The 49,798-nt window shown below is 60.0% G+C and carries 38 protein-coding genes; 18 read left to right on the plus strand and 20 right to left on the minus strand.

Annotation, left to right across the window (positions count from 1 at the left end):
* The 4 genes from MRS74_RS20215 to MRS74_RS20230 all read left to right on the plus strand — a co-directional run.
* Positions 1-2,227, plus strand: a 2,227-nt coding sequence (locus tag MRS74_RS20215) for a beta strand repeat-containing protein (RefSeq protein WP_254582088.1), incomplete at its 5' end; no start/stop codon positions are given.
* Positions 2,228-2,513: 286 nt separating this feature from the next.
* On the plus strand, positions 2,514-3,917 hold the full coding sequence (locus tag MRS74_RS20220; protein ID WP_254582089.1) for a Wadjet anti-phage system protein JetA family protein: 1,404 nt from the start codon (positions 2,514-2,516) through the stop codon (positions 3,915-3,917).
* On the plus strand, positions 3,918-4,553 hold the full coding sequence (locus MRS74_RS20225) for a DUF4194 domain-containing protein (protein WP_254582090.1): 636 nt from the start codon (positions 3,918-3,920) through the stop codon (positions 4,551-4,553). It abuts the gene before it with no gap.
* Positions 4,537-7,971, plus strand: a complete 3,435-nt coding sequence (locus tag MRS74_RS20230) for an SbcC/MukB-like Walker B domain-containing protein (RefSeq protein WP_254582091.1) — start codon at positions 4,537-4,539, stop codon at positions 7,969-7,971. The genes MRS74_RS20225 and MRS74_RS20230 overlap by 17 nt, the downstream gene beginning before the upstream one ends.
* 4 nt (positions 7,972-7,975) lie before the next feature.
* Here MRS74_RS20230 and MRS74_RS20235 read toward each other — a convergent pair whose 3' ends face one another.
* Complete coding sequence (locus tag MRS74_RS20235) at positions 7,976-8,662, minus strand: hypothetical protein (protein ID WP_254582092.1); 687 nt, start codon at positions 8,660-8,662, stop codon at positions 7,976-7,978.
* A 58-nt stretch (positions 8,663-8,720) separates the two neighbouring features.
* Between MRS74_RS20235 and MRS74_RS20240 the strand changes: the two genes are divergently transcribed.
* The 3 genes from MRS74_RS20240 (at position 8,721) to MRS74_RS20250 (ending at position 10,946) form a co-directional block, all read left to right on the plus strand.
* The gene (locus tag MRS74_RS20240) at positions 8,721-9,092 is read left to right on the plus strand and encodes a hypothetical protein (protein WP_254582093.1); all 372 of its coding nucleotides are present in this window, start codon (positions 8,721-8,723) and stop codon (positions 9,090-9,092) included.
* A 157-nt stretch (positions 9,093-9,249) separates the two neighbouring features.
* Positions 9,250-10,638 (plus strand): DUF3422 family protein, encoded by a 1,389-nt coding sequence (locus MRS74_RS20245; RefSeq protein WP_254582094.1) that lies wholly within the window; start codon positions 9,250-9,252, stop codon positions 10,636-10,638.
* Complete coding sequence (locus MRS74_RS20250; protein WP_254582095.1) at positions 10,635-10,946, plus strand: BolA family protein; 312 nt, start codon at positions 10,635-10,637, stop codon at positions 10,944-10,946. The genes MRS74_RS20245 and MRS74_RS20250 overlap by 4 nt, the downstream gene beginning before the upstream one ends.
* A 15-nt stretch (positions 10,947-10,961) precedes the next feature.
* Here the strand turns inward: MRS74_RS20250 and MRS74_RS20255 are convergent, their stop codons facing one another.
* Together MRS74_RS20255 and aroA are read right to left on the minus strand one after the other, a co-directional pair.
* Complete coding sequence (locus MRS74_RS20255; protein ID WP_254582096.1) at positions 10,962-11,378, minus strand: hypothetical protein; 417 nt, start codon at positions 11,376-11,378, stop codon at positions 10,962-10,964.
* A gap of 202 nt (positions 11,379-11,580) precedes the next feature.
* Complete coding sequence (aroA, locus tag MRS74_RS20260; RefSeq protein WP_254582097.1) at positions 11,581-12,861, minus strand: 3-phosphoshikimate 1-carboxyvinyltransferase; 1,281 nt, start codon at positions 12,859-12,861, stop codon at positions 11,581-11,583.
* Between the two features lie 198 nt (positions 12,862-13,059).
* Between aroA and MRS74_RS20265 the strand changes: the two genes are divergently transcribed.
* From MRS74_RS20265 to MRS74_RS20275, 3 genes are read left to right on the plus strand one after another with little or no spacing between them, the layout of a single operon-like run.
* Complete coding sequence (locus MRS74_RS20265) at positions 13,060-14,841, plus strand: ABC transporter ATP-binding protein (protein WP_254582098.1); 1,782 nt, start codon at positions 13,060-13,062, stop codon at positions 14,839-14,841.
* Between the two features lie 20 nt (positions 14,842-14,861).
* The gene (locus tag MRS74_RS20270) at positions 14,862-15,983 is read left to right on the plus strand and encodes a phospholipase D-like domain-containing protein (protein ID WP_254582099.1); all 1,122 of its coding nucleotides are present in this window, start codon (positions 14,862-14,864) and stop codon (positions 15,981-15,983) included.
* 13 nt (positions 15,984-15,996) lie between these two features.
* Positions 15,997-16,464: an outer membrane lipoprotein gene (locus MRS74_RS20275; protein ID WP_254582100.1), complete on the plus strand. Its 468-nt coding sequence runs from the start codon at positions 15,997-15,999 to the stop codon at positions 16,462-16,464.
* Between the two features lie 684 nt (positions 16,465-17,148).
* On the opposite strand, the gene MRS74_RS20280 is transcribed toward MRS74_RS20275, so the two are convergent.
* Entirely contained in the window at positions 17,149-17,745 is a 597-nt protein-coding gene (locus MRS74_RS20280) for a YecA/YgfB family protein (RefSeq protein WP_306422019.1), read from the minus strand.
* Between the two features lie 161 nt (positions 17,746-17,906).
* Here MRS74_RS20280 and recQ point away from each other — a divergent pair, with 161 nt between their 5' ends.
* The 6 genes from recQ to MRS74_RS20310 all read left to right on the plus strand — a co-directional run bounded on the left by recQ (position 17,907) and on the right by MRS74_RS20310 (position 24,574).
* A complete protein-coding gene (recQ, locus tag MRS74_RS20285) occupies positions 17,907-20,030 on the plus strand; it encodes a DNA helicase RecQ (protein WP_254582101.1) in 2,124 nt (707 codons plus the stop codon).
* Positions 20,031-20,092: 62 nt separating this feature from the next.
* Positions 20,093-20,872, plus strand: coding sequence for a hypothetical protein (locus MRS74_RS20290; RefSeq protein ID WP_254582102.1), 780 nt, complete (start codon positions 20,093-20,095; stop codon positions 20,870-20,872).
* Between the two features lie 126 nt (positions 20,873-20,998).
* Positions 20,999-21,994, plus strand: a complete 996-nt coding sequence (gene ttcA, locus MRS74_RS20295; protein WP_256558025.1) for a tRNA 2-thiocytidine(32) synthetase TtcA — start codon at positions 20,999-21,001, stop codon at positions 21,992-21,994.
* A gap of 263 nt (positions 21,995-22,257) precedes the next feature.
* Positions 22,258-23,007 (plus strand): hypothetical protein, encoded by a 750-nt coding sequence (locus tag MRS74_RS20300; protein ID WP_254582103.1) that lies wholly within the window; start codon positions 22,258-22,260, stop codon positions 23,005-23,007.
* A 197-nt stretch (positions 23,008-23,204) separates the two neighbouring features.
* The gene (locus MRS74_RS20305; RefSeq protein WP_254582104.1) at positions 23,205-23,960 is read left to right on the plus strand and encodes a hypothetical protein; all 756 of its coding nucleotides are present in this window, start codon (positions 23,205-23,207) and stop codon (positions 23,958-23,960) included.
* Positions 23,960-24,574 carry an elongation factor P hydroxylase gene (locus tag MRS74_RS20310; protein WP_256558026.1) on the plus strand — a complete coding sequence of 205 codons (615 nt, stop codon included), beginning with the start codon at positions 23,960-23,962 and terminating at the stop codon, positions 24,572-24,574. Before MRS74_RS20305 ends, MRS74_RS20310 begins: the two co-directional genes overlap by 1 nt.
* A gap of 78 nt (positions 24,575-24,652) precedes the next feature.
* On the opposite strand, the gene MRS74_RS20315 is transcribed toward MRS74_RS20310, so the two are convergent.
* From MRS74_RS20315 to MRS74_RS20335, 5 genes are all read right to left on the minus strand, one after another.
* The gene (locus MRS74_RS20315) at positions 24,653-25,180 is read right to left on the minus strand and encodes a copper chaperone PCu(A)C (protein ID WP_254582105.1); all 528 of its coding nucleotides are present in this window, start codon (positions 25,178-25,180) and stop codon (positions 24,653-24,655) included.
* Between the two features lie 47 nt (positions 25,181-25,227).
* Positions 25,228-25,824 carry an SCO family protein gene (locus MRS74_RS20320; RefSeq protein ID WP_254582106.1) on the minus strand — a complete coding sequence of 199 codons (597 nt, stop codon included), beginning with the start codon at positions 25,822-25,824 and terminating at the stop codon, positions 25,228-25,230.
* Entirely contained in the window at positions 25,821-26,297 is a 477-nt protein-coding gene (locus tag MRS74_RS20325) for a hypothetical protein (RefSeq protein ID WP_254582107.1), read from the minus strand. The genes MRS74_RS20320 and MRS74_RS20325 overlap by 4 nt, the downstream gene beginning before the upstream one ends.
* A gap of 105 nt (positions 26,298-26,402) precedes the next feature.
* A complete protein-coding gene (locus MRS74_RS20330; RefSeq protein WP_254582108.1) occupies positions 26,403-27,413 on the minus strand; it encodes a CobW family GTP-binding protein in 1,011 nt (336 codons plus the stop codon).
* A gap of 36 nt (positions 27,414-27,449) precedes the next feature.
* Complete coding sequence (locus MRS74_RS20335) at positions 27,450-28,331, minus strand: DMT family transporter (RefSeq protein ID WP_254582109.1); 882 nt, start codon at positions 28,329-28,331, stop codon at positions 27,450-27,452.
* 421 nt (positions 28,332-28,752) lie between these two features.
* On the opposite strand from MRS74_RS20335, the gene MRS74_RS20340 reads away from it, so the two are divergent.
* Positions 28,753-31,401 carry a bifunctional diguanylate cyclase/phosphodiesterase gene (locus tag MRS74_RS20340; RefSeq protein ID WP_254582110.1) on the plus strand — a complete coding sequence of 883 codons (2,649 nt, stop codon included), beginning with the start codon at positions 28,753-28,755 and terminating at the stop codon, positions 31,399-31,401.
* Positions 31,402-31,439: 38 nt separating this feature from the next.
* On the opposite strand, the gene MRS74_RS20345 is transcribed toward MRS74_RS20340, so the two are convergent.
* From MRS74_RS20345 to MRS74_RS20395, 11 genes are all read right to left on the minus strand, one after another.
* Positions 31,440-34,088: a nitrate reductase gene (locus tag MRS74_RS20345; RefSeq protein WP_254582111.1), complete on the minus strand. Its 2,649-nt coding sequence runs from the start codon at positions 34,086-34,088 to the stop codon at positions 31,440-31,442.
* A 349-nt stretch (positions 34,089-34,437) separates the two neighbouring features.
* Positions 34,438-34,782, minus strand: a complete 345-nt coding sequence (gene nirD, locus MRS74_RS20350) for a nitrite reductase small subunit NirD (RefSeq protein ID WP_254582112.1) — start codon at positions 34,780-34,782, stop codon at positions 34,438-34,440.
* 11 nt (positions 34,783-34,793) lie between these two features.
* Complete coding sequence (nirB, locus tag MRS74_RS20355; RefSeq protein ID WP_254582113.1) at positions 34,794-37,346, minus strand: nitrite reductase large subunit NirB; 2,553 nt, start codon at positions 37,344-37,346, stop codon at positions 34,794-34,796.
* 79 nt (positions 37,347-37,425) lie between these two features.
* Complete coding sequence (locus MRS74_RS20360; RefSeq protein WP_254582114.1) at positions 37,426-38,685, minus strand: NAD(P)/FAD-dependent oxidoreductase; 1,260 nt, start codon at positions 38,683-38,685, stop codon at positions 37,426-37,428.
* Between the two features lie 325 nt (positions 38,686-39,010).
* Positions 39,011-40,744 carry a bifunctional protein-serine/threonine kinase/phosphatase gene (locus MRS74_RS20365; protein WP_254582115.1) on the minus strand — a complete coding sequence of 578 codons (1,734 nt, stop codon included), beginning with the start codon at positions 40,742-40,744 and terminating at the stop codon, positions 39,011-39,013.
* Positions 40,745-40,818: 74 nt separating this feature from the next.
* On the minus strand, positions 40,819-42,288 hold the full coding sequence (locus tag MRS74_RS20370; protein ID WP_254582116.1) for a NarK family nitrate/nitrite MFS transporter: 1,470 nt from the start codon (positions 42,286-42,288) through the stop codon (positions 40,819-40,821).
* 184 nt (positions 42,289-42,472) lie between these two features.
* Positions 42,473-43,375 carry an ABC transporter ATP-binding protein gene (locus MRS74_RS20375; RefSeq protein ID WP_254582117.1) on the minus strand — a complete coding sequence of 301 codons (903 nt, stop codon included), beginning with the start codon at positions 43,373-43,375 and terminating at the stop codon, positions 42,473-42,475.
* Positions 43,376-43,387: 12 nt separating this feature from the next.
* Positions 43,388-44,401 (minus strand): ABC transporter permease, encoded by a 1,014-nt coding sequence (locus MRS74_RS20380; protein WP_254582118.1) that lies wholly within the window; start codon positions 44,399-44,401, stop codon positions 43,388-43,390.
* A 45-nt stretch (positions 44,402-44,446) separates the two neighbouring features.
* Complete coding sequence (locus MRS74_RS20385; protein ID WP_254582125.1) at positions 44,447-45,799, minus strand: CmpA/NrtA family ABC transporter substrate-binding protein; 1,353 nt, start codon at positions 45,797-45,799, stop codon at positions 44,447-44,449.
* A 295-nt stretch (positions 45,800-46,094) separates the two neighbouring features.
* Positions 46,095-47,270 (minus strand): CmpA/NrtA family ABC transporter substrate-binding protein, encoded by a 1,176-nt coding sequence (locus MRS74_RS20390; protein ID WP_254582119.1) that lies wholly within the window; start codon positions 47,268-47,270, stop codon positions 46,095-46,097.
* 65 nt (positions 47,271-47,335) lie between these two features.
* Positions 47,336-47,923: an ANTAR domain-containing response regulator gene (locus MRS74_RS20395; RefSeq protein WP_254582120.1), complete on the minus strand. Its 588-nt coding sequence runs from the start codon at positions 47,921-47,923 to the stop codon at positions 47,336-47,338.
* A 198-nt stretch (positions 47,924-48,121) separates the two neighbouring features.
* Between MRS74_RS20395 and gltX the strand changes: the two genes are divergently transcribed.
* A complete protein-coding gene (gene gltX / locus MRS74_RS20400) occupies positions 48,122-49,615 on the plus strand; it encodes a glutamate--tRNA ligase (protein WP_254582121.1) in 1,494 nt (497 codons plus the stop codon).
* The last annotated feature ends 183 nt before the right edge of the window (positions 49,616-49,798 follow it).

A 49,798-nucleotide genomic window follows, 5' to 3' on the forward strand; every position in this document is an offset into this window, starting at 1 on the left:
CAACGTTACCCTGAGCAATGCCACCAATGGTGCCGTGATCGGCGATGGCGCCGGTGTCGGTACCATTCTCGATAATGACGCCGCGCCTAGCTTCAGCGTCGATGATGTGCAGGTTACCGAGGGTGGCGACCTGGTGTTTACCGTGACCCGCACAGGTGATGCCCAGGCGGATCAGGCGGTGACCATCACCACCTCGGACGATGTGGCGACAGTGGCTGGCGGCGACTATAGCGCCAACAGTGAAACCCTGACCTTCGCCCAGGGCGAAATCACCAAGACGTTCACCGTATCGACGCTGGCGGATCAACTGATCGAAGGCAGCGAAACGATGAACGTGACGCTGAGCAACGCCACTAATGGTGCCGTGATCGGCGATGGCGCCGGCGTTGGCACCATTCTGGATGACGATACCCTTCCAGTTATCTCGGCGGTGACCAATACCGTGGTGTCGGAAGAGGGGCTCAGCGGTGCCGTGCCGGATTCGGTCGGCAGTGCCGACACCACCAACAGCGCAACCGACAACACAGGTACGGTGACCGCCAGCGATGGCGATGGTGACACGCTGAGCTACCGCTTCGCCAGCAAGCCGGCGGACGGGGCTTTTACGTCGAGCAATGTGGATATCAACTGGACCTTCTCGAACGGCGATACAGTCCTCACCGGTTCGGCGGGCGGCGCGACTATCCTGGTGCTGACGATGACTGCGGCGACGGGGGCCTGGTCGGCCGACCTGCAGGGGCCGATCGACCACCTGGACGACAGCCTGGAAGATGACCTGACAATCGGTTTGACGGTGGTGGCGTCGGATGGCGTCAACGATTCGTTACCCGCCAATATCAGCGTAACCATCGAAGATGACTCTCCGGAATTCAACGGTGCGCAGCACCTGATCCTGGCCAACACCATGGGCAATATCGCCGAAGGCGCCTTCGACTTCTCCTTCGGCGCAGATGGTGCTCAGTCAGTTAATGGTATCACCTTCGATCTGTCGGCTCTGCAAGCCCAGAATCTGGTGACCTTCCCCGATGGGCTCCCGATCCAGTACGACACCAGTGTCGAGAATCAGGTGCGTGCCTACTTCGACGATGGTGCTGAGCACGATATCTTCCAACTGCGCCTGGACCCGGATACCAAGACCTACGACTTCGAAATCTTCGGCCCGCAGCTGATCGCGACGCCGGAAGAGGTGCTGGCGGGACAGGGGTCATCTTTCGGCTCTGGGCCGAGTACCGGATACATCATTCCGGATTCGACCGATCCCGCTTCTGACCTAGTGTTGATCTCCGGTTACCTTGACGGCACTGCAGCCTTCAATACGACAACCAACTTCAACACCATCAAGGCGAGCCTGGCCCAGGCCGAGGTCAACCTGAATAACAACGCCTACGGGGTTTCAAACCCGCTGGTGAACCCAACCGAGTTGCTGTTGCTGGACTTCGGCGCTGATAATTTCAGCGTTGCGCCTGCCAACACCTTCGATGGTCCGCAGGTGAACTCTGTGACTATTCAGGCCGACAAGGCCGGTAGTGAAATCACCTGGGTCGCCTATGCGGACGACGGCTCGGTACTGAGTTCGCAAACGCTGACCACGGTCAAGAATGCGCCTATCGTGATCGAGGATGATGACGGTGGTGTAATCAGTTATGTCGCGATCTACGGTGGAGTCGGTGCCAACACCGGTATAGTGGTCACCTCTGTCGGTGCCTTTACCAACACCGGTACTGCCGAGCTTGAGTTCGGTATCACCGGTACCGATGCGGATGGTGATTCCGTTTCTGGCACCATCGCGGTAACGGTCGAAGGTGACGGTAGCCTGGATGGCTCCGTGGATTCCGATGTGTTGGCCGGCGGTTCGGGTGACCAGATCCTCACCGGTGACAGTGGCGCGGATATCTTTGTCTGGAATGATGGAGATGAAGGCGGTGTGGGTGTCGGCAACTTTGCCGAGGATACTGTCACTGATTTCAATCCTGGGCAGAATGATGTGTTGGATCTATCTGATTTGCTGGATGGCGAGACTGAAGCGACCATCGATCAGTTTCTGTTTCTTGCAGATGATGGAGCCGACAGCACGCTGTACATCAGTAGCACCGGTAATATGGGCGCACCAGGCACTGAGGCTGCCGCCGCCGCTAACGCGGATCAGGTGATTCATCTGGATGGCGTGACCGGCATTGATATCGCCACGCTGATCAGCAACAACAATCTGGATGTCGATAACATCTAAGTTGCCCGCGTGAGAACAAAAAGGCCGGGGCTTTATCCCCGGCCTTTTTATTGGCGGCTTGAAAAGCCGCTGCTATTGCCAAAAATCATCGATTCATGCAGGTGCAGTCAGGTTTCGTCTGCTTTTGTCCGGTTTGGGGCCCATTCCCCATATCATCGGTTGAGCTCCTGCATTGGAGTTAATCCTGCTGCAACAGGGTTATTAATAGGCCCGTTTTCCGTTAGAATCCTCTGTTTTCCATTGCAACGGGCTTTGCCCCTCAGGGGCGGCAGGGGAACCGGAACGAATGCTGTTCAACAAGCTGCCAGATGACTTATTTCTGCCGCTCTCGGGTCAGAATCGCCATATTTATCAGGCGGTTATGCTTGCGTTGGCGGATCTGTTCTTCGATGAAGACCTGATCGACCCTTTCATTCCCAAGGATTTGGTGCGTTCGGCAATCGAAGATGCAGTGGTGCGCCTGGGTGTGCGCCGCTGGGAGCCAGAGGACGATGACGACAGTGAGGGTGGTGAGCCGCCGCGCTCGGCCGCTGAGTATGCCAACCGCGTCTATCGCCGTCTGGTGCAAACCGGCTGGCTGGAGGAGGAACAGCGCATTTACCGCACCTTCGTGCTGCTGTCGCCCTCCATCAGCTACCTGCTGCGCTCGCTGGTGTCGATTGCCAACCTGGAAAAACGCTCCTACGGCGGTGCGGTGCTCAACGTACTCAGTTCGCTGGAGTCCGCCATCAATGATCCGGTGGGGCGCGGCATTACGCTGGCGGAAGCGGCACAGACAGCGGCGGATTTCAGTGCCCATCTGACCGATATGCTGCTGGGACTGCGCGAACTCAAGATCAGTCTGGCCGCTACCAACAATGCGCAGGAGATCGTGCGGCGTTTCTTCGACCGCTTCGTTGAACACATCCTGGTGTCGGATTACAAGACACTGAAAACCAAGAACAACCCCTTCCGCTTCCGGCGCCAGATACTGTCGCTGCTGCGTGAATTGCAGTTCGATAGCCTGCGTCTCGAAAAACTGACTGTGCACTATCAGATGCAGTTTGAGGTCGGTCATGATGATGCCGAAGCGCGGGTGCACCAGCATATCAATCGTATTATCCGCATCTTCGATTCGGTGGATAAGCGCCTGGCCACCATCGACGACTTCCGCTACCGGCTGGAAAAACGCGTGGCTGATACCGTGCGTTACATGGATAAAACCACGCCTGGCATGGCCGCGCGGCTGTCGCGGGTGATTGGTGAAATTGCCCGTCGGCCGGATGCGCAGGTGCCGCGCATCGACACCCTGGAGTCCATTGGCTTCCTGTCGCCCTCCAGTGTGCGCTCGCCGATACGTCGGCGCATTGAAGCTCAGCCACGGGTGATTCACCAGGCCGAGATCGATCCGAAGGTGCTGGAATTGCGGCGTCTGTTCAAGGAATACAAGGATCGCCGGGAAGTGACTCCGGAGCGCATCGATGTTTATCTGGAGAGCAATCTGGGCAGTCGCAGCAGTCTTGAAGCCGGCGGCTTTCGCATCGAGACAATCGAAGACTACATCTGTTTCAGTTATGTGCGCCATCTGGCCTCCCTGGGCAAGAAGGGCAAGGGCACCATGCAGGCCTACTCGGTCCGCTTCAAGGACAACTATGTCAATGTCGCCGATATGGTTGAGTGTCGAGATTTTGTGATTCAAAGGAAACTATAAATGCTGGGTGATCTGCAGAAAATCATCGGTCGAAGTGACCAGTACAAGGCCGACGACTTTTCCCGTGCGGCGAACCTGCTGCTGGTCAGTCAGTTCCTCTACGCCGAGCGGCCGGGCCACCGGGACAGCTATTTCCTGGTGGCGTCCCATATCGACTATTTCACCAATCTGTTCGAGGCCATCGGCTGGTCGCTGATCTATCAGCCGGATGAGGCCTACCTGGGCGTCTTGCCCAAGGGTGAGGAGCGGGTCATGCGACTGCGCCTGGATGAGTCGCTGTTACTGCTGTGTCTGCGCCAGCAGTACGAGCAGAAGCTGGAGAACTTCGAGGTCGAAGGCGGCAAGGGCTATACCAGCACCGATTCGCTGCTGGGACTCTATGAAAACCTGACGGCCAAGGAAATTCCCAACGAAACCCGTCTCAAGGAAATTTTGTCGCTGTTCTCGCGCCATGGCCTGATTGAGCGTGGCAAGCCGCTGGAAACCGAACCGAAAAACATTCCGCTGGGAATTAATCCCACCATTCGTCAGGTAGTGGTCGAGGACTTCATCGGCCAGCTGGAAGCCCTGTGTGACGCGGATAACCGCGATGAAATGGCGCCTGCCGAGGAGTCCGCTGATGAAGCAGCTCAATAGAATAGTTCTGGTCAACTGGTATGTGCTCGGTGCCATCGAAATCCCGATCAAGGGTAATGTCGCCATCGTCGGCCCCAATGGTTCGGGCAAGTCATCCCTGCTGGACGCCATCCAGACGGTGCTGATGGGCGGCCACAAGCGTTACCTGAGCTTCAACGCTTCGGCGGGTGAGAAAAGCGAGCGTAGCTTGCGTACATACTGCCTTGGCATGATGGATGACAGCGGCAAGAAGGGTAACGCCCGTGAAGACGCCATCAGCTATATGGCACTGAGCTTTTTCGATACCGAAACGGCGCGCGAAAGCTGCGTCGGCATTGCCATCAGCGCCTCCACGGCCGCCGCCGATGAAGATATTCTGGGGCGCTTCATTCTGCAGGATTTTTCGGTATCGCTGGATGATTTCACCCGCCGTGATGGCGAGGGGCGTATTCCGCGGCCATGGAACGAGGTGCGGGCCAGTCTGCTCAAGGCCTGCCCGGACATGGTGCTCGAAAAGCGCGCCAATCGCTTTATTCGCGAGATGGTCACGCATCTGAGCCATGATCCGCAGATGCCCAACGATGACGAAAAATTCGTCAAGAACTTCCGTAACGCACTGAAATTTCTGCCCATCGACAGCCCGACTCGCTTTATTCGAGAGTTCGTGCTGGACGAGAGCATTGTGCACGTGGGGGCCTTTCGCAAGTCCCTCGATGAATATCGGGCCATGGAGCACAAAACGCAGGAAGTATCCCGGCGTATCGAAGAGCTCGAAAAGGTACAGGAGCTGTGCAAGGGCATTGCGCGCAATGTGCGCAATGCCGTCGAGTATGAGTGGGTGGTGCACGAATCCCGCTTCGAAAATACCGACCTGAAGAAAGAGGCGGCCACCGAGCGTCTGGAAGAAAACCAGCAAAAAGAGAGCCGCTATCAGCTTGCGCTGGAGCAGAAGTCCGATCAGCTCAACCAGATCATGCAGGATCTGGCCGAAGCCCGGGCTCGCCTGAACAATACCGACAGTGCGCACCAGATCAAGGCGCTGGAATCGGCTGTGACTGCGCGCCAGCATGAGCTGGGCGGCATCAAGGACCGCATTCAGCATGTCCATGGCGTGCTGCGCACTACCGTGGGCTTCGCCAGCTTCGAGCAGCTGATGCCGGAAAATTTCCGCCCGGTGGTACAGCAGTCCGTTGGCCTGTGGCGCGAGGGGGGCGACATGATGGCCGATCTTTGGCCCGAGTCGCCGGTCGAGGTCGACAATAATCTCGATCAGCTGAAAAAGCATGTGGATGGCGTGCGGCGCGAGATCGCCCGTCAGTTCGAGCGCTCGGTGATTCGCATGAACGAGCTGCGCTCCGAAATCCAGAATCAGAAGGGCGCGGTGGAACAGCTCAAGCAGGGGCGGGCACCGGTGCGTCGCAATACCCAGGAGCTGATGGAGCTGCTGGCCGAATACGGTATCGAGTCCATGCCCATCTGTGAGCTGGTGGATATCAATGACGACAAGTGGCGCGTGGCCATCGAGTCCTTCCTGGGGGCGCGGCGCGAAGCGCTGATCGTGGACCCGGACCGGGTCAAGGAAGCCATTACCATCTATCGTCGCAAGGGCCGGCACCTCAAGGGCAGCCGTATCGTAAATACCACCAAGAGTGATGACTGGCTGGGGCGTTACAAGGCTGGCTCCCTGGCGCATTTTATTGACACCGACAACGACCATGCCAGGGCTTACATGAACCGGGCGCTGGGGTCGGTGATGGCGGTGGAAACCGAAACCGAATTGCTGCGCCACGAACGCGCCCTGACCTACGACTGCATGCTGCAGTCCGAGGGCTCAACCACCTCGATCAACGAAATGCAGCCCATCATGGGTATCCGTCGCCGCGCCAGTCAGCTGGAAGTGCAGGGTCGCCAGGTCGATCAGATGGTGAATGAGTTTGCGACCCTGGGCAAGCAGCACAGTGCGCTGGAAAAGCTGCGCGACAACCTGATCAGCCTGGCCAATGCGTTGCTGGGTGTGAACGCGCGGGTGTTTGATCTGGTAAATCAGCGCGAGCAGCTGAACGCCGAGATCGAAGGTCAGCGCCAGGCGGTCGAAGACTTGCGCAATCAGGACGACAGCGGCATTCAGCAGACCATTGCCGATCTTGTTGCCGCGCAGAAGAACGCCGGTGACGAGCAGAAGCAGCTGATGGACCGTCTGCAAAAGGCCCGCACGGCCATGATCAAGGATAACGCTGCCGTCGAGGTGCTGGAACAGGAACTGGTCGAGCACAGCGCGGCCCGCGGCCGTTGTCAGAGCAATCCGATATTCGACGCCCAGGCGGCGCAGGAAAAACGCGATTATCTGGATGAAACCTGTGTCGGCGAGCTTGAGCGCGTCATCTTTGAGGCCGCAAAGAAGGCCCAGGCCGAACTGCAGCTGCACGAGAAAAAGAAAAACGGTGTGCGTGATGCCGTGGCCCAGTACAAGGCGCGCTACCACGGCGGCGGCTTGAGTCACCAGGCGCTGGATATGATCAGCGCTGATTCCACCCACGAGGATCTCGAGGCCTTCGTCGACAAGACGGTGACGGCCCTGGTGGAATCGGAGCTGGCTGAATACGCCAAGAAAGCCGAGCGTGCCCGTCTGGAAGCCGAAACGGCTTTCCGGTCCGACTTTGTGGCGCATCTGAACGATCAGATCGACAAGATCAAGGATCTGATCCGGGAGCTGAATTCGCATCTCAAGAACCGTCCGTTCCACAAGGAAATGTACAGTTTCGAAATGATGCCCAACCCCGAGCTCAAGGATATTCTGGAGCTGGTTGAGGCCTACACGCGGATGGACCAGGCCAATGTCGGTTCGCTGTTCGATCTGAAGAACGACGGCGACAAGCCGCACCATCAGGCGCTGGAGAAAATCCATGACGTGCTGAAGGATGAGGGCGAGAGCAGCCTGCTGCAGGATTACCGCAACTTCTACAACTTCGAACTGGTGGTCAAGGACCTGGACGGCAACCGCAAGACGACCCTGACGCAGCGCATCAAGACCGGTTCCGGTGGCGAGCACCAGGTACCCTTCTATGTGGCCATGGCCGCCGCCATGGGCGCGACCTACCGCTTGCGTGAAGGCGCGGATGGCCGTCCGCTGGGCGGCATGAGCCTGTCTGTGTTCGATGAGGCGTTCAACAAGCTGGATTCCGAAAATACCATGACTTCCCTGGCGTTCATGAATGACCTGGGGCTGCAGACCATCATTGCCGCACCGGATGAGAAGTATTCGCTGCTCAGTTCCTGCATGGACACCATCATCAACGTCTGTCGTGATGGCCGGGTGGTGGATATCGATGTGGAGTTCCCCACCGCAAAGGGCAAGGAGTTGCTGAACTCGGATCATCCGCGCACGCTGCTGGCTGCCATGGCTGAAGACCCGCAGAACGAAGCACTGGAGCCTGCCTGAGCAGCTAGATAGGCGGCTGCTGCAACCTGGGTTGTGGCGGCTGCAGGTCCGGCACCAGGCTGGCGATGGCAGCGCGCCGGTGCAGCAGATAGAGGCGACCGTTGCGGCTGAGCCCGAGCCAGTGCTCTGGGGCATCCAGCAGCTGCAACAGCAGACTGTTGCCGTCGATAGGGGCAGTGTTGGCTGATGTGGCGCCAGAGGCTTGTCTGGCGGGTCGCAGATCCTGCCACTGGTCATTGGCCAGCAGGCGGCTCAGATTGTGGCCATCCCAGATATCCGGCGTCTGCTGCAGCGGCTTTAGCAGCCCCAGGCGTGACGGTGAACTGATATGCCGTTCACGGGCGAAGTAGCGCCGCACACTGAGATCGGTATGTACGCCCAGCAGGGAGTTGTCCCGCACGTTACTGCGAAAATCCAGCGTTTCCAGGCCTTCGATGAGCTTGTCCAGACGCCAGTTGCAGGCTTTGATCAGCGCCCAGGCGGGTTCCAGCGAGAGGCGCGAGCCGAGGCTGAATTTCACCGCTTCGCGTCCGTCGCGCACCGCGCCATGCAGCTGCGTGATCTGCAGAAAGCCGGTCTGAAAGTCCACCAGGCTTTCCGGCGTTTCGACGAAGCAGTAGGGCGATTCGCGCTGGCACAGGCTGATCCAGTGATCACGGTGGTTGAGGGCGGGCAATACTCGAATCAGCATGGGGTACGCAGGTGGTGAACGGGATTGAAAAGTATATAGAAAACCAGGAGAGGCAACCATGAAACTGTTAAACCGTGCGGCCTTCGCACTGCTGCCGCGTCAGCCGTTTGCCGACTGGGTAAAGGGGTTGCCCGCCGACGCCGGTGAGGCATCGGAGGATGAGCAGGACCTGAGCCTCGTGGCGCTTCGGGCCGAGGGTACCCTTTATCTGATTGACGAAGTCTTCAGCGAAGACGATTTTGCGGCCGCCAAATTGCGCCACTGGCGACAGATGCTTGAAAACGAGCTGTCGGCCTGGGATGAGTTTGCCGATCACTGGCCAGATGACCTCAGCCCTGAGCTGTTTGACGCCTGGTTCGAGCTGCAGCCGCAGCTGATGGCGATCGACCTGTCGGCAAGCCCGCTGATGCTGGCGCCGTTGCAGGAGTAGGCGCGGCGGAGTTGATGACGGGCAAATATGTAGGGAGCCTGTTTGTCCGTGAGATTAATAGCAGGCCCACAAGTTGCACCTCCAGGGTACATTCGCAGTATTGAGTGGCGTTCCCGTGCCGGGTTTCAATAGTCGCTCAGTGAAAGGGAGCCAAGGTATGACCGAGCTTATTCAAATGGCGCCAACCCAAACCGGGTTCAAACTGCATCCGCTGCGCGAGCTGCTGTATGAAGAGTTGCATTCGCGGCCGTTTCAGCAGATCAAGGCACCGGCCCGCGTGACGCATCTGGCGGTGCTGTGCCCCGAATCCGAGCGGGCACAGCAGTTTCGCCACCTGCAAGCGCTGTGCGAGCAGCTCGGTGCGCCAGTACCGGAGCGGGACAGCAGCTGCTTTCAGCAGGATTTCGGTTCGCTGCGGGTGCGGCGCGAAACCCATATGGAGTTCGTCGCCTATACCTTCAAACATCTCGATGCCACCAGCCCGAACACAGCCGGCGACGAGCCCTTCGCCCGCACGGCGCTGTCGCTGTTGCCGCCGGGATGGCTGGATAAGCTGCATGGCAGTGTGGTGGGCGCTTTCCATGTCGCCTTCGAATACAGCGAGCTGGAGGGCAAGCAGCTGCTGCCCCAGGCCAAGCGCAATTTCGAGGGCATGCGCCTGATTGGCAGTAGCCCGCAGCAGGGCGATGCCCATATATGGACCAGCTTTCGTCTGCACAGCGATGGTTTTGGGCGTTTTCTGGTGTATAACCGCGGCATGTCACCGAGCCAGCTCGGGCGACTCATGCAGCGACTGCTGGAAATCGAGACCTACCGGTTGCTGATGCTGCTTGGCATGCCGCTGGCGCGCAGCATAGCGCCACAGCTGTCGCCCATGGACGAAGGTCTGGCCGATATTACCCAGCGTCTTGCCGGGAATTCGGACCTTGATGAGGCCGTTATCCTCGCCGAACTGACCGCCATGGCGGCGCGGGTGGAAGATTTTCGGGCGCGTACGACCTTTCGCTTCAGCGCCACGCGGGCGTACCATGAACTGGTGCTCAAGCGCCTGGAAGAGCTGAATGAAGACGAGGTGTCGGGCCACCTGACCCTGACTGAATTCATCACCCGCCGTGTGACTCCAGCGGTACGCACCTGCGAAACTGTCGGGCGCAGGCTGGAGGACTTGTCCAGGCGCATCGACCGGGTATCGGACATGATGCGCACCCGGGTCGAGCTGTCGATTCAGGACCAGAACCGGGCCCTACTGGCATCCATGGACCGGCGCTCGCGCATCCAGTTGATGATGCAGCATACGGTTGAGGGGTTGTCGGTGGCGGCGATCAGCTATTACAGCGTTGGCCTGCTCAAGCACATTATTACCGCCGCCTACGATGCCGGCGTGCCGGTTGACAAGGATCTGGCGGTGGGTGTATCGGTACCGCTGGTACTGGCAACGGTCTGGTTTGTAACCCGGCGAATCCACAAACATTTTCATGAACTTGCCCGCGAGGAGCGCAGTGCGGAAGCGCAGCGCACGACGGGCGCTAAGGCAGAGAAGACATGAGCGTACAGGCGATAATTGAACACAAGCTCAGCCAGGGGCTGAACATTGTGCAGCTGGATATCGAAAATGAAAGTCACATGCACTCGGGGCCGGCCACTGAGAGTCATTTCAAGCTGGTGCTGGTGTCGGATGATTTTAACGGCAAGCGCCTGGTGCAGCGTCATCAGCTGATTTTTGGTTTGCTCAAGGATGAAATGAGCAATCCGATTCATGCGCTGTCGATGCACCTCTATACGGCGCAGGAATGGCAGGCGCGTCAGCAGCAGGCACCGACTTCACCTGAATGCCTGGGGGGGTCGAAAGGATAGTAAAGACTGCTAGGGTCACCAGCTGTGGCCCTTGAATTTCCAGTCGATGGCCTCGATGGTATCTGCCACTACTGTAATGCGGATTTCCTTGCCGGCGTCTATGTAGGTCCAGCGTTCGGCCGGGCTGCGGTAGTCGCAATTGTTGCGGTTGCGCCCATGGCGCCCGCCATGCCTGTATCTGTGTTCACTAAAGCCGCGCCTGTCTGTGCTCCTGTGACTGCTTCTGTAAGAGAAACGCTCATTGCAGCGATAGCCGATCTGGCTCACCCACAGCGGCTGCCCAGCCTGTTGCAGCAGGCGCACGACAGAGTCGCCATCGCGAAAAAGTACGCCCTTGATATACAGCTGATCGGCCGCCGCCATACCGCTTGCCAGCAAGAGGCAAAGGTTCAGAAGCAGGGTGGGCAGGCCTGGCGCAGCGGGAAATCTCATCAAGCAGCGACTCGGTGGCAGTGACTATGGTTGTTTGAGTCTGTCTGTACGGGATTGTTGCAGCGGATTTGGCAGGTGCCGTCTTCGAAGTGGTGTGAGCCTTGTCGCATGCGGTTGCGGGGGAGGCCGTCTTTGGGAGCAGAGCCGCACTGCGAACACCGGGTGTCCGCAGCGCTTGTCACTCAGGCAGGGGCTGCTGGCTTCAATGCTGGCAGAGTGTCTCGAACAGTGAAAAGTATTCCGGGAAAGTCTTGGCGGTGCAGCCGGGGTCATTGATGGTGACCGGCGTATCGCTTAGGGCAACCAGCGAGAAGCACATCGCCATGCGGTGGTCGTCGTAGGTGTCGATGGCTGCTTCCTGCAGTTGCGCCGGTGGCGTGATTTCTATGAAGTCCTCACCCTCTACTACACTGGCGCCCACTTTACGCAACTCGGTTGCCATGGCGCTGAGGCGGTCGGTTTCCTTCACACGCCAGTTGTAGATATTGCGAATGGCGGTCGGCCCCTCTGCAAAGAGGGCGGTGGTCGCGATGGTCATGGCGGCATCGGGGATATGGTTCAGATCCAGGTCCACGCCCTTGAGTGTACCCCGGGTCACTTGGATCCAGGTCGGGCCCCAGGTCACGCTGGCGCCCATCTGCTCGAGTACGTCGGCGAAGTGCTTGTCGCCCTGTACGCTGTCGCTACCGACGCCGTGCACGCGAATGGTGCCGCCGGCAATGGCGGCGGCAGCGAGAAAGTAGGACGCTGAAGACGCATCGCCTTCCACCATGATCTCGCCGGGCGAGCGGTAGCGCTGTTGCCCCTTGATATGAAAGCGCTGGTAGTTGTCGTTCTCGACCGCAATGCCGAAGCTGCGCATGGCGTGCAGGGTAATGTCGATATAGGGCTTGGAGACCAGTTCGCCGTCCATCTCTATGGTCAGATCTCCTGCGGCCAGCGGCGCGACCATCAGCAGGGCGGTCAGGAACTGGCTGGAAATATTGCCGCGAATCTTCACCTGGCCACCGGGGAGGCCGCGGGCATTGATCTTCAGCGGCGGATAGCCTTCGTCCTTCAGGTAGCTGATGTCGGCGCCCAGTGTACGCAGTGCATCGACCAGATCTCGGATCGGACGTTCGTACATGCGCGGCTCGCCGGTCAGCAGGAATTCACCCTGGCCCAGGCACAGCGCTGCGGTCAGCGGGCGCATGGCGGTGCCGGCGTTGCCAAGAAACAGCTCGGCGGCCTGACTCGAAAAGCTGCCGCCAATCCCCTCAAGCGTGCAGCTGCGACGGTCATCTGACAGCTGATAGCGCACACCCAGCTGTTTGAGCGCGGTGAGCATGTGGCGTATGTCGTCGCTGTCCAGCAGGTTGGTAATGCGGGTGCTGCCCTGGGCCAGGGCTGCCAGCAGCAGAATGCGGTTGGACAGGCTCTTGGATCCGGGAATCTGGACTTCGCCATCGACGCGGGTGACAGGTTGCAGGGTGATGCTTTCCATTGAATTCTCTTGTACAGGTTTGCGCAGGGCATATACGTTACTGTCTTGCCGGCGTCACGTCGAGTCCTGCGTGCGCGGGATGAGCGCAATCACCGCCCTGTCTGGGTCTTGCTGTGACAGGAGGGCGCTGCTTTGGGTGTCTGGCAGGGGCTGAATTGTCTATGATGCCATGGAAGGGCGACGAGGCAGACGGGCGGCATGGATACAGTGACATACCAATGGGAACGTATCGCACGCATTGCACTGGAGCATCGTCGCGAGCTGGTGCTGGCCAACCTGATTGCGTTGCTGGCCACTCTGGCCTCGGTGCCGCTGCCGTTGCTGATGCCACTGCTGGTCGACGAAGTGCTGCTCGACAAGCCTGGCCCGCTGATCGGCCTGATCAATCCGCTGGTACCCCAGAGCTGGCACGGACCTGTGCTCTATATCATGGCCATTCTGCTGGTGACCGTGCTGCTTCGCGCATTGGCGCTGGTGCTGGGAGTTTGGCAGGCGCGTCAGTTCACCCTGGTGTCCAAGGACATTATTTTTCGCATCCGCAGCGACATGCTGCAGCGTCTGCAGCGCATTTCCATGGCCGAGTACGAAACCCGCGGCAGTGGGGCTGTTAGCTCCCATTTTGTGACCGATATCGACACCCTGGACAAGTTTATCGGCGGTTCGGTCAGCAAGCTGCTGATTGCGCTCCTGTCGATTCTGGGCACCGCGGTGATTCTGCTGTGGATGCACTGGCAGCTGGCGCTGTTTATCCTCTTCCTGAACCCGCTGGTCATAGCGCTGACCATGGCGATTGGCAAGCAGGTCAAACAGCTCAAAAAGCGCGAAAATGCCGCCTTTGAGGTATTTCAGAATGCCCTGATCGAGACCCTGGACGGCATTCAGCAGATTCGCGCCTCCAACCGCGAGCGGCATTATCTGTCGCGCATGGTGGATGAGGCGCGCCGGGTGCGGGATCATTCGGCCGCTTTCGAGTGGCGCAGTGATGCCGCGTCCCGCTTCAGCATGATGCTGTTTCTGGTGGGCTTTGATCTGTTTCGCGCCGTCTCCATGCTGATGGTGGTTTTCTCGGACCTGAGTGTCGGCCAGATGATCGCGGTCTTTGGCTATCTCTGGTTCATGATGGGGCCGGTGCAGGACGTCCTCGGCGTGCAGTACGCCTTCTATGCCGCCAAGGCTGCGCTGGCGCGTATCAATGGCCTGCTGATGTTGCAGCAGGAGCCCCGTTACCCGCATCGCCGTGATCCGTTTTCCGGGCGCAGAACGGTGTCCGTCAGCGTCGAAAATGTACATTTTGGCTACGGGCCGGGACAGGATGTGCTCAATGGCATCAGCCTGACCGTGCCGGCGGGTCAGAAAATCGCCCTGGTGGGGGCCAGCGGCGGCGGCAAGTCGACCCTGGTGCAGGTGCTGCTCGGGCTCTACCCGGCGGCTAGTGGCCGCATTCTCTATGATGGCGTGCCGCTCGAGGACATCGGTCTGGATCGGGTGCGCGAGCGGGTTGCCACTGTATTGCAACAACCGGCATTGTTTAATGGCACAGTGCGCAGCAACCTGGCCATGGGGCGGGACTTCACTGATACGCAGCTGTGGCAGGCGCTGGAAATCGCCCAGCTGAGCGATTTTATCGCCGGGCTGGAACAGGCGCTGGATACCCGCGTCGGGCGCCAGGGCGTCCGTTTATCCGGTGGCCAGCGTCAGCGTCTGGCGATTGCGCGCATGGTGCTGGCCGATCCCAGTGTCGTGATTCTGGACGAGGCGACCTCGGCGCTGGATGCCCAGACCGAGGCGCGGCTGCATGCGGCATTGAGTCATTTTCTGGCCGGGCGCACCACCCTGATAGTGGCGCACCGCCTGAGTGCGGTGCGCCAGGCGGATCATGTCTATGTGTTTGAGGATGGCCGTATCGCCGAGGAGGGGCCGCACGAAGCGCTGCTGGATCGAAACGGCCTCTACGCAAGGCTGTACGGGCATTATCAGTAACCAGGCTGCCAGGAGAAAGGATGCAGTATCGCAGGCGTTTCAAGTGGCGTGCAGGCAATGCGGTTGAGCTGATTGTCGACGGTGAGCAGTTTTTCCCGGTTATGCTCGATGCAATCCGCCAGGCCAGTCACAGCGTGCTGATGGAGTTCTATCTGGTGTCCTCCGGCCAGATAATGGGGCGGTTTATTGTCGAGATGATCGCGGCTGCACGGCGCGGCCTGATGGTACGCCTGATGATTGATGGCTTTGGTGGCCGCAAGCTGTCCGAGCTCGACCGCTTGCGGCTTGAAGCGGCAGGTGTGGTGATCCTGGTATATAACCCGCTGAAATGGAGCAAGCTGACGCAGAATTTCGCCCGCGATCATCGCAAGCTGATGATCGTGGATCAGACCCTTGCATTCATTGGTGGTACAGGTCTGACGGACGAATATTGGCTGTCCGAGGAGGCGGGCTGCCCCTGGCATGAGGTCATGCTGTCGCTGCGTGGCCCTGTGGTCTGTGATCTGATCGAGCTGTACAACAGCCTTTGGCAGCGCTGTACTGCGACGCGCCTGCCGCCTGGCTGTCTGGGCGCCGAGGTGGGGCCTGCGCTGATGAAAGTCTGTACCACCGAAGGGCTCTATCAGCAGGGTATCAAGCTCAGCTTTTTGCAGCGGGTCAATCAGTCCCGCGAACGTATCTGGCTGGCAACGGCCTATTTTATGCCCTCGCGTTCGCTGCGTCGCGCCCTGCGCCGGGCAGCGCTGCGCGGTGTCGATGTGCGCCTGATTCTGGCCGGGCCCTATACCGACCAGCCCTGGGTGTTCCATGCGTCCAAGCGGTATTATCAGCGCCTGCTCAGTGCCGGTGTGAAAATATTCGAGTATCAGCCCAGATTCCTGCATGCCAAGGTGGGGGTGGTGGATGACTGGAGCTCCATTGGTTCCTGTAATCTGGATCACTGGAACCTGCGCTGGAACCTGGAGGCCAATATCGAGATACGCGAATCGGTGTTTGTCGATCAGGTGACGGCCATGCTCGGCGCTGACTTGCGGCACTGCAGCGAAATAACCGAAAAGGCCTGGCATGCGCGGCCCTGGCATCGCAAAATTCGTGAGTATATCTGGTCATTGATCAGTCAGATTGTATTGAGAATTCGATAATGAGGAAGTGGCAATGAAATACATATCAGGTTGTGCGGCGCTGATGCTCGGTTCTGTGATGCTGGCAGGCTGCGCCGGGCCCAGCCTGACCGGCACCACCTATTCAAGTTCCGAAGCGCGCCAGGTGCATTACGTGCGTTATGGTGTGGTGGATTCGGTAACGCCGGTGGTGATCGAAGGGCGTACCGATGGTGCCGTGGGCACCGGCGCCGGCGCCATTGTTGGCGGTATCGCGGGCAGCAATATCGGTGGTGGCAGCGGCCGCGCCGTGGGTGCCGTGCTGGGTGCTGTGGCCGGCGGTGTACTGGGCAACAAGGTTGAAGCGTCCGCCACACGCAAGCAGGGCCAGGAAATTACCGTACGTCTGGACAACGGTGAAATCCTGTCGCTGGTGCAGGAAGTGGATGGCGGCAAGTTCTTCCGCCCGGGCGAGCGTGTCCGTCTGCTGGAGTCGGCCGGCGCAACTCGCGTCACTTATTAGCCGTGGCTGGTGCGCATCTTGCAGCCTTGCGGTCTGTATCAGCTCACTGGATGCGGCGTGCCGGTGAATGCAATTTTGTTTGCGACAGACTGCTTTTCCTGTGCTATGTTAAAGTTACCTTTATCGGAAGGGAGGGCTTAGCTGAGTGTTATCAACAATCACAGTTCGATTTCCGAATGGTCTTCAGACCATCAGGCATTAGCAATAATGTTTAAGTATTTTCTGGGCAGGCGCTGATATTCAGGCCTGCCCTATTTACATTTAGGGCTGGCCGATTTCCACGCAGCGTGCAGACAGCAGGCCCGCGTATCCTGAAAAGATCCCTCGTGCCCATTATTCGACAGGCACATACCAAAAAACCTCGCGAGATCAGCTCTGGCGAGGTTTTTTTGTTATGGCGCCGCGTACTGTTGGCAAGCTCCGGAGGTTCACCGCCATTTGTTCCCGACAGTGACAGTATGCCCTTCCATCCCTGGAGGTTCATTGTCATTAGCTCCCGGCAACGACAGCATTCCCGTCATCACTGACGGTTCACTGTCATATGTTCCCGACAATGACAGTATTCCCTCCATCCCTGGAGGTTCACTGTCGTTAAGCTCCCGGCATCGACAGCATTCCCGTCATCCCTGACGGTTCACTGTCATATGTTCCCGGCAATGACAGTATTCCCTCCATCCCTGGAGGTCACTTCTCGGGGGAGTGGAATACCAGGTAGAGGTCGACCAGCAGGTCCGGAATCTGTTTTACCATTTCTTCGCACAGGCGCTTGTCACGACGGATCTGCTTGAAATCGTCTTCTTCAAACAGGTCTGATGCGACCATGATTGGCAGCAGCAGCTCGGCCACCTGTTCTTCGCGTTCGGCGCTGAACCACAGCTCTTCGTGCAGGAACACACCTTCCATGAAGGCTTCGGCCCAGAGTGTCAGCGGTGCGATGCCAGTTTCCTTGTCTTCTTCGTCGAGCTCAAGGGTGGTGTCGCAGGGCAGGTCGATCTCTTCGTCGCTATACAGGTCGCTGCCGATTGACTGGTACCACTGACGCAGCAGGCCGGCAATTTCGGTACGCTCTGCATCGGAATTCCACTGGGGTTCTCCGTCGAGCAGCAGCGCCAGCCATTCGGCCTCGGGCACGGGCTCAGGACTGATGCTGAGGGCGCAGAAGAGTCCGTGAATACCGATCAGGTCGAGGGAGTCTTCGGATACGGCGTCGGAGAACAGGAATTCCTCGAGTCGGTCCAGCTCGTCATCGTTCAGTGGCTGGGCAATAGGGGGCATTGACATGGGGCTGTCCAGATTCCGGTTTGGTTGGGGCGATTCTACCGCCAAAGGACTTAAAGAGGTAAGAATAAATTAAATTCAACCCTGCTTTGCCCGAGGCGGTTCAGCTGCGGGCGGGGAAATTCAAGTGACAGGGCGCTGACCTTGCCGGATAATGCCGCCCCATGATGGAACACGCACTTCGAGTACTGAAAGACGTTTTTGGCTATGACCAGTTTCGCCCGCCCCAGGAAGACGTAATCAGCCGTCTGGTGGGGGGGCAGGATTTGCTGGTGGTCATGCCGACCGGTGGCGGCAAGTCACTGTGCTACCAGTTACCGGCGCTGCTGCGTGACGGTACAGCCGTGGTCGTGTCGCCCCTGATTGCGCTGATGCAGGATCAGGTCAGTGCGCTGTCGCAGTGGGGTATTCGTGCCGGCTGCCTCAATTCGGCGGTCAGTTTTGATGAACGCAGCCGTACCGAGAATGCGCTGCGAAGTGGTGAGCTGGACCTGCTTTATATCGCCCCCGAACGTCTGCTGCAGCCGCGCACTCTGGATCTGCTGTCGCACTGTACCCTGGCCCTCTTTGCGATCGACGAAGCGCATTGCGTGTCGCAGTGGGGGCATGATTTCAGGCCCGAATACCTGCAGCTCAGCCGTCTGCGCGAGCGCTTTCCCGGTGTGCCGCGCATCGCCCTGACCGCTACCGCGGACGGGCGTACCCAGCAGGAAATCGTTGAACGGCTGCAGCTTGATCAGGCCGTGCGCTTTATTCAGGGATTTGATCGCCCCAATATCCGTTATCGCATTGGCCAGAAAGACAAGGCAAAGGATCAGCTGCTGCGCTTTCTGCGTGATGAGCATCCGCAGGATGCCGGCGTGGTGTATTGCCTGTCGCGCAAAAAGGTCGAGGCTACCGCCGCCTGGCTGTGCGAGCGCGGCTTTAAGGCGCTGCCTTACCACGCTGGACTGTCGACGGAGCTGCGGGCGCATAACCAGCATCGCTTTCTGACCGAGGAAGGTCTGATCATGGTGGCGACCATTGCCTTTGGCATGGGTATCGACAAGCCCAATGTGCGTTTTGTGGCGCACCTGGATTTGCCCAAAAGCATTGAAGCCTACTATCAGGAAACCGGCCGCGCCGGGCGTGATGGCATGCCCGCCGATGCCTGGATGGTGTACGGCCTGCAGGACGTTATTTTTCTGCGCCAGATGCTTGAGGGCTCCCAGGCTCCCGAGCAGCAAAAGCAGATTGAGCGCCAGAAGCTTGAAGCGGTACTGGGGTTGTGTGAAATCACCAGCTGCCGGCGCCAGACACTGCTGGCGTATTTCGGTGAGTCGGAGCATGCGCCCTGCGGCAACTGCGATACCTGTCTGGAGCCGGTGCCGGTTTGGGATGGCACTGAAGCGGCGCGCAAGGCGCTGTCGGCGGTGTACCGGTCGGGCCAGCACTTCGGCGTGAATCATGTCATCGACATCCTGCTGGGCAGCGCCAGCGAAAAGCTGCGTGAGCGCGGGCATGATCGCCTGTCGACCTTTGGTATCGGCAAGGATCTGGATCGCAACCAGTGGCGTTCGGTGTTTCGCCAGCTGGTGGCGCGGGGCTTTCTGGGGGTGGATGGCCAGGGGCATGGCGTGCTGCACCTGACCGAGGCCTGTCGCGCGGTGCTGCGCAGCGAGCAGACGCTGGAACTGCGACTGGAGTCCCGTACCCAGAGTCGCTTTACCCGCAGCTCGGTGCCGCAGTCGAAACTCGAAGCCAGTGACTATGCCCTCTGGAACGACCTGCGGGCCGCGCGCAAGGCGCTGGCTGAAACCCAGGATGTGCCGCCCTATGTGATCTTCCATGACGCCACCCTGATGGAAATGGTGATGCATCGGCCGTTGAATGAGGTGCAGTTGCGCAGGCTCAACGGTGTGGGCGAGCGCAAGCTGGAGCTTTATGGACGGCAGTTCCTGGCGGTCATTGAACAGCATGAACAGGCCGGTCAGACGCAGGCGGTGGCCTCGGACGAGGCCCTGCTGCTGTTTCGCAGCGGCATGACGGTGCAGCAGGTTGCGCTGCAGCTCAAGTTGTCGGTCAACGCCATCTTTGGTCAGCTGGCGCGGGCCATACAGCAGGGACAGCTGGACATGGCGGAGGTGGTCGAGCTGCCACCGGCGGAAGTCAGCCATATTCAGCAGGTCATGATTGAATGTGAACGTGACTTCGGTGCGGCGCTAAAGCCCGTGCATGAGGCCCTTGGCGGAGCCTACGACATGGGCCTGCTGCGCTGTGTGCGCGTGGGTCTGAGCCTGGACCGATGAGAATGCCCGGCTAACCGCCGGGCAGGCGCAGGCCACAGGGATAATGTGAAAGGGAGCCTTCGATGCTGAATGCGCGTACTTTTCGGCGGCTGCGTATTTTTATCCTGCTGCTGATCTTGCTGGTTATTTCGCTGAATACCTGGTTATCCCGCATTCGTTCCACCGACTGGCAGGAGTCCCTGTGGGTGGTCATCTACCCGCTGAACGGTGATGGCCGCGCCGATACCCAGCGCTATGTAGATTCTCTGCAGGCGCAGCAGTTTTCCAGTGTAAGACAGTTTTTTGCCCGCGAAGCCGCGCGTTACGACGTGCCGCTGGATGATCCGGTGATTGTTCAGCTGGCCGCGCAGGTTCGGGCACAACCGCCCGAACCAGGACCCAATCCGTCGCTGTTTGCGAGTGTGCGCTGGAGCCTGTCAATGCGCTGGTGGGCCTGGCGGCATGACAACTGGGCCGGACCTGCGCCTGATGTGCGTATTTTTGTGCGTTACCACTCGCCGCAGAATCAAAACACCCTGGCCCACTCCCTGGGTCTGCAGAAAGGTCTGATCGGGTTGGTCAATGCGTTCGCCGACGCGCGCTTTGAGGGTCAGAATGCCGTAGTGATGGCGCATGAACTGTTGCATACACTGGGAGCCACCGACAAATATGACCCTGCCAACGGTTATCCGCTGTGGCCTGACGGGTTTGCAGAGCCCGACCGGGTGCCGCGCCTTCCCCAGCTGCAGGCTGAAATCATGGCCGGTCGTGTGGCATTGTCCGAACGTCAGGCGGTCATGCCCCTGTCGCTGCAGGAGGTTATTGTCGGGCCGCTGACCGCCGCCGAGATCAACTGGCACTGAGGCGGTTAGCGGACTCGATATTGGAAGGTGGCGGGGCTGCCTATCGGTCATCGGGTCCAGTGGCTGCGAAACGGTCATGACTTGGTTATAATCGGCGCCTCTTTAAATTCCGATCGATGCCAATCCATGAGCGATATCCTGTACCAAGAGGTCCTGAGCGATCCTGTTCCTTCCCTGACGCCTGCTGATCTGGCGGCGTCTTCAGCGTCTGACACTGGCCCATGCGCGGAGCAGGGCGCCAGGCCTGGCGCCCAGAACGACGCCGAGCGCAAAACCAAGCTGCGGATGAACAAGCTGCAAAAGCGGTTGCGCCGCGAGATGGGACGGGCGATCGAGGATTTCAGGATGATCGAAGAGGGCGACCGCGTGATGGTCTGCCTGTCCGGTGGCAAGGATTCCTACACCATGCTCGACATTCTGCTGAATCTGCAAAAGAGTGCGCCTGTCAGCTTCGAACTGGTGGCCGTCAATCTGGATCAGAAGCAGCCGGGCTTTCCCGAGCACATACTGCCGGCCTATCTTGAAGCCGTTGGCGTGCCCTACCATATCGTTGAGCGGGATACCTACTCGATCGTCAAGGAGCTGGTACCTGAGGGCAAGACCACCTGTGGCCTCTGTTCGCGCCTGCGCCGCGGTACCCTGTATGGCTTTGCTGATGAAATCGGCGCCAACAAGATCGCTCTGGGCCATCACCGCGACGATATCCTGGAAACTTTTTTTCTCAACATGTTCTTCGGTGGCAAACTCAAGTCCATGCCTCCCAAGCTGGTGTCGGATGATGGCAAGAACATGGTTATCCGGCCGCTGGCCTATTCGCGGGAGAAGGACATTGAAGCCTATAGTGGGCTTAAGCAGTTCCCTATCATTCCGTGCAATCTCTGTGGTTCCCAGGAAAACCTGCAGCGCCAGGTCATCAAGGACATGTTGCAGGGCTGGGATCGCAGCCATCCGGGCCGGATCGAAACCATGTTCAGATCGTTGCAGAATGTGGTGCCCAGTCACCTGGCGGATACGCAGCTGTTTGACTTTGCCAATCTGCAACTGGGATTCGCCCACGGTATTGCAACGCCGGATGAAGACTCGGCAGCGCCGGGTGGCCGCATCGATATTCTCTCGCTCTGAGCTTCTTTCGCTATTTCCGTGCTCCAGCGACTGGCAGGGCTTTTTCTCTGCGGTGTTAAGCTATGCTAGAAGCAGCGGCCACCCGCACGTAGCGCGTTTTGGCCGCCACTGAGCTTGCGATCAGCGCCGCAGCTGTACGAAGCCGGTGCTAGTGTCGTGTTACAATTGGACCTGTTTGCCGCCAGGGCATGGGTGCGTAATGCATGCGTGATGGCGGTGCGGTATGGACGCCTTAAGGCACAGATCGGCGAGGGCATTGATACATGAGTGAGAACCAAGGCAGTCCGGGCGCTTTGCTCGAGATGGTGCGAGAATTGCGTGGTCTGCTGCTGGATTTTATTGCCGGCGGCCCCACCAAGGCGCCCCGCTACAAGGCGCTGCGCGATGGCTTGATGGCCGATAGCAAGGTTAACGGGCACCTGCCTGAACTTGTGCTGGAGCACGAGAACCTGAATGATCTCTGGCAGTTCATGAAGTACAAATCCGCCAGCAAGGTTGAGCGTCAGGAACTAATCCGCAATCAGTTTGACGACCTGGCCCGCACACTCAGTGGTGTAGCTGCCGCCGCCCCTGAAACCTATGAAGCCATCGCGGTGGAAAAGCTGTTCAAGGCCTGGTATCGCCTCAGTCAGGACGATATGGAGCCGCGCCGTTTGCTCTCCACGGCTCGCAAGATTGCGGTACAGGTGTGTAGCTCCATCGTCGACGCACACTATAACTCCGGCGAAATTCGTGGTGGTATTGAAGAGTTGGCTCAGGTGTTCGGCATGACCAAAGACGTGCTCTTTGCCTGCGGCGGTGACGACCAGCAATTGATCGTCACCGATGTCGTGTCCGGAGCGACCGCACTGCTGAAAACCTTCAACGCTGCGCTGGAGGGTATCGCTCGACCTGCGCCGAATGAGAATAGCCGGCTTCAACTGGCCCGTATGGGAGTTGATGCCATTATGTCGGCCGTGATGGCATTGCTGAGCTGCTGGTACATGTTGCAGGCCGCTTGTGCCAAACCCTGAGGCGTTCGCGTCGGGGTTCTTTCCCGTTTTTGCATAGCCTCTGCAGATGTGGTGACAAGCTCTGCCTGGGCAGTAATAATGTGCGCCTTCTTTTCGGCCTCTGCATCTGCCCTGGCGGTTTCGGTGTCTCTTAATGGCGCGCGTTTGGGCGGCTATTCAACAATGTGAGGATGGATGTGAAACAGGTCAGTTGCGTAATGTTAGTGTCCTTGCTACTCGGCGGTTGTCTGGCCAACGGGCCTGTGCCCGCTGAGCCGGATGTTCAGGTGGCAGGCGCCGACAGCTCGGTACCCAAAGCTGCACCCGGGCAGGATGCCGCGTCCACAGGCGACTCTAATGCCCCCACTCAGGCTCCCGGCCAGGCGCTAAAGTCCGGCGACCGCCCGGTGACGACAGCCGCGACTGATGAGGCGCTGCAGCGCAACCTCGAGACGCTGGCAAACCGCCTGACCCTGATGCAGGAACAGCTGATCCAGATCAAGGCTCAGGGCGCGGAGCTGTCACAGCAGTCGGGCACGGCGCTTGCGCGCCTGCAGATGCTGACCGGCAGTGCCGCTGTGGGCGGTGCTGAAGATGCTGGTGACAATTCCGCGCCCGCAGCTGTTTCAGGCGCGGCGCCGGAGCAACTGGCGGGCCTGATTGACCAGCTCAGCCAGATTGCCAATGAGCTGTCGCTCAGTGGTGTTGGGGACAGCTATCGCATCGCTGCCGATTACACCGGCGCCGGGCAATGGGTGCTGATCCGCTATGACCGTTTTAGCGGTGAGTCCTGGCTGGCAGATCAGGGCGCCTGGCAGCCGCTGCAGGATAAGGCGTCGCTGGAGCGCTCGGACTACGAAGTGCAGCTGACCCGCGCTGACAATGATATCAAGGGTTATGTGGCGGCCCGGCTGGACAGGCGCAATGGTGATACCTGGTGGCTGAAACAGGACGCATGGCAGAAGTTCGAGTGATGAGTACGCATCAATACCAGGATCTGATCCGGCTGTTCAACGGTCAGTTTGAGCACAGCCTCAATACCGTTCTTGTGCGCGGTGATGACGAACCCGTCTATCTGCCCGCCGATGCCGAGCATCCGCAGCACCGGATTATTTTTGCCCACGGCTTTTTTTCCAGTGCCCTGCATGAGATTTCCCACTGGTGCGTCGCCGGTGCTAAGCGGCGTACCCAGGTGGATTTCGGGTACTGGTACAAGCCCGACGGGCGCACGGCAGAGGAGCAGGCGCTGTTCGAGAGCGTGGAAGTCAAACCCCAGTCGCTGGAGTGGATGCTTTCCGTCGCCTGCGGGCACCGGTTTCACTTCAGTGCCGACAATCTGTCGGCGCAGATTGGCGCCAGCCGCGGCTTCGAAGCCCGCGTGCAGCGCCAGGTGCTGCACTATCTTGAGGTGGGTCTGCCCAGCAGGGCCGGGTTGCTGGTGGAGGCGTTCAGCGACTTCTACGGCACAGGCGCGCTTGAGACCGGCGCCTTTGCGCTGCCGTACGATACCGAGGCGGGCCCGGCGGTATTTCCTGTGCTTGCAGCAGCGCTCGAACCTGAGCAAGAGCGCGATCTGGTAAGCGCCTGAATTCTGCCCCTTATGCTTTCTTTCTGGTGCCTTTGGCGCTTTCGATCTGTAGCAGTTGCTTGCAGTGACTCATTGCTGTCAGTGGCTGTGCTGCTGTGTGGCATTAGTGCCATGAGAATGGGAAGGGCTGTGCGGGTTTTCTCGGGCCGTCGCTTCGTCCATGGCATCCATGGGAGAACGAACCGGCAGGGTGAGCTGCAGCTGTTGTCCGTCACTGAAGTTCAGCTGCAACCTGACCTCGTCGCCGGCATTGAGGGGCTGCTTCAGATCGATCAGCATCAGGTGATCGCCACCGGGCTGCAGCCGATACTCAGCCCCCGCCGGGATTTCCACCTGCTGTGCCGCGCGCATGCGCATGACGCCATCCTGCTGCCGACTCTGGTGCAGCTCAGTGGTGCCGGCGCTGTCGGTCCGGGCACTGTCCAGCTGCACCGCGCTAGTGGAATTGTTGCGCAGGGTCAGGTAGGCCGCGCTGATGCTGTGCCCGGGCGGTACCGCCCGCACATAGCCGTCCTGAGCCTGAACCTCGGCGAAGGCGGTTGTAGTACAGAGAAGGCTGGCCAGTAGCGTTGTCAACAGGCCGGAGCGGGGCAGTAGCTGTGGCATGGGGGTATCTTCCTTGCTGTCGATGGGGACGGGTGAATAGGGGAGAGTCAGAGCAGCGCGCGCAGCTTGGCGGCCAGCTCATCCGGGCTGATCGAGTCGCTCAGTACCTCGAGCAACTGTCCATCACTGTTGATCAGATACAGGCGCGAGCTGTGATCGACGCTGTACGCCAGGGCTGAGTCCGTCTGTTCGCTGATGCGATAGTAGGCGCCGTAGCTTTTGGTAACCGCATCGATTTGCGCCCGGCTGCCGGTCAGCCCCACCAGGCTGGGGTGAAAAAAGGCACTGTAGGTCGCGAGTGTTTCGGGCGTGTCACGCTGGGGGTCGACGCTGATAAAGATGCCGCGCACCCGTGCCTGATCGCTCGGATCGAGGCGACGAAAGCCCTGGGCCATCACGGCCAGTGAGGTGGGGCAGACATCGGGGCAGGAGGCGTAGCCAATATAGAGCACAGTGGGATAGCCGTGAAAATCGGCCAGGGTCACAGGCCCCGTTGCCGCCATTAGACTGAAATCACCCCCCAGACGTGTGCCCAGGGTCTGTTCTATGGGTGTCGGGCGCAGCAGGATGGCACTGGCAATGCCCGCCAGCAGCAGGACGCTCATGATCAGCAGGATACGCAATGTCTTCAGGTTATTGTTCATTGGGCGCTGAACTCATAGTGGGCAATGATGGGGGTGGTATCGCCAAGGGCTTCAATACGTGCCTGCCATGGCATCTGCGCAGTGGTGCAGATGGCAAGCGTGGTTCTGCCTCGCCACAGGCCGGACTGGTCGGCGGATTCGGTCAGCTGCAGCCGGTTGATTCCCATGTACATGTCACGTCCCTCCAGTAGCAGGCTGATACTCTGGGCGCGGGTGCCCTGCAGCTGCAGGCTGAACTCCAGCTCTTCGCCGGACAGCGCGGGGCCGGACGCGAGAGTCAGTGTCATTGCCAGGCCATCGCCACGGCTGGTGCAGGGGGCGACGGACAGGTTGCAGCCAGGTGCCGTAACGACACTGGCTGCCGCTGGTGCCCTTGTCAGCAGGCGCGGCAGCAATAGGGCGCTTGCCAGCAGGCATGCGGCTGTCAGCGTAAGCATCAGCAGGCTGCGCTGGGCCTGGGGCGTCACAGACATAGTTGGCTCGTTCAGGGCAAAGACGCATTCTAGGACAGCATGGATGCTGTGTCGCTGTGGCTGAATGTCGCAGCGCGGCGGCTCGCATCGTAAAGGCAGCCCGCCTCAGCGGGACTCGATACAGCCTTGCAGTTGCCGCTCGATAAGGTCCCAGTCGAGCGCTTCGCGAGCGATGATCTCCACCCGGGAATCGCGCCGCCAGGCGATCTTGTCGATATCGTGCTGTTCGAGCACACGGTTATAAAACACCCAGACATAGCCGATCCGAAAGGCGCCCTTGATGCGCAGCGCCCCTTCGAGGCCGTTGAGTACGGCCTCCAGGCGGTCATAATCGAACACTTCGTCACGGTGGAATACCCAGCCGCAGCTGACAAAATCCGTACCCTGGCCAATACGGCGTATCGGCTGGCCTGCCTCTGGCAACAGCAGGGGCTGCGGGGCGATCGCGGCTGACGGGCCGGGCTCTAAGCCCTGCTGGCCATGGCTGTCGGGGAACTGGGCGGCCAGGGTATCGTCACGGATCAGATCCAGCAGCTCGATGGGAAAGAGGCCGTGGCGGGCTTTTTCAATGCGCTGCTTGGGCGGAAACAGCCCCCCGAGCCCCTGCATTGCCTTGTTGATCAGGGCGGGGGAGGCGAGGTCGAGCTTGTTGAGCACAACGATGTCGGCCAGGTTGAGCTGATCCTGGAAGGTCTCATGGGCCATGACCCGCGGGTCTTCCAGTAGCTGCGGATCCAGCAGGCAGATAATGGCCCGCAGATCCAGCGCGTCTTTAAAGCTGCCGCTTTGCAGCGTATCGATAATGCCTTCGGGGTGGCCGAGGCCTGTGGGCTCGATGATCAGGCGCTGGGGTTTTGCGCTGCGAATCAGGGTGGCGAGCCCTGCCCGCAGGGCGGGCCCCAGGGCGCAGCAGATGCAGCCGCCGGCCAGTTCCTTGATATGCAGGCCGTCGGCATCGGGCATGGCTGCCTTGTCGACGCCGATCTGGCCAAATTCGTTCACAAGTACCGCCCAGCGCTCATCGGCAGGCTTCTGGGCCAGCAACGCATTAATGGCTGTGGTTTTGCCGACTCCGAGGAATCCTGTGATGATGTTGACGGGGATTTTGTCGGTCATCCCGGTACTCCCTGTGGTCTGAGTGTTCGGTGCGATTCAGTTACTGGCGCGGCGCGATGGCAGCTGCGCAAGCAACATGCCGGCCAGCATCAGTGCACAGCCCGCCAGAGCGCGGCCTGTCAGTTCTTCATTTAGCAGCAGCCAGCCGCCGAAGGCTGCAAACACGGCCTCCAGGCTCATTATGATGGCAGCGTGGGCGGCGGGGGCATGCTTTTGCGCATAGACCTGCAGCGTATAGGCGACCCCAACGGACAGCAAGCCGGCGTAGGCGATGGGCTGCCAGGCGGCCATCAGGTTGCTGAGGGTAAAGCTGTCCTGTTCATAGATCAATGCCACGCCAAGGCACAGGCACGCACAGATCAGAAACTGAATGATCGACAGGCGTAAGCCGTCCAGGTGAGGTGCCAGGCGGCCGATGATCAGTACATGACCGGCCCAGAACGCAGCGCCCACAAGTTCCAGCAGGTCGCCCCGGTTGATGACCATGGCCTTATTGATACTGAGGAAGTAAAGCCCCACCAGTGCCAGGGATGCACCGGCCCAGATGGCGCGGTTTACCGGTTGTCCCATCAGGCGGGCAGCCAGTGGCACCAGTACTATATAGAGACCGGTGATAAAGCCTGCGTTACCGGCGGTGGTGTAAAGCAGGCCGGCCTGTTGCAGGGATGCCCCACAGAAAAGCAGGGTGCCTGCGGCGAGGCCGCCGCGCAATAACTGGCACAACTCGCCTTGGCCTGCGCGGGCGCGGAATAAGAGTGTCAGGGGTAACAGCGAGAGGGCGCCGAGCATAAATCGTGCGGCATTGAAGCCAAAGGGCCCCAGATGATCCATACCAAGGCGCTGGGCGACAAAGGCGAGTCCCCAGATAGCGGCTACCAGCAACAACAACAGATTGGCTTTGAGTCGCAGATTGACCATGGTGGCGCCGTCTCTCGATCCGTGAAAGTGCGCTAGGGTATCTCCGGGGCTTGCTCCGGTAAACTGGTTATTGCAACATTTCACCGGACTGGAGAGCAGGGGATGCAGTATATGGATTAAACACTTATAGTGTTTTAAGGGCTTTCTTCTCTGTACATATCACCCCGGCGGGGTGATACCTGAAGCAGGGGTGTTTCACCACTGGCCGCAGTGCAGTGCGAACGCCATCTCTTCGCCCCAGGAAGGCCTGCAAGTCCACGCACCTGCGCCCATTCTTTTAGGTTAAAGAGTTATGGCGTGACGGACAAATAGGGAGGGAACCCATTTGTCCGTGAGGTTAATAATAGTGCCATTGATGGCGATGCCTGTACCACCGCAATTCAGTGGTGTCGGGCTTCACTCCCGGAGCCGGGGACTGGATATGACCGATAGTTTCAGGCCGTTGCGCCTAACGATGCTGATCTTGTCGCTGTTGCTGCTGCTGTCCGTCGTTTCCTACGGCTGGTTCAGCTGGAAAGAGATAAGACGCAGCGTGACGCAGGATCTGCATCAGCAGAACGCGGCTTTTATTGATCACACCGAGACATTCTTCCGCCTGCAGGAACAGTTGCTGCTGTCCACAGGAGCACCCCTGGTTCGGAATAATCGTCTGCGCCGTTCAGAGTTGCAGGCGGCGCTCGACATCTTGTCTGAGACCGTGCCGCAAATCCGCGGGCTGGGTGTGCTCGATCGTCGTGGCGAGCTGCTGCTGGGGGTGGGCGCCGAGATAGCGCCCGATCTCAGTCTGACCTCAAGCGATGCCATCACCCAGGCGCGCTATACCGATCACCTCAAGCTGGGGGCGGCCTTTCGCCTTGATGCCGATTCAGACGCGCTGCTGCCGGCCTTTCTAGCCCTGCCCGATAAGGACGGCAATATGCTGGCGATGCTGGTGGCGCTATACAGCATCAATGGGCAGAGTTCGATCTGGCAAAACTTGCAGCGTCGATCCGGCGCCAACCTCTGGTTGCTGGCAGACGATGGCAAGTTGCGCTATGCCAACCCCATGACGGGGGGCATGTTAGCTGATCTCGCCCGCGCACAAGTCGATACCCAGACGCTTGACGAGTTGCAGGTGCGGGGCGGCTATGGCACGAGTAGCGATGCCATTTCGCTGTCTCTCAATGATGAATCGGTGGTGGTGCAGTCGCAGTTGCTGCCGCAGTATCAGTTTGTATCGGTCGCTTTTCTGCCGCTGAGTCAGCTGTTCTGGCTTTGGCTCGGCAAGGTGAAGTCGGTGGGAACGGTGGTGGGGCTGTTTTTACTGGTCGCGTTGCTGGTGTATCGCCTGATCTGGCTGGCCGGTACGCGGCTGGTTAATGCCCGTATAACCGCCGAGAGTAATCTGCTGAAGCTGTCCCAGGCGATTGAGCAAAGTCAGGACAGCGTTGTGGTGACCGATAGCAGCTGGTGTATCGAATATGCCAACCGTCGTTTTGAGGGGGACGTCAAGCAGGATGAGGCACGCCTCAAGGGGACGCCGGTAACGAATTTTTCGCCCCACGATATGCTGCGCGATGATCTGGTACTGATACAGGGCAAGGTGCTGGATAAAGGCAGTTGGTGCGGCGAGCGGCAAAGGGCCGGCACCGAACAATGGTATGAATTTTCGATTTCGCTGGTGGAAATACCGGATTCAGAGGATGTCAGCTTTATTCTGATCGGCCAGGACATCTCCGAGCGCAAGGCGGCGGAGGCCTTGCTCTATCAGCAGGCCAATTTCGATTCGCTGACGCAGCTGCCCAACCGGCGCCGGGCCAGTGAGCTGATTACCGAGGCGCTGGAACAGGCCTGGGGCAGCCAGGGTGAAGTGGCGCTGTTGTATCTTGATCTGGACAATTTCAAGCAGATCAACGATACCTTCGGGCATTTGTTCGGTGATCAGGTGCTGGTCAAGGTCGCTCAGCGCCTGCAGCAGGTTCTGGGTGATGATGGCAGCCTGGCGCACATGAGTGGCGATGAGTTCCTGATTCATTTCAGCTTTCAGAGCAGGTCCCAGATCGAACAGGTGGCGGATAATATACTCGCGGCCTTTCGTGCCCCCATGTTGTTGCAGGGCAAGAATCTGAGCATGTCGCTCAGTATTGGCATATCGCGCTATCCGATCGACAGTCCAGATGCGCCTGGCCTGATGCGCGACGCCGACCTTGCGCTCTATGAGTCCAAGCGTTGTGGCCGCGGCCGTTTTACCTTCTTCGATGCCGAGCTCGACAAGCGCATGAAACGCCGGCTCGAGATTGAGCATCAGCTGCCGGTTGCGCTGAAGAACGGTGAGCTCTTTATGGTGTACCAGAGCAAGAATTCGATTGAGAGCGGCGAGATTCTGGGCTTTGAAGCCCTGATGCGCCTGAACAGTCGCTCGCTGGGCGCTGTCGGTCCTGCCGAGTTTATCGAGATCGCCGAGGAGAACGGGTTTATTGAGGAACTGGGTCGCTTTGCACTCAGACAAGGCTGTGAGGATCTGGCACGGTTTCAGGCCATCGGTGGCCGTTCACTGACCATGGCCATCAATGTGTCGGTACGCCAGCTGCTGGATGATTCCATTGTCGGTTATACCCGGCAGATGATAACCGATAACCGTATTGACCCGGCGACGCTGGAACTCGAAATCACCGAGTCACTGCTGGCAGAAAACCTGCCGCTGGTGATGCCGCGCCTCGAACAGCTGCGTGCGCTGGGTTTGTCCCTGACGATTGATGACTTTGGCACCGGCTACAGTTCCCTCAGCTACCTGACCCATTTCCCGGTGGCAACGCTGAAAATCGACAAATGCTTCATCGACGAGCTGGAAAAGCACGCTAACGATGCCACAGTGGTGCACACCATTATCCAGATGGGTCATGCGCTGGGGCTGAAGGTGGTGGCTGAAGGGCTGGAGCTTGAATCCCAGTGGCGCATCCTGCGCCAGTTCGGCTGCGACGTCGGGCAGGGGTACCTGTTTTCAAAACCGCTCGACTTTGACCACGCCGAGCGGCTGCTGCAAACCACGGCCAAGATTCCGCTGCTGCGCCCGGCCAGGGAAGGTCACTGAGCGCAGCGAGATTTGTGTTAAAGCGCGTTCAGGCATGCTCAGGCATGTGCAATCAGGGCCCTGAGCTCGGGTATGCAGGAGCCACAGTTGGTGCCGCAGTTCAGCGCCTTGCCCAGAGACTCGACCGAGTTGGCCCCCTCCTTCATCGCCTGGCGAATGCGTTTTTCCCCCACCTGGAAACAGGAGCAGATGATTGCACCCTGATCCGGCGCGCCCTCGCTGGGGCGCCCTGACAGCAACTGCATGCGTTCTTTGGTCGTGAGGCTGCGCCCGAGCTGCGTCGACAGCCAGGCCGGCGGCGGCAGTTCACCTTCGCAACTGGCGATAAACACCCACAGCAGGCGCCCGTCCCTAAAGGCGGCGGCGCGGTAGTGGTTGGCGCGGCTGTCCAGCAGCTCAATCAGATCGGTGCTGGCGGGCAGCCAGCTTTTGACCCAGTCAGACCAGTCCGGTCTGTCACTGAATCCCGCCAGTGCGTAGCGCTCCCCCTGCTCCAGCGTTACTCGGCTCCAGTAGTCACTGGCCGGCGTCTCGATGGCGTCCAGGCTCAGCAGCATCCCCTGCCAGCGCGGGCGCAGGCCCAGCATGCGCACCGGGCTCTGTTTCAGCTCGGGTTGCCCTGAGACCGGATCCGTGACGGCGGCCACCAGGGCATCGACAGCGCCGTGGGACGCATAGCGATCGTTCCAGTGGATGGGGGCAAACAGTGATCCCGGCTGCTGGTTCGGGCTGACCCGGGCACGTCCGATATATTCGGCGTCGAGGGCTGACAGGCTCACCAGGTCACCGCTGTGTATGCGCTGCTGTTGTGCATCCCGTTCACTGATTTCGATGTAGGGTTCGTCGCAGTGGTCCAGCAGGCGCGGGCTGCGGGCGGTGCGGGTCATGGTATGCCACTGATCCCGGCTGCGCCCGGTATTGAGCACGAAATCACCGTCCCGGCAGGGATTGGCCGGCATGCGAGCCGCAATTGGCAGCAGGCGGGCACGGCCCGAGGGCGTAAAGTAGTGGCCGTCTGCGAACATGCGTGCGGTGCCTTCGGGGCTGGCTTCGGTGACGGGCCACTGGATGGGTGCCAGGGCGTCATACTGGCTGCGGGACAGTTCGGCCAGGGCGGAGATATCAAAATCACGGCTGCCCTGGTTGCGATAGCCCGACAGGCGGGCGTGTTCATCGAAGATATCCGCCGGGTGCTGGTAGGCAAAAGCATCCCCGAAACCGAGCCTTGTGGCGAAGTCGCAGAGTATTTGCCAGTCGTGCCGGGCTTCCCCGGGGGCTTTCAAAAAGCCGCGTTGGCGCGAGATGCGCCGCTCCGAGTTGGTCACGGTGCCGTTTTTTTCGGCCCAGGTGGTGGCCGGCAGCAGTACATCGGCCAGGGCTGTGGTATCGGTCTGCTCGATGCAGTCACTGACCACCACCAGTTCGCACCGCTGCAGGGCTCTGCGCACCTGGGCCGAGTCCGGCAGGCTCACGGCCGGGTTGGTGCCAATGATCCAGACCGCCTTGACGTCACCGCGCTCAATCGCCTGGAACAGGTCCACGGCCTTGAGGCCAGGCGCCTGCGCCATTCTGGGGGCTTGCCAGAAGTCGGCTACCGTTTCCAGGTGAGTCGGGTTGCCGAATTCCATATGGGCCGCGAGCTGATTGGCCAGGCCGCCGACTTCGCGTCCGCCCATGGCATTGGGCTGGCCGGTGATGGAAAACGGGCTGGCACCCGGCTTGCCGACCCGGCCCGTGGCCAGGTGGCAGTTGATGATGGCGTTGGCCTTGTCGGTGCCAGAAGACGACTGGTTGATGCCCTGGGAGTAAAACGTCAGGCTGCGCTCGGTGCACGCGAAGCGCTCGAACAGCCACTGCACATCCGCAGGATCGAGGCCGCAGTGGGCCGCGGTGGTGATCAGATCCGGGCACTGTCGCTGCGCCTGCTCAAGGGCGGCGTCAAAGCCCTCGCAATGCTGTGCGATATAGGCCTCATCCAGAGCGTTTGCCTGCGCCAGGTAACTCAGCAGGCCGTTGAACAGGAAAGCATCGCTGCCGGGCTTGAGGGCCAGGTGACGGTCGGCCAGATCGCAGGTGGCGGTGCGTCTTGGATCCAGTACCACGACCTGGATGTCCGGGCGGGCCTGCTTGGCCCGTACCAGGCGCTGATACAGAATGGGGTGGGCCCAGGCGGCATTGGAGCCAACCAGCACCACCAGATCCGCTTCATCGAGATCGTCGTAGCAGGCCGGCACTGTGTCGCTGCCAAAGGCGCGCTTTTGCCCGGCCACCGCCGAGGACATGCACAGGCGCGAATTGGTATCGACGTTGGCGCTGCCGATAAAGCCCTTCATCAGCTTGTTGGCGACGTAATAGTCTTCGGTCAGGATCTGGCCCGACAGGTAAAAGGCGACCGAATCGGGGCCGTGCTGGTCGATCAGGCGGGCGAAGGTATCGACGACCTTGTCCAGAGCGCTATCCCAGCTGACGCGCTGGCCCTGAATCTGTGGATACAGCAGGCGCCCCTGATGGCCGGTGGTTTCATGCAGCGCCGAGCCCTTGACGCAAAGGCGGCCTTTGTTGGCCGGGTGCGATGCATCGCCGCTCACCGCGATCAGGCGGTTGTCACTTATGCGGGCCTCGACACCACAGCCGACGCCGCAGTAAGGGCAGGTGGTCAGGGTGCTGGACTCGGTATTGTTCTTCATGATGGGTTCCACTCGCCGTGTCGTTCAGACCTGGGTGTATGGGGAATCAGGCGTAAAGGCAACTTGGAAAACAGTGCGCATAAAAAAAACGCCATCTCCCGCCAGGTGGCGGGAGATGGCGCCATTGCCAAACTTCCACGTTATGTGCCGGTTCGGGTAGAGGTTGTCCTCTACCCGGGCGTGGCACCTTTCGCTATCTTGTTATGAGTTATGCGAATGTCATGCCAGTTTATTATTTTTCCCGAAATACCCGTGGCATTTGCATTTTCAGGTGTTAACCGCGGGCGTTGGATTCGCTGTCGCGGTACAAAAGGAGCCGTTTGGGTGCGCGCCTGGTTTTGAATGCCCCTTAACGGGGCGTTGGGTCGATCATCAGCACATCATCCAGCAGCGTTACCTGCCAGGTGGCGAGCTTCACGGCCTCGTCCTCGAAGCACTGGCCGTCGACCAGGCTGAAACGCTGCTTGTACAGCGGCGAGGCGACCACGGGCACATCGGCGATGGAGCCGACGATACCGCGGGATAGCACATTGGCCTGGCCGAAGGGGTCGTGATTGTCGATGGCGTAGACCTGCTCGTCTTCCGGCAGGTAGAAGAGGGCTACCTGACGGCCGTCCACCAGGGCGCAAACGCCGCTGTTGGGGACCAGATCGGCTTTGCTGCACAGGGAAATCAGTTTTGTGTTAGTGGTCATGGTTCGATTCCTCAGCTAACCATCTTGACGGGGACGGCCGGTGTATTGGCGGCTTTTTCCGCAGCGGTGGCGGGACGGATCTGGTCGCGTTCCATCACAAACACCACATTGCTGTCGGTGGCATCGGCATTGACGAAGGGGCGGAAACGCTTGAGGGCTTCGGGATCCTCGATGGTTTTCTTCCACTCGCACTCGTAGGTGCCGACAACCTGCAGCATCTGCTCTTCAAGTTCCGCGCCAAGCCCCAGGGAGTCTTCGATGATGACCTGGCGCAGGTAGTCCAGACCGCCTTCGAGATTGTCCATCCAGACGGAGGTGCGCTGCAGGCGATCGGCGGTCTTGACGTAGAACATCAGGAAACGGTCGATGTATTTGATCAGGGTGTCTTTATCCAGGTCCGTGGCAAACAGGTCGCCGTGGCGGGGTTTCATGCCGCCGTTGCCGCACAGGTAAAGGTTCCAGCCGTTTTCGGTGGCAATGATGCCCACGTCCTTGCTCTGGGCCTCGGCGCACTCGCGGGTGCAGCCGGAGACGGCAAACTTGATCTTGTGGGGTGAGCGCAGGCCCTTGTAGCGGTTCTCCACCTCGATGGCGAGACCTACACTGTCGTCCACGCCGTAGCGGCACCAGGTGCTGCCGACACAGGATTTGACGGTGCGCAACGACTTGCCGTAGGCGTGGCCGGTTTCAAAGCCGGCATCCACCAGAATGCGCCAGATCTGCGGCAGCTCTTCGAGGCGTGCGCCGAACAGGTCAATGCGCTGACCGCCGGTGACCTTGGTATAGAGGTTGAACTGCTTGGCCACCTGGCCCAGCACGATCAGCTTGTCGGGGGTGATTTCACCGCCGGCAACACGGGGCACGACCGAGTAGGTGCCGTCCTTCTGCATGTTGGCCAGGAAGGTATCGTTGGTGTCCTGCAGGCCGACGTGGGGCTTTTTCAGCACGAACTCGTTCCAGCAGGACGCCAGGATGGAGGCGGCGGTGGGCTTGCATATCTCGCAGCCCTTGCCGCGGCCGTGCTTGTGCAGCAGCTCGTCGAAGGACTTGATCTGATCCACACGCACCAGATGGTAGAGCTCCTGGCGGGTGAAATCGAAGTGCTCGCACAGGTTGCGATTGACTTCCACGCCGCGGCTTTCCAGCTCATGGTTCACCAGGTTGGTGAGCAGGGCCGAGCAGCCGCCGCAGCCGGTGGCGGCCTTGGTGCAGGACTTGACGTCACCCAGGGTGGCGGCGCCGCCGTCGATGGCCTGGCAGATATCGCCCTTGGAGACATCGTGGCAGGAGCAGATCTGCGCCGTTTCGGGCAGGGCGGCCACGCCCAGGCCCGCCGGTTTGCCGTCACCGCCACGCTGCGGCAGGATCAGGCTGTCCGGGAACTCCGGCAGGTCGATACCGTTGAGGGCGTATTGCAGCAGGGTGCCGTAATCCTCGGCATCGCCCACCAGAATCGCGCCCAGCAACTGCTTGCCGCTTTCATTGACGACGATTTTCTTGTAGATGCCGCAGGCCTCATCCAGGTAGGTGTAGTTGCGCGCGCCCGGGGTATGGCCGTGGGCATCGCCGATGCTGGCTACATCCACGCCCATAAGCTTGAGCTTGGTGCTCATGTCGGCGCCGAGGAACTGCTTGTCCTCGCCCAGCAGCCTGGCAACGGCGACCTTGGCCATGTTGTAGCCCGGTGCCACCAGACCAAAGATGCGGCCATTCCAGAGGGCGCATTCGCCGATGGCGAAGATGTTCTTGTCCGAGGTGAGGCAGTCGTTGTCGATCACGATGCCGCCGCGCTCGCCCACGTCCAGGCCGCAGCTGCGGGCCAGTTCGTCACGCGGGCGGATGCCGGCGGAGAACAGAATAACGTCGGTTTCCAGTACCTCGCCGTCGGCAAACTCCATGCGGTGTACGGCATTGTCGCCATCCACGATCTGCTGGGTGTTCTTGCCGGTATGTACCTTGACGCCCAGCTCTGCAATCTTGTCGCGCAGCACCTTGCCGCCGGCATCATCCAGCTGCACCGCCATCAGGCGCGGAGCGAATTCAACCACGTGGGTTTCCAGTCCCAGGTCGCGCAGCGCCTTGGCCGCTTCCAGACCGAGCAGGCCTCCGCCCACGACCACACCGCTGCGGCCCTTGGCGGCGCTGGCGGTGATGGCTTCAAGGTCTTCGATGGTGCGATACACCAGGCAGTGTTCGCGGTCATGGCCGGGAACCGGCGGCACGAACGGGAAGGAACCGGTGGCCAGGATGATCTGATCGTAGGCCAGGGTCGCGCCGGTGCTGCTGGTGACAGTCTGGTTGTCGCGGTCGATGCTGACAACCTTCTCGTTCAGGCGAACGTGGTAGCCCCATGCGGCATACTGAGCCGGCTGGCCCATGGCCAGGTCTTCGGCGGTCTTGCCGGAGAAGTAGGCGCTCAGCTGGACACGGTCATAGGCCAGGCGCGGCTCCTCGCAGAAGATGGTGACCTCAAAGCGCTCGGCTTCACCACTTTCGGCGAGGCTGGCGAGGAATTGGTGCCCGACCATGCCATTGCCGATCAGGATCAGTTTAGTTTTGTTCATGGGGTTACTCCCGTTACGGATTCTGTGGCAGGAACGGACCGAGTACGGCTGGATCGATCTGCAAGTTGGTGTTCAGTGTTCATACTGCAATTTCTTGAATGGCGAGCGTGGCGGGCAGGCTCGGGTTGTCGTCGCTGCACTCAGGGCGGCCGAACATCAGTGCCGGTTTCAGGTCGCTGAGGTCGTCCTGGCGCTGTATCAGTTCGAAGTACCAGTGTCCGTCCTGTGCATCGCCGTAGAGCACCGCGCCCACCAGGCGGTTGTTGCGCAGCAGCAGTTTGCGATAAACACCGCTGTGCGGATCGCTGAAGGTGAGGCTGTCCAGTTCAGGGGCATCCAGATATTCGCCGGCGCTGAACAGGTTGATGCCCGACACCTTGAGCTTGGTGGGTACCGGAGCATCGCGATAAGGAGTGGCCAGACCCCGGACCAGTCGATCTGCCAGCAGGCGAGCCTGCTCCCAGATCGGTGCGACCAGTCCGAAGGTCCGTCCACGGTGCTCGATACATTCCCCCAGGGCGCTGATAGTGGCATCGCTGCTGCGCAGCAGGTCGTCGACCTGCAGGCCGCGGTCGCAGTCGAGTCCGGCAGCGCGTGCCAGGGTGCAGTTGGGTGTAATGCCCGTGGCGATAACGGCCAGCTGGGCGTTCAGGCGGGTGCCGCTTTTGAGCACGGCCGCCTGCAGGACAGTCTCGCCTTCGAAATGGCTGATTTCATCGCCCAGTACAAAGCGGATGCCGCGTGCCGCAAGCTCTGCGCGCAGCAGTTCGCCGGCGCAGGCGTCGAGCTGGCGATTCATCAGCCAGTCGCCGCGATGGATCAGGGTAACCTTCAGGCCTTTCTTGGCCAGGGCGTGGGCTGCTTCCAGACCCAGCAGTCCGCCGCCAACGACCAGGGCTTCCCGGCTGCAGGCGCCCTGCGTGATGATCTGCTCGACATCCTGCTCGGTGCGAAAGTCGTAGATGCCCGCCAGCGCCTGGTTTGCAGCCGCAATCCGGGCCGGGCGCGAGCCGGTGGCCAGAATCAGCTGGTCGTAATCACATACCCGGCCGTTCTGGCTGATGACGCGGCGCTGTGCCCGGTCGATCTGCACCACGGCATCACCGCTGTGCAGGCGAATGGCGTGGTTTTTGTACCAGGCGGCGGTTTTCAGCTGAATGGATTTGCGATCGGTTTCGCCGGCCAGCAGGGGCGACAGCTGGATGCGGTTATAGGCACCGCCTGGCTCTTCGCCGAACACAGTGATCTGGTAGCTACTGGCGCCGCGGCTCAGCAGCTCGTCGAGCAAGCGACTGGTTGCCATGCCGTTACCAATAATGACCAGTTTCTGTTGTTCCATCCGTTGCCGGCTCCGTTATAAAAAAATCAACAAAAAAGGCGTCCATCAGCCGTGCGCAATGACACGGGGATGAACGCCTTTGTTCAGTGGGCTCCGAAGAGTCCGTCGCTTTGTCTGTCTAATAGCAAGCATACACCGTGCCAACTATTAAAAAGCCCGGTTTTTCAGGAGGCTAGCACCTATAGCGGGTGGCGGAGGCGGGCTTTCTTTGCACCGAATGGGGTAGTTGCACCACTGCGGTGCCTGCTTTTGGTGCGAAAGGGCGCCCGGGCCTGATGCAGGGCCAGGCCGCGATAGCGTGTTGTGGCGCCTGCCGGTTGCGCATTTACAGCAGGGCCTGCAGCAGGTTGATCAGCAGCAGAATGGCCGCAATGAGCTGCCAGCCCAGCAGCGGGTTGCGGGTCATCAGCGGCTGGTCGCGCACCCGCGCCTCCAGCTGGCTGTTGGGGGTGGTGAGGTCATGCAGAAACTCGGAATAGGCGTTATAGCGGTGGATCGGGTTGGGTTGCAGCGCCTTGCGCAGGCAGCCTTCCATCCAGAACGGCAGGTCCTTGCGGTGCTTGAGGGCCGGGATGTAATGCAGCTCGCCGTAATGCTCGATGCGGTAGCGCTTGGTGGAGGGTTCCGCGTAGGGCAGCTGGCCGGTAATCATTTCATAGCAGATCACGGCCAGTGAAAACAGGTCGGCGCGAAAGTTGCCCGGCTGACCCATCAGGTATTCCGGGGCCACGTAGTTGACCGAGCCCTGGGGGATGGACTTGTCCAGCGGCGAGCCCATTTCCTCTATGCCGGCGATGCGGACGGTGCCGAAATCCAGAATGCGCACCCGGCCGTCGTGGTCGATCATGATGTTTTCCGGCTTGAGATCCTGGTGCACCATCTCGGCACGCTGAAAGGCGCGCAAGCCGGCAATGATCTGTCGTATCAGGTCGCGCACCTTGTCCAGCGGTGGCTGGGGGTTGTCCTGCATCCACTGGCGCAGGTTCTGGCCCTCGATATACTCGCCCAGGTAGTACAGCAGGCGCTTGGGACGTGGCGGGGCGAAGGTTTTCATGACATTGGGGTGATCCAGCCTGCGCCCGACCCATTCCTCGCGCATGAAACCGTCCAGGTAAAGGCTGTCTTCGCTGAAGTTTTCCGACGGCGCCTTGAGTACATAGAGCTGGCCGCTGGCCAAATCCTTGACCCGATACATGTGGCTGCGGGTGCCGCTGAAGATCACATCCAGCACTTCATAGTCGTCGATGCGGTTGCCGACGCTCAGCACCGGCGGTATGGGCAGGGCGCTGAGGCGCTGATAGTTTTCATCCGGGGTTTCCAGTGGCAGCTGGTCCACCTCGATCAGCAGGGCGGTAAGGTTGTCATCGCTGCCCGTCGCCATGGCCTGGTCGATCAGCAGCGCGCTGGCGGCCACCGGATCGCCGGGGTGCTGACTCAGCAGCTGAGCGATCTGCGCCCGGGTCAGGTGTTCATGCACGCCGTCGGTGGTGAGCAGGATGCGATCGCCGGGTTCGAGCGTCTGGGTGCGGTAATCCAGCTCCAGGTGCTGGTCGGCGCCGAAGGCGCGGGACAGGTAATTGCGACCACGCTCCACATGCACATGATCACGGGTCAGCTGCTCCACTTCGCCATCGCGGCAATGCCAGATGCGGCTGTCGCCGACATGAAAGCAGTGCAGGGTGTTGGACTTGAAGATCACCGCCGAAAAGGTGCACATCATGCTGTCGTCGTGGCCCAAACGGCTGGAGTTCTGCTGGTATAGCCAGCTGTTAAGACTCGATACCACGCGGGCGGCGGCATGGCGGGTGCTCCAGCTGTCGGGTGTGCTGAAATAGTCGGTGATGAAACTGGTGACCGCGGTCTGGCTGGCGATATGGGAATCGGCGCAGCTGCTGACGCCATCGGCGATGACCGCCGCGGCGCCCTTGAGCAGCAGGGCCTGGTCGTCCGGCGCATGGGCGGCAAAGGCATCCTGATTCTGCGGTTTTATGCCGGCAATGGACTGGCCGCCGAAACGGACTTTCAATTTGGCCTGTACGCTCAGGGACTGATTCATCATCGTGGTTCCAAAACCTCAAAAGGGGGCGAAGCCCTGCGGCTGCGCCCCCTGTTCACGTCCTGTAAGCGTGCAGATCAGGAGACGCTGATCAGCTCGACGCTACCGTCTGCATTGACTTCGGCCATGTGTCCGCGGGGTTCTTCCAGCAGCAGCAGGGCGATAAAGCCGACCACGGCCGTACCGGCAATGACCATGAAGAACGTCTGGTAGCTGACCATGGACAACACGGTGAGGTAGAAGACCGCACCGACATTGCCGTAGGCGCCGGTCATGCCTGCCACCTGACCTGTGAGGCGGCGCTTGATCAGCGGTACCACCGCGAAAACGGCACCTTCACCGGCCTGGACAAAGAACGAGCAGGCCATGGCGGCAATCACCGCCAGCGCCAGCGGCCAGCTGCTGTCGATCACCGACATGACGGCATAGCCGATGGCCAGGCCCGCTGTCAGTACCAGCAGGGTGGCCTTGCGGCCGCAGCGGTCACTGATCAGGCCGCCCGCCGGGCGGGACATCAGGTTCATGAAAGCATAGCCCGAGGCGAGCAGGCCGGCATAGACCATGTCCAGTTCGAAGACATCGGCAAAGAACAGCGGCAGCATCGAGACCACGGCCAGCTCAGAACCAAAGGTGGCGAAGTAGAGCACATTCAGTACCGCGACCTGCTTGAACTTGTAGCGGTGCATCTCCGGTACCGGCTGGGTGAAGATGTCCCGGTTGACGCGGTAGGCGCCGTAGCAATCGTAAACGAAGAAGGCCACCAGACCGATATAGATGAAAAGGGCCGCGGTGCTGCTGAGAATCGAGACACCCTGGGGCGACAGTTTCCAGCACAGCAGTGCCAGGGCGGCATAGAGGGGAATCTTCATGATCAGCAGGAAAATGAAGTCGCCCTTGCTGGTGACTTCCAGGCCGCCAATGCGCTTGGGCTTGAAATAGGTCGAACCCTTGGGGGTATCGGAAACATTGAAAAACCACACGAAGCTGAAAATCAGGCACAGCAGGCCGGTGATGCCCACGGCATAGCGCCAGCCGTCTTCACCGCCAAAGATCAGTGCCAGGGTCGGCAGCAGCATGGCGGCGGCGGCGGAACCGAAGTTGCCCCAGCCGCCATAGATGCCTTCAGCGGTACCCAGTTCGTTGGCCGGGAACCATTCGCTCACCATGCGAATGCCGACAACGAAACCGGCGCCGATAAAGCCCAGCAGGAAGCGGGCGATGGCGGCCTGGGTGAAGTCCTGCGCCAGGGCGAACATGAAGCAGGGCAGGCTGCAGAAGAACAGCAGCGCGGCATAGACATTGCGCGGACCGTATTTGTCGGTGAGCATGCCGATCAGTACCCGGGCCGGTATGGTCAGGGCGACGTTGAGAATCAGCAGGGTCTTTATCTCGTCGGAGGTCAGTCCGAGGGAGGTCTTGATCACGCCCAGCAGAGGCGCGAAGTTGAACCAGACAAAGAAGGTTAGGAAGAAGGCGATCCAGCTCATGTGCAGGATCTTCATTTTCCCGGTAAACGAGAACAGATTGAGCTTGGTGTGATCAGTCATTATTTTACATCCATCGCTGGGTCCACAAGGGCAAAAAAAAATGGCGTTCAACGATCCCCGCAAGAGGGATTGTTTGAACGCCATTGTTCAAAATTGGTGCATTTGACGATTGGGTGGCCTTTTTTCGGTGCGCTTCGACGGGGTCTGTTTCCCGTCAATGAGCCCGCAGCGCCTTTGCTGTGGGTCAGGCCGCCGCGTGAGCCGCTTTTTCGCCATCTGATACCGTGTTTGAATGCAGATCCTGTGCCAGCTCTGTGGTTTTGGCTGGCTTATTTTTTTCCTGGGCGGCTGTGGTAACGCCTTCCGGCGGCTTGCGCTGTTTTTCGTAGAGGAAGCTCAGCACTTCATGCCGGTAGTGGTTGTAGCGCACATCATCGGCCAGTTCGATACGGTTGCGTGGCCGCTCCAGCTCGATGTTGAGGATCTCGCCCACGGTGGCCGCCGGGCCATTGGTCATCATGACGATGCGATCCGACAGCAGCACCGCCTCATCCACATCGTGGGTAATCATGATCACGGTGTTGTTGAGCCGTGCCTGAATGTCCATCAGTGAATCCTGCAGGTGGGCCCGGGTCAGGGCATCCAGGGCCCCGAAGGGTTCATCCATCAGCAGCACCTTGGGTTGCATGGCCAGGGCCCTTGCGATGCCGACGCGCTGTTTCATGCCGCCGGAAATTTCATCGGGGCGCTTGTGCAGGGCATGGCTCATGTGAACCAGTTCCAGGTTGTGCTCGATCCATTCCTTCATTTCGGCTTTGGATTTGCTGTTGCGAAATACCTGCTTGACCGCCAGCTCAACGTTTTCATAGGCGCTGAGCCAGGGCAGCAGCGAGTGGTTCTGAAATACCACGGCCCGTTCGGGGCCGGGCTCGCGCACCTCCTTGCCCTCCAGTACCACGCCGCCTTCGGTGGCCTGATAGAGGCCCGCGACTATGTTGAGCACCGTGGATTTGCCGCAGCCGGAGTGGCCGATGAGGGAGACGAATTCACCCTGATCGATTTTCAGATTGACGCCGTTCAGGGCGCGAAACGGGCCACGGGAGGTCGGAAAGTCTATGGCGACGCCGGTAAGTTCCAGATGAGTCATCAGAATTCTCCTTTAACGCACGACGGCGTTCTTGTCCCAGGAAATGCGGCTCTGCAGCAGCTGCATGGCGCGATCGAGCATAAAGCCGATGATGCCGATCACCAGTACCGCGACCATGATGCGGCCGAGGGAGTCGGAGCTGCCGTTCTGAAACTCGTCCCAGACGAACTTGCCGAGCCCCGGATTCTGCGCCAGCATTTCGGCGGCGATCAGTACCATCCAGGCAATGCCAAGGGATAGCCGCAGGCCGGTAAACATGGCCGGAATCGACGCCGGTATGGCGATCTTGATGACATGGGTCATAAACGGCAGACGCAGTACCTTGCTGACGTTTTTCAGGTCCTGGCTGATGCTCGACACCCCCACGGCGGTATTGATCAGGGTCGGCCACAGACTGCACAGCGATACCGTGATCAGGGAGGTCAGGAATGACTTGGCAAACATCGGGTCATCGGACACATAGAGGGCGCTGACCACCATGGTGACCAGTGGCAGCCAGGCCAGGGGGGACACTGGCTTGAACAGCTGGATCAGCGGATTCAGTGCGGCGTACAGGGTACCGTTGAGTCCAATCAGGATGCCCAGCGGTATGGCAATCAGAGTGGCGACAAAAAAGCCCGACAGTACGGTCACCAGGCTGGTGCCGACCTGGTCGACAAAGGTCGGCTTGCCGGTATAGTCGCGCAGGCGGACCTCGGCGCTGGGGTCCTTGGCCAGGATGGCGGCATTGCGCTCTTCCTGGCGCTCCATGAAGGCCGCTTCGCGGGCACGCTCGCGGTTGTGATCGGCGATCAGGCCAAAGGTTTGTTCGTACACCTGTGCCGGCCCCGGGAACTGCCCGAGGGAAGTGTCGATGTTGCGGGCGGCTATATGCCAGGCGAACAGAAACACCAGCAGGCCGAGCAGCGGCAGCAGCAGGGCGCGGGCGATGCGGGTGACGCTGTCGGCACTGGGGGCGCGCAGTGACAGGCGCAGCCGGCGAGCCTTTATCGGGTTACTTTGGATACTTGCAGTGCTCAAGGTCATTGCTCCACAACGGGGGCGCAGGCGTGCCGCCTGCGCCGGTTAAGCTCAGATTTTGTCGTCGCCCTTGAGGCCGATGTCGAACTTTTTCAGGTAGTCGTTGGGGCTGTGGCCGTCGTAGGTGATGCCATCGATAAAGTGCGTCTGGGGCGCGCGGTAGCCGTCTTCGGTGCCGAAGTCCGGGAACTCGGACGCATCCATCTTGCCTTCCTCGATCAGCGACTGGGCCGCCTGGGCGTAGATGTCCGGGCGATAGACCTTCTTGGCAATGTCCATGAACCAGCTGTCTGGCTTGGCTTCCTCGATCTGGCCCCAGCGGCGCATCTGTGTCAGGTACCAGATGGCGTCGGAGTAGTAGGGGTAGGTGGCGTTATGGCGGAAGAAGACATTGAAGTCCGGTACCTCGCGTACGTCGCCTTTTTCGTATTCGAAGGTACCGGTCATGGAGTTGGCGATAACCTCGTAATCGGCACCGACATATTCGGGCCTGGAAAGAATTTCAACGGCTTCCGGGCGGTTGCCGTTGTCGTTGGCATCCAGCCACTTGGCGGCGCGGATCATGGCCTTGACGACGCGCAGGTGGGTGTTGGGATTGGCATCGGCCCATGCCTTGGAAACGCCGAACACCTTCTCTGGGTTGTCTTTCCAGATTTCGTAATCGGTAATGATGGGCACGCCTATGCCCTTGAACACGGCCTGCTGGTTCCAGGGCTCACCGACGCAGTAACCGTTGATGGTTCCGGCTTCCAGGGTGGCGGGCATCTGTGGCGGCGGTGTGACGGACAGCAGGGCGTCAGCGCTGAGCTGGCCGCTGATATCACCCTTGTGGGGCGCATAGAAACCGGGGTGGATACCACCTGCGGCCAGCCAGTAACGCAGCTCGTAGTTATGGGTCGAGACCGGGAACACCATGCCCATGTTGAAGGGCTTGCCCTCGGCCTTGAACTCGTCCACCACGGGTTTCAGATAGTCCGCCTTGATGGGGTGTACCGGCTTGCCGTCGGCATCCTTGGGAATGTGCGGCTTCATGCGCTCCCAGATGTCGTTGGAAACGGTGATGCCATTGCCGTTCAGGTCCATGCTGAAGGCGGTAATGATATCGGCCTTGGTGCCAAAGCCGATGGTGGCGCCCAGGGGCTGACCCGCCAGCATGTGGGCGCCGTCGAGCTGACCGTCGATAACGCGGTCCAGCAGTACTTTCCAGTTGGCCTGGGCTTCTATCTGCACGAACAGGCCTTCGTCCTCGAAGTAGCCTTTTTCATAGGCGATCGCCAGCGGGGCCATGTCGGTGAGCTTGATAAAGCCGAATTTCAGGTCTTCCTTTTCAGGTGGGCCAATCGCGGCCTGGGCCAGGCTGAAGGTCATGAGGGATGACAGCGTCAGGGCGCCGGCGGCGAGCATCGCCTGCTTGAGCAGGGTGCGACGGGGGCGGACGGAGGTGGTGCTCAGGGCGGTGTTGAGTGGCATGGTCTGGCTCCTTGAATTGCAAACAAAAAGGCGCCTGCAACGGGACGAAGTACTCGTCCCGCTACAGGCGCCTTTGCCTGAAACTGCTTTTTAAAAAACTGTTCAGGATATTGCATAAGCCGTGCCACAAATTTAAGTTATTGAAATATATATATTAAATTATATGTTGTGGTTTTCGCGTGCTCTGTTGTGCACTGCGGCAATACAGCGAAGCTGCAGTGCTGCACTGTTATTGCTCAGCCGGTGCGGGCTGGGCGCTCGGATCGAAGCGCCTGTCCCTGGGCAGGCTGAGGGGGCCCTGGTTGCCAGCGATCTCCCAGGGGCTGTCGTGCATGCCCTCCGGCTTGCTGTCGTCCAGCGGCAGGTTAAGCTGCAGCGCGCTACTGGCCAGGCGAAAGCTGCTGCTGTCGTAGGTCGAGCGCGCCAGTTCATCCAGCTCTGCGCCGGTGCGCGGGCCGGGTTGGTCCTGCTGTATCTGCTCCAGCAGCCAGCGCGCCTGGGACTGCCAGGGGAAGTTGGCAGCGCTGCCAAAGAACTGGTGCCGGCCTATCTCGGGGTCCGGTGTGATCAGATCCGCTCCCAGGTACTGCGGCTGGCTCAGAATGTCGAGCATGCGACTGCGATTGCCGGGTGTATCCAGCCAGGCGCAGGCCCTTAGCAGTGCCATGATCAGCAGTTGCAGGCTGCCCGGGTGCTGGCTGGCCCAGTGGGCGGTGGTACCCAGCACCTTGTCCGGGGCGTTATGCCAGATCTGGTGGCCGCTGATCAGCACGCGGCCGACCTGTTGTTGCTGGGCGACGCTGTTCCAGGGTTCGCCGGCGCAGAACGCATCGATCAGGCCGCGTTTGAGCGCATCGACCATCTGGGGTGGGGGGACCACCACCTGGCGAATGCGCTGCAGGTCGATGCCGCAGGCATTGAGCCAGTAGCGCAGCAGAAAACTGTGCATCGAGTGGGTATAGACAGTGGCGAAGGTGGGGCGGCTGTCGGGGTTCTCGCGCAGGTACCAGGCGAGGGCTGCGCCTGCTGAGGCTGGATCGGTGCCGAAATCCGGCGCCTGTTGCAGGGCTGCATGCAGCGCGCTGCTAAGGCTAATGGCATTGCCGTTGAGCCCCAGGCCCATAGTGCAGATCAGCGGGTTATGGCCGTAGCCGAGTCCCAGGGCGGCGGCCAGCGGAATGCCCGCCGGCATCTGGGCGGCATCCAGCAGGCCCAGCTGTACCTTGTCGCGGATGCTGGCCCAGGAGGCTTCCTTGCTGAGGCTGACGTCCAGACCGCAGTCGCGGAAGTATCCCAGTTCCAGTGCCACGATCAGCGGGCAGGCGTCGATCAGGGGCACGAAACCCAGTGTAAGTTGTGGTTTCTCAGGCGCCGGGAGGCGGCTGGGAAGTTTAAGGTCGGACATATCGGGTATCCATGTTGAGTCGGATTCAAATCAGGCGCCGCGGTACTGACAGGGCGTAATTCAAGTCAGATGATTTCCATCACAGCAATAATGTTGCGGGCAATGTCGGCCAGCGGCTTTTGCTGATCCATCGCCATGCGGCGCATCGCCTTGAAGGCTTCGTCTTCCGGGCATTTGTGGCGTTTCATCACCAGCCCCTTGGCCTTTTCGATCAGTTTGCGGTCGGCCAGCTCCGAGCGCGCCTCGACCAGCTCGCGGCGCAGCGCCTGGAACTCGCGAAAACGCGCAGCGGCTACATCCAGAATCGAGCTGATTCGGCCAAATTCGAGCCCGTCGACCACGTAGGCGCTGACGCCGGAGCGGATTGCCTTAGAAATGGTGTCACTGTCGCCCTGTTCGGCGAACATTACGACCGGGCGCGGCGAGCGGTCATTCAGCAGCGCCATGTCCTCCAGTACATCCCGGCTGGGGGAGTCCAGATCGATTATGATCATGTCGGGGTGGAGTTCCTCCACCCGTTCGGCCAGCAGATCGGTATTGTCCAGTCGTGCCAGCACCTCATATCCCTGATCGCGCAGCGACTGTTCAAGCAACGCGGCACGGCCACGATCCTCATCAATCACCAGTACTTTTATCGATGGAGGGCTTTTCATTCTAACGGGGGCTCCTGGGTGCATTCAGTCAGACAAACAAAATCCTGAGACTGGATATATATGCATGAAACATGCCTGTCTTGTTGGATAATTTAGGCGCTGCTGTGGAGTAGCGTCGGTACTTGACTGTCCCAAGTCTGGGTGCAGCGCTATAATGCGCGTCATTTCGCTAACTCGATTATAGCTTTCAGGATAACGATGACCGTACGTACCCGCGTAGCTCCGTCCCCGACCGGCGATCCCCATGTCGGCACCGCCTTTATAGCCCTGTTCAATCTGGCCTTCGCGCGCCAGCATGGCGGGCAGTTTATTTTGCGCATCGAGGATACGGATCAGGCGCGCAGCACGCCGGAATCCGAGCAGATGATTCTGGATTCCCTGCGCTGGCTGGGGCTCGACTGGGATGAAGGCCCCGATGTCGGCGGCCCTCACGGCCCGTACCGCCAGAGCGAGCGGGGCGATATCTACAAGAACTTTGCGCTGGAGCTGGTGGAGAAGGGCAAGGCCTTTCTGTGCTTCCGCACGCCTGAAGAGCTGGATGCGCTGCGTGAAGCCCGTCGTGCCGCTGGCGGTCATACCGCGCTGAAACAGAGTGATCTGGCACTGCCGGCGGCCGAAGTGGAACAGCGCGCGGCCCAGGGGCTGCCCTACGTGATTCGCATGGTTGTGCCTGAAGGTGAGGGCGTCTGCCAGATCGACGATCTGTTGCGCGGCACTATCGAGCTGGACTGGGGCATGGTGGATGCGCAGATTCTGCTCAAGTCCGATGGCATGCCGACTTACCATCTGGCCAACGTGGTGGATGATCACCTGATGGAGATCACCCACGTGATTCGTGGCGAGGAGTGGATCAACTCGGCACCCAAGCACAAGCTGCTGTATGAATACTTCGGCTGGGACATGCCGGTACTCTGTCATATGCCGCTGCTGCGCAACCCCGACAAGTCCAAGCTGTCCAAGCGCAAGAATCCGACCAGCATCCTGTACTACCAGCGCATGGGCTTCCTGCCGGAGGCGCTGCTGAATTATCTGGGGCGCATGGGCTGGTCCATGCCGGATGAGCGGGAGAAGTTCTCGCGCGACGAAATGTTTGCCAACTTCGATATTCAGCGCGTGTCCCTGGGCGGGCCTGTATTCGATCAGGAAAAACTCAGCTGGCTCAATGGTCTCTGGCTGCGCGAAGACCTGAGTCCGGAAGAGTTTGCTGCGCGCTTCCAGCAATGGGCGCTGAACCCGCAGTACCTGATGCAGATTTTGCCGCTGATTCAGCAGCGCGTCGAAAAGCTGTCGGATGTGGCACCGCTGGCCGGTTTCTTCCTGGCGGGCATGATCGATCTGGATGAATCCAGCTTTGTGCACAAATCCCTGCAGACGGAAGATGTGCGCAAGATTCTGCAGTTTGCCTCCTGGCAGATCGATACTGAGTCGGTCTGGACCAAGGATCAGCTATTCACCCAGCTCAAGGCACTGGCCGATGGCATGGGCTTCAAGATCCGTGACTTCCTGTTCCCGCTGTTTATCGCCATTGCCGGCACCAGCCAGACGGTATCCGTGATGGATGCCATGGCGATCCTTGGTCCCGACATGAGTCGTGCCCGCGTGCGCCATGCGCTCAATATCATCGGTGGCCCGTCCAAGAAGGAAGCCAAGCGCTGGGAGAAAGAATTCGCAGCGCTCAAGACTGGCGCCTGATCTGCAATGACCGGGGCCGCGAGTCGGCCTGATCAACACCCCGCTGCGGCGGGGTTTTTTGCACGTTCCTGCTAAAACGATCTTGGTCCACTCTGGACTCTGCCGTCGTGCCCGCGTGCGCCATGCGACATGCGCTCAATATCATCGGTGGCCCGTCCAAGAAGGAAGCCAAGCGCTGGGAGA

Origin of the sequence: Marinobacterium sedimentorum (assembly GCF_024267675.1) — a bacterium.
GTDB lineage: Bacteria > Pseudomonadota > Gammaproteobacteria > Pseudomonadales > Balneatricaceae > Marinobacterium_A > Marinobacterium_A sedimentorum.

Bases quoted from the DNA above. Each gene is read 5' to 3' on its own strand.
- MRS74_RS20380 (WP_254582118.1), bottom strand. From the start codon at position 44,401: ATGACCTTGAGCACTGCAAGTATCCAAAGTAACCCGATAAAGGCTCGC.
- MRS74_RS20310 (WP_256558026.1), top strand. From the start codon at position 23,960: ATGAGTACGCATCAATACCAGGATCTGATCCGGCTGTTCAACGGTCAG.
- MRS74_RS20340 (WP_254582110.1), top strand. From the start codon at position 28,753: ATGACCGATAGTTTCAGGCCGTTGCGCCTAACGATGCTGATCTTGTCG.
- MRS74_RS20395 (WP_254582120.1), bottom strand. From the start codon at position 47,923: ATGAAAAGCCCTCCATCGATAAAAGTACTGGTGATTGATGAGGATCGT.
- MRS74_RS20265 (WP_254582098.1), top strand. From the start codon at position 13,060: ATGGATACAGTGACATACCAATGGGAACGTATCGCACGCATTGCACTG.
- MRS74_RS20390 (WP_254582119.1), bottom strand. From the start codon at position 47,270: ATGTCCGACCTTAAACTTCCCAGCCGCCTCCCGGCGCCTGAGAAACCA.
- recQ (WP_254582101.1), top strand. From the start codon at position 17,907: ATGATGGAACACGCACTTCGAGTACTGAAAGACGTTTTTGGCTATGAC.
- MRS74_RS20255 (WP_254582096.1), bottom strand. From the start codon at position 11,378: ATGAGATTTCCCGCTGCGCCAGGCCTGCCCACCCTGCTTCTGAACCTT.
- MRS74_RS20225 (WP_254582090.1), top strand. From the start codon at position 3,918: ATGCTGGGTGATCTGCAGAAAATCATCGGTCGAAGTGACCAGTACAAG.
- MRS74_RS20385 (WP_254582125.1), bottom strand. From the start codon at position 45,799: ATGCTCGCCGCCGGCGCCCTGACGCTGTCATCCCTCATGACCTTCAGC.
- MRS74_RS20250 (WP_254582095.1), top strand. From the start codon at position 10,635: ATGAGCGTACAGGCGATAATTGAACACAAGCTCAGCCAGGGGCTGAAC.
- MRS74_RS20300 (WP_254582103.1), top strand. From the start codon at position 22,258: ATGAGTGAGAACCAAGGCAGTCCGGGCGCTTTGCTCGAGATGGTGCGA.
- MRS74_RS20315 (WP_254582105.1), bottom strand. From the start codon at position 25,180: ATGCCACAGCTACTGCCCCGCTCCGGCCTGTTGACAACGCTACTGGCC.
- MRS74_RS20245 (WP_254582094.1), top strand. From the start codon at position 9,250: ATGACCGAGCTTATTCAAATGGCGCCAACCCAAACCGGGTTCAAACTG.
- MRS74_RS20375 (WP_254582117.1), bottom strand. From the start codon at position 43,375: ATGACTCATCTGGAACTTACCGGCGTCGCCATAGACTTTCCGACCTCC.
- MRS74_RS20230 (WP_254582091.1), top strand. From the start codon at position 4,537: ATGAAGCAGCTCAATAGAATAGTTCTGGTCAACTGGTATGTGCTCGGT.
- gltX (WP_254582121.1), top strand. From the start codon at position 48,122: ATGACCGTACGTACCCGCGTAGCTCCGTCCCCGACCGGCGATCCCCAT.
- ttcA (WP_256558025.1), top strand. From the start codon at position 20,999: ATGAGCGATATCCTGTACCAAGAGGTCCTGAGCGATCCTGTTCCTTCC.
- MRS74_RS20325 (WP_254582107.1), bottom strand. From the start codon at position 26,297: ATGTCTGTGACGCCCCAGGCCCAGCGCAGCCTGCTGATGCTTACGCTG.
- nirD (WP_254582112.1), bottom strand. From the start codon at position 34,782: ATGACCACTAACACAAAACTGATTTCCCTGTGCAGCAAAGCCGATCTG.
- MRS74_RS20365 (WP_254582115.1), bottom strand. From the start codon at position 40,744: ATGATGAATCAGTCCCTGAGCGTACAGGCCAAATTGAAAGTCCGTTTC.
- MRS74_RS20360 (WP_254582114.1), bottom strand. From the start codon at position 38,685: ATGGAACAACAGAAACTGGTCATTATTGGTAACGGCATGGCAACCAGT.
- MRS74_RS20235 (WP_254582092.1), bottom strand. From the start codon at position 8,662: ATGCTGATTCGAGTATTGCCCGCCCTCAACCACCGTGATCACTGGATC.
- MRS74_RS20345 (WP_254582111.1), bottom strand. From the start codon at position 34,088: ATGAAGAACAATACCGAGTCCAGCACCCTGACCACCTGCCCTTACTGC.
- MRS74_RS20335 (WP_254582109.1), bottom strand. From the start codon at position 28,331: ATGGTCAATCTGCGACTCAAAGCCAATCTGTTGTTGTTGCTGGTAGCC.
- MRS74_RS20280 (WP_306422019.1), bottom strand. From the start codon at position 17,745: ATGTCAATGCCCCCTATTGCCCAGCCACTGAACGATGACGAGCTGGAC.
- MRS74_RS20290 (WP_254582102.1), top strand. From the start codon at position 20,093: ATGCTGAATGCGCGTACTTTTCGGCGGCTGCGTATTTTTATCCTGCTG.
- nirB (WP_254582113.1), bottom strand. From the start codon at position 37,346: ATGAACAAAACTAAACTGATCCTGATCGGCAATGGCATGGTCGGGCAC.
- MRS74_RS20270 (WP_254582099.1), top strand. From the start codon at position 14,862: ATGCAGTATCGCAGGCGTTTCAAGTGGCGTGCAGGCAATGCGGTTGAG.
- MRS74_RS20330 (WP_254582108.1), bottom strand. From the start codon at position 27,413: ATGACCGACAAAATCCCCGTCAACATCATCACAGGATTCCTCGGAGTC.
- MRS74_RS20240 (WP_254582093.1), top strand. From the start codon at position 8,721: ATGAAACTGTTAAACCGTGCGGCCTTCGCACTGCTGCCGCGTCAGCCG.
- MRS74_RS20320 (WP_254582106.1), bottom strand. From the start codon at position 25,824: ATGAACAATAACCTGAAGACATTGCGTATCCTGCTGATCATGAGCGTC.
- aroA (WP_254582097.1), bottom strand. From the start codon at position 12,861: ATGGAAAGCATCACCCTGCAACCTGTCACCCGCGTCGATGGCGAAGTC.
- MRS74_RS20220 (WP_254582089.1), top strand. From the start codon at position 2,514: ATGCTGTTCAACAAGCTGCCAGATGACTTATTTCTGCCGCTCTCGGGT.
- MRS74_RS20275 (WP_254582100.1), top strand. From the start codon at position 15,997: ATGAAATACATATCAGGTTGTGCGGCGCTGATGCTCGGTTCTGTGATG.
- MRS74_RS20305 (WP_254582104.1), top strand. From the start codon at position 23,205: ATGTTAGTGTCCTTGCTACTCGGCGGTTGTCTGGCCAACGGGCCTGTG.
- MRS74_RS20370 (WP_254582116.1), bottom strand. From the start codon at position 42,288: ATGACTGATCACACCAAGCTCAATCTGTTCTCGTTTACCGGGAAAATG.